This window comes from Sphingomonas sp. UYEF23 (assembly GCF_040546165.1).
GTDB lineage: Bacteria > Pseudomonadota > Alphaproteobacteria > Sphingomonadales > Sphingomonadaceae > Sphingomonas > Sphingomonas glacialis.
The window spans coordinates 1-54,434 of the sequence record NZ_JBEPNG010000007.1; the positions used below are offsets into that span (position 1 = coordinate 1).

Here is a 54,434-nt window from a genome sequence, read left to right on the forward strand (position 1 = left end):
CCCCGACTTCATCATCCACCGCGCCGCTCCGCCGAAAGGCACAAGCATCGCAGCATCACCGTCAGCCGCAAGGCGGCCTATGCGCCACGCTTACGTAGGGAAAGGCACGACGGTCGAACTTCTGCTCCCCCGCTCCCGAGAAGTGCCGATCCAGAAGGATCGACAGCTCATCGACTTCGGCAACGCTGATCATAGTGTGCAGCAGGCGGGCTCGATCCTGTTGGTGGAAGATGATTATGAGGTCGCCACCCTAGTCACAGAGATGCTGAGCGACTTAGGCTACCAAGTCATTCGAACTGCGAGTCCGGAAGGTGCGCTCGGTGCGCTCGCCAACGGTCGTACTGTCGACATTGTGTTTTCGGACAATATGATGCCAGGGGGGATGAACGGCGTAGAGCTTGCGCGTGAAATACGCCGACGTCGACCAGGCCTGCCGATATTACTGACATCGGGTTATGCCGGAGCCGCAGCGCGGGATGCCGCGAACGAAAATATCTCGATTCTCCCAAAACCGTATCAGCTCGACGCTCTTGACCAAGCGCTTCGCCGTGCGCGCGCGCCGGGCTGATTGGCTTGGTTGAGTACGTGGTGGTTAGCGGAATACCGCCCTTTCGCCGAGGAGAACCGCGCGGCAATCAAGAGATGTTGGAAGGCCGCGACCATGCCGCGCGACATGTTGGCAACCTGCAAAAGTTCGCAAAGTCAGCTTTCAAGATCTATCGGCGGGATCAAGACCGCCCCAGTAACGATGTCAAAAATACGGTCGGATCGAGATGCAAGGGCCGGCTGATCGGCGACCCAGGACAGCGCACCGACAAGCGCGAACAGGTCCGCGCCGTCGACATCGTCCCGCGCCTGCTTCGCAGTCTGTGCCCGCACTAAAAGTTGCGCGCCGGCGGTCCTCATCGTGAGGCACGACGCATGAAGGGGTGATACCCCGTCTTCGATCGCGGCTACCATCGCTGTGATGGAGCCGCTGTAGGCGTGCGCTATCGCCACGGTTTCGCGCAACCAGGCCGCTAGAGCGGCACCAGGCGTGCTGGATTTTTCAAGCTCGCCAGCCCGCACCGTCAGTTCGTCGAAACGCGCGCGGAGCAAGGCTTCGAGCAACGCATCACGAGTCGGGAAATGACGGTAAAGCGTACCGAGCCCGACACCCGCCGTACGTGCGATATCGCGCAACGATGCGTCCGCACCCCCCTTCGACAGGAGATCGCTCGCGACCGTCAGGAGGTGGTCATAATTCTTCTTTGCGTCGCTTCTCATAATGCTCATCTTGTAAAACGGGTCAGTGCTCCGTATATAAGGATCACTGCTCCGCTTGCATAGCGCATCTGTTGAGAAGGGAAAAGCAATGCCGACGAAAACGATGAAAGCTGTCCGGCTACACGCATTCGGAGGCCCGGACGTGCTGCACTATGAAGACGCGCCGATGCCCGAACTGGCGGCGGGCGAAGTGCTGGTCCGTGTCCACGCAATCGGCCTCAACCCGCCGGATTGGTATCTGCGTGAAGGCTACCAGGCGCTTCCGCCCGAGTGGCGGCCGCAACCTTCGTTCCCGATCATTCCCGGTACGGATATGTCGGGTGTTGTCGAGGCGGTTGCCGACAACGTGAAGGATTTCCGGGTCGGAGACGAAGTTTACTCGATGGTGCGCTTTCCCGAGAAAGGTATGACGGGAAGCCAGACCTATGCCGAGTATATCGGCGTTCCCTCGTCCGATCTGGCGCTGAAACCCGCTGTGATCGATCATATTCACGCTGCCGGCGCGCCGATGTCGCTGCTTACGGCCTGGCAGTTCATGATCGATCTGGGTCACGACGAACCAAATCCGCTGCAATCGTATAAGCATGTGCCGGTGCCGCTTGAAGGCAAGACCGTCCTTATCAACGGCGCTGGGGGGGGTGTCGGTCACTTCGCCGTCCAACTGGCGAAATGGAAAGGCGCGCGTGTCATCGCCGTGGCGTCGGGCAAGAACGAGAAACTGATGCGCGACCTCGGCGTGGATGAGTTCATCGACTATACGAAGAGTGCGGCCGATGAGGTCGTGCGCGGCGTGGACCTTGTCATTGATGCCGTCGGCGGGCCGGATACAAGTCGTTTTTTCCGCACGCTAAAGCGCGGTGGCGCGCTGTTCCCGATTTTCCCTCTGGGCTTTGCTGGCCAAGACGAGGCGGAAAGGCTGGGTATCACGGTTTCGGCGACGCAGGTCCGCTCGAACGGGCCGCAATTAGCCGAAGTCGCTCGCTTGCTCGACAACGGCACCGTTCGAGTCGTCATCGACAGCACGTTCCCGCTCGCCGATGCGGCGAAGGCGCATGAGCGGGCTGCCGCCGGTGGCATCCAGGGCAAGATCGTCCTTACGGTCGCCTGATTACAAAAACCCGCTCACGGACCGATGACGACGATGCCGCGCCGATCGCGCTCAACGCCGCTGAACTCGATATGCCCGAACGCGGTCCAATATGAGCTCGCGGAAAGGGCGCACCCCGTGACGTACCCCCAAAAAAAGGCCCTTCTAATGTCTACACGCGAAGCAATCTTTCCCGCCAAACGCCACGCCCTTTACCAAGTACATCGCTATTCCCCCGCAATCCGTTCCGGCGATCTTCTCTTCGTTTCGGGGCAGGTTGGCAGCCGCGAAGATGGGTCGCCTGAGCCGGTGTTCGAAGACCAAGTACGGTTAGCCTACGCGAACCTAGGCGCTGTTCTGTTGGGGGCCGGATGCACATTCGATGACGTGATCGACATCACCACCTTACATACTGATCCGGAAGCTCAGATCGAGGCGATCATGAAGGTTCGGTCCGAGGTCATAGGTGAGCCTCCTTATCCAAACTGGACAGCGGTTGGCGTGAACTGGCTTGCCGGTTTCGACTTCGAGATCAAGGTCATCGCTCGCATCCCTGCGGCCGCCTAGCCTGATGCAGGAGGCTGCATTCCGCCGCTTCCTGCTGACTTTTGAAGAGGTAATGCCATGACCGAAGATGTAAAAATCACGCAGGGGAGTTTGGAGTGGTTCCATATGATTGGGGGCATTCTCGCCCACGCGGCGCGGAGCGCGAATCTTCCCACAGACATTAATCTCACTTTTGTGGAACGGTATACTGACGGCGCCGAGATCGATGACGGGCTTGTTCAGGGCATCCGCCTCGACTTCAGGAAAGGCGAGCCAAGCTATCGCGTTGGAGTCGGCCGTGCTGAGCGCGGCGATGTGACCGTGGAAGTAACATCGCACGCCGCGCGCATTCTCAACCTTCATCTCAGCGGAGACCCGACCTATAAAGCGCTCTTAAATCGCTATCAGGCAGATGGAGACCGGAAAGCCGAAGGGGATCTTTCGCGGCTTGGCGATTGGCTGAACGAAACCCACGATCCGATCGTCTTGCGGACGAAGTAGGGAACGCGATCACAGGGGTTAGTACTACTCAAATGCTTGGTTGACACTGTCGAGTTACGCAACATATAGAGTTGCATGAAACGTGATAGCAGATTGTCGGGCGTGCTTCACGTCCTGCTCCACATGGCCGAAGCCGACGGCCCGGTCACATCTGAAATCATGGCCAAGGTCATGGGGACCAATCCGGTCGTCATCCGCCGTATCATGGCCGGGTTGCGCGATGGAGGCTTCGTGCGATCCGAAAAGGGGCACGGAGGCGGCTGGACGCTATCGCGCGCGCTGGAAGCGGTCAGCTTGCGTGACGTGTATCGGGCGCTGGGATCGCCCGGACTTTTCGCGGTAGGCCATCGCACTGAAGCGCCGGGATGTCTGGTGGAGCAAGCCGTGAACGCAGCACTGGACCAATCTTTCCGCGAGGCAGAAGCTTTGCTGCTTGACCGGTTCGGCAAGATCACACTGGGCGCGCTTAGTGCCGATTTTCATGCGCGCATGGTAGCAAGCGGGCATCATGCAGACCGGGAGAACGCTGATGTTGCATGATGCGATCGTCGTCGGCGGCAGCTTCGCGGGCCTGTCCGCCGCCGTTCACATTGCTCGCGCCCGGCGATCGGTATGTGTGATTGACGCGGGCGCGCCCCGCAACCGTTTCGCTGCGGTCTCGCATGGCTTCTTCGGGCAAGACGACGATGAGCCCCGCACCATGATTGCCACGGCCCGCGCACAGCTTGAACGCTATCCGAGTGTCCGCTTCATCACGGGCGAAGCGAGGGAGGCACGCTCGACGGACGGCGGCTTCGCGGTAGCCCTCGGCACCGGTGAAATCCTGGAAGGCAGCAAGCTCGTGCTCGCATTCGGGATTGCGGACGTTCTGCCCGACCTGCCGGGTCTGGCCGAGCGTTGGGGTAAGAGCGTGCTGCACTGCCCCTATTGTCACGGCTTCGAGTTCGCCGGGCAGCGCCTTGGCGTCCTGTCCGTCGCGCCAATGTCGGCGCACCAGGCCATGCTCATTGCCGATTGGGGGCCGACGACGCTGTACCTCAATGGCGGCGAGGCACCCGACGCTGCGACGCTGGGCAAGCTGGCGAGGCGCGGCGTGGCGATCGAGCCCGCGGTGATCGCCAGGCTGGAAGGTGCAGGCGAGGCTTTGTCGTTCGTCGTCCTGGCTGAAGACCGCATGTCCGGCATCGATGCGTTATATCTCGCGCCGCCCACGCGTCTCAATAGCCCGATCGCGCAACAGCTTGGCTGTGTGCTGGATGATGGCCCGTTCGGGCCGATCATCCGCACCGACGCGGCCAAGCTGACGACGATACCCGGCGTCTATGCCGCTGGCGACATCGCGCGCGCGCCGCATAATGCGAGCTGGGCGGCAGCCGACGGTGTGACCGCCGGCGTGTCGCTTCACCAAGCCTTGGTGTTCGAGCCGCTGGCCGCTTGATCCGAACGGAACCTGATCCATGAAGCTATATGAACTAAGTTGGGGCCTCTATCCCCGACGTGTCGGCATATACCTTGCAGAGAAGGGTATCACCAGTATCGAGCGGGTGAGCTTCGACCTCATGGCCGGCTGGCCTCCGCCGGAACTTACGCAGTTGAGTCCGCTCGGCACGGTGCCAATCCTGCAAACAGAGGAAGGCACGTTAATCCGTTCCTCGGTCGCGATTCTCGAATATCTGGAAGAGCGATTCCCCTCGCCAAACATGCTCGGAACGACACCGGAATATCGCGCCCGGACGCGCGAATTTGTTGGCGTGATCGACGAAGCGGCGATGCAATTCGGCATCTGGTGTCACAAGGGTAGTCCTGCTTTCGCCGGGCGCGAGCCGCAGAGTTCGGAAGCGGCGACCTTTGCGGCGGACGCCTATTACGGACGACTGCGACTGCTGGAAAAATTGGCCGGCGAAACAAAGGGACCGTTTCTTACCGGCGCGGATGTCACGATCGCCGACTGTATCGGCATGGCAACATTGCAGTTCGCAAAAGCGCTCTATGATGTCTCGCTACCCGGAGACTGTCCTATCCTTGCACGATGGTATGTGATGTTCGCTGCGCGCCCAAGTGCCGCGCTAGTTCCATATCCAGCGCCGCTGTTGGCGATTGCGCAGGGTTTGACGCAGGTGTGTCCACCATCAGACCGCAGCATAACCGAACGGTTGTGACACCGTGCCCCGCCCTCGCAAAAACGGTTATAGCTCGGTGTCAAAACCGGTCGAGACTGTTGAAAAACGGCGGCTTGCGATGGTGACGAGGGCGTGATTCACTCCTGCAAGGCGGTAGGGGGATCACGGACATGATGGGTCGGCAGGTGGCACAGGGCGCGCTGTTCTATGGTTTCCGGCTCGATGAGCATGTGCCGGTCGACCACCTGCTCCGACGCATCGACGGCGTGTTGGACTTCGGCTTCGTGCGCGAGGCGCTGGCGTCGAGCTACAGCGCGAGTGGGCGACCCTCGATCGACCCGGAGCTGATGCTCAGGATGCTGCTGGTTGGCTATTTGTTCGGCATCCGCTCGGAACGCCGCCTGTGCGAGGAGGTGCACCTCAACCTCGCCTATCGTTGGTTCTGCCGGCTCGATCTGGCCGACCGAGTGCCCGACCATTCCACCTTCTCCAAGAACCGGCACGGCCGCTTCCGCGCCTGCGACCTACATCGTCTGCTATTCGAGCAGGTAGTCGCGCGGTGCGCCGCGGCCGGGCTGGTAACGGGGCGCGACTTGGCGGTGGACGGCAGCACGATCATGGCCGACGCCAGCCGCGAGAAGAAGCTGAAGGGGGCCGACGCCGCAGACGAGCTTCGTGCCGGGGAAAGCATATCGCGACCCGTCGCCGAATATCTGGCGGCGCTCGATGCCGCGTTGCCGCCGGACCCCGACGAACCAGCGCCCGTCGATCCGACCAGCATCTCGCCGACCGACCCGCAGGCGGCGCTCACCTGCAAGCACGGACCGGCGCGCTACGCATACGCCATTAACCCCCTGCTCGACCTCGACACCGACTGCATCCTCGACGTGGAGGCGACGCCCGCCCGCTTCGCAGCCGAGGTGGCGGCGACCCGGACGCTGGTGTCACGCGCCGGCACCAGGCTGGGCATCGAACCCGCCAGTCTCTCGGCCGATAAGGCGTACGGTAGCGGTCGGCTGCTCGGCTGGCTGATCGACCGGAACATCACGCCATACATCCCGGTCATAGACCGGACCCGCCAGCGGGACGCCTTCTTCACCCGGGATGCCTTCCGCTACGACCGGGAAGCGGATGCCTACCGCTGTCCGGCGGACAAGCTGCTCGGCTATTGCGGCACCAACCGGACCAAGCAGGTGCTTGTCTACCGAAGCCGGCCGGCCGATTGCGCCGCCTGCGAGCTGAAGCCGCAATGCACCATCGGTCCGAAGCGGGGTGTCACCCGGCTCGTCAGAGAGGAAGCCCGCGATACCGTGCGCGCCCTTGCCGGCACCGACGCCTATGTGCACGCACGGCGTCGAAGACAGCGGATCGAGCGCGTGTTCGGCCACCTGAAACGCAACCTGGGGCTACGAACGCTCAAGCTGCGGGGCCTGTCAGGAGCCGCCGAGGAGTTCACCATGGCCGCCGCGGCATACAACCTTCAGCTGCTCGCCCGGCAGGCTGCGCCGGCCTGATACGCGGCGTATCCTCCCGTGGCCGGCGTCACCAGCCATCCGCCACGCCGATTTCGCGCAGGCCTTTTTCAACGGTCTCGACCGGTTTTGACACCAACCCTCTGTCAAGGGACGCACTTGCGAGACCATCGGCAACTCGTGACCCGAGCGACGATAATTTAAGAGGTTCGCAACTATGCGTACAGGATGCGCCAAACCGCCTTTCTTGTCCGTCATGCGCGACCGAACCAACTGGAAGCCTTCGTTCGCCTGATACCGGGATTGGCGGCTATGGCTGTCCTATTTGGTATTTTGGCGCTGCTCGGGATCGAGCTGACACGCGGCACCGGGCGCATCGCGGCGCTTTGGTTACCCAACGCAGTTCTTGCCGGCGTGCTGCTACGGCGACAGGAACGAGGCGCTAGAGCCTACCTGGCGACGTGCTTCGTCGCGAACATGATCGCGAACCTGATCGTCGGTGACACGGTTTCGCTGGCGGTCGCGCTGGCTGCCGCAAACTCGATCGAGGTTGCAATTCTTGTCTGGACTATGCGCAAACTGTGCGGACCTTCGCCAGAAATCGAAGAAATTAGCTCACTGGGCTGCCTCCTCCTGATATGTCTGATCGCTCCTTTCGCCGCAGCGACGCTCGATGCGGTGGTGCTTGCTTCACCGGGCAAATACTTCGACCTATCGGTCTGGCTGACCAAGATGCTGGCTGACGGACTGAGCCTCCTTATTGTCACACCGCTTATAATGATTGCCGTACATGAATGGCGAAACAGGGCGCGGCCAACCCGCCAATGCTTGCTGGAATGGCTTGCTTTCCTGACGCTGGCGACAATCGCGGCCACGCTCATTTTCGCCCAAAGTCGTTTCCCGTTCCTGTTTCTAGCATGCCCGATCGTGATCCTGGCCGCCTTCCGCAAAGGGGTGGCGGGCACCGCTGCGGCGATCGCGATCATCTGCATCGTCGCTTCCGGCTTCACCATGGCGGGCATCGGCCCAATCACGCTGGTAAAGGGAGGCAGCGGCGACCAACTCGTGGCGCTTCAGCTTTTTCTAGCCGTCAGCTTTGCCATGGGTTTGCCGGTCGCATCGACGCTCGCGACCCGCGAAGCGTTGCGGCGCGAGCTGAAAGACAGCCGCGATTTCGCGCAATCCATCCTCGACAATGTAGGCGAAGTTATTTTCAAAACGGACGCGAAGGGCCGTTGGACTTTCCTCAATCCTGCCTGGGAACTGCTCACCGGCTACCCGGTCGAACAGAGCCTAGGATGGGCTACGACGAGGCTGCTCCACGCCGACGACCTCGAAGCGGCTGCAGAAACGTACCCGAAGATAGTGTCGGGTGAGATTGACGCTTGCACGCTGCGTCAGCGATTTTCCACCGCGGCTGATGATTGTCGGCACATCGAAGTGGTGATCCGACGCCTTGCAACAGAGGATGGCCGCTTCTTAGGCACGACCGGCAACATTCGCGACGTGACCTCCAGCGTCGTTCAACAGGAGGCGCTGCTCGCAAGCGAGCGGATGCACCGCCTCCTTGCCGATCATTCGAGCGACATGATCGTCCGGATCGGTCTGGACGGCATACGCCGATACGTGTCGCCGGCTTGCCTGTCGCTGCTGGGCTACTCGCCCGAAGAGATGATTGGTGGCGCGCCAGTCGCGGCGATTCATGTTGAGGATCGCGTCCGTGTCATGGACGTCTGCCGGACGTTGCTCGTCGGCGTGATCAGCCCCGTATGCACCTACCGACAACAGCACCGCGACGGTCACTATGTTTGGCTCGAGGCGGCCTATCGGCTCGTTCGGAATGAGGCGGGTGACCCGATCGAGTTCGTGGCGAGCGTACGCGACGTGAGCCAGCGGCGCGCGGTGGAATTGGAAGCTGCCGAAGCATCGGCTCGCCTCCAAGAGAACAATCGCCTGTTTGAGATGACTTCTGCTTTGGCGCAAGTTGGCCATTGGCGGGTTGATCTGGCTCGCAACCAGGCCATCTGGTCGGACGAAGTTTGTCGCATACACGGCGTCGAGCTTGGCTTTTCGCCAGCGTTGGAAAACGCGATTTACGCTTACCATCCGGATGATCGGGAGCGGGTCGGCGCTCTCGTGGCGCGCGCCATCGAAACTGGCGAGAGCTTTGAATTTACGGCGACGCTGCTCCTTCCGGATGGGGGCACCAAACGCGTCGCTTCGCAGGGCCAGGCCGAACGCGCTCCCGACGACGCGGTGATCGGCATATTTGGTGTCATCCAGGACATAAGCGCTCAGGCCGCGGCCGAGGAGGCGCTGCGTTTGAGCGAGCAGCAATACCGCCTGCTCGCCGAGAACGCGACCGACGTGGTCCTGCGCACAGGCGACGACGGCTTCGTGCTTTACGCCTCTCCATCTTGTGTCGAACTGTCGGGCTATCTTCCCGAAGAACTGACAGGTCGGCATTGCGGCGAGTTCATTCACTGGGATGATCTGGACGCCGTTCACGCCGCGCACGTTGCCCTTATTACGGGCACGCAGACGGCGCGGACGGTCGAATATCGGCTTCGCCACAAAAGCGGTGACTGGCGCTGGCTGGAGTCTCACATGAAGCCTTGGCGCGCACCAGAAGGCGACAAGGGCGTGAAGGGGGGCGTGATCTCGGCCATTCGCGACATCGGTCGCCGAAAGGAACTTCAGGACGAGTTGGTTGGGGCTCGCGATAAAGCTGAAAGCGCCGTCCGCGCCAAAGCTGGTTTTCTAGCTAATATGAGCCACGAAATACGAACTCCTATGAATGGCGTGCTGGGTTTCACGGAGCTAGTGTTGGCGGGTGATCTCCAGTCCGACCAGCGCCGACATGTGGAGTTGATCGCGGAATCCGGCCGCTCGATGATGCGGTTGCTCAACGACATTCTCGACGTGTCCAAAATAGACTCGGGCAAGATGCACGTCACCGAAGAGCCGGTCGATATTCGCCACATCGTCCGGCGTTGCGCGGACCTCATGAAGACCGTGGTCAGCGTCAAGGGCGTGGTGCTGTCCACAAGGGTTGACCCCGTGGTACCACAGCGAATTTTGGGCGATCCGTTGCGCCTGCGGCAGGTGGTGCTCAACCTGATCGGCAATGCCGCCAAGTTCACCGAAAGGGGCGCGGTGACGGTTGAGGTTCTAGTCGAACAGGACACGTTGCGGATCGATGTAGTGGATACCGGGATCGGCATACCGACCGAGCGGCTGGAAATGATTTTCGACCAATTCACGCAGGCCGACAATTCGACTGCGAGGCTATATGGCGGCACGGGGCTTGGCCTTAGCATCAGCGGCGAGCTTACTAACTTGATGGGCGGTGCCATTACGGTTCGGAGTGTGGTCGGCGAAGGCACAACTTTCACCGTGCGCCTGCCGCTTCGGATTATCGAAGGTGAAGTCGCCTCGGTCGAGATAGACGCTGCCACGACCGCGATTGCTCCTGAGGTTGTTCGAAAACCGCGCGTGCTGATCGCGGAGGATCATGACATCAATCAGGAACTGATCATGGCCATGGCTCATCGCGCCGGCATGGAGCCCATGCTCGCAGTTAATGGGGCGGAGGCGATCACGATGGTCGTGTCGGCAGCGAAGTCGGGCCAGCCTTTTGAGCTCGTGCTGATGGATATGCAGATGCCCGAGGTCGACGGGTTGGAGGCTACCCGCCGGTTGCGTCAGGCCGGCTATACGTCCGAGGCTTTGCCGATCGTAGCGCTGACCGCCAACGCCTATGCCGAGGATATTCAATCCTGCCTGGCAGCGGGGATGCAAGCCCATCTGGCCAAGCCCGTCCGCGTTCGAGACCTGACGGCAATCCTCGCGAGGTTCGTGGTCGCGGATACTCCCATGCGGATCGAAACACCAAAGGTCAGTACAAAGCTTCTAGACCGCTATCGCACGCGCAAGATGGACACACTCCGCAAGCTCGACGATCTGTCCCGGGTTGATCGTCCGACCCACGAAGCCATCATGGAGGCTGCGGACCTTCTACATAAGCTGGCCGGCGTCGCGGCCATGTTCGGTGAGGCCAAACTCGGCGAGTGCGCGAAGCGGCTGGAGGATGACTTTCTCGCCTGCCCGGCTGACCAGCACGCCTCAGTCGTCGAAGCCGCAGCCGTCGCGTTGCGGCAAGTAGCATAAAATAGGTCGACCTCGCCTGCTCAATCAACGGTGGGCTTTGTCAATCCAAGCGTGCCTTTACTCCTGCACCGCCGATTGCACGCACAAAACTAACCGTTCATAAGCAAGGAGATCGTTAGGCAGGGCGTGCGTTCTAAGGAAACGAAATGGCTCGGATCATCATGGCAGACGACGACGAGATCGTCGCCGGGATCGCCATTGAGGCGCTCAACGCGGCCGGGCATGCGGTCGCCCTATTAGCCGATGGTACGGATATGATGAAAGTCATTCGCGCCAGAAAGCCTGATCTGGTAATTCTTGACTGCAATATGCCTGAGAAAAACGGTATTCTTGTTCTTCGCGAGATGCGCAACACAGCCGAGTTTTACGATACGCCAGTCCTCATGCTCACCGGCCGAAGCGGCGAGCGCGACGTGGAGCTTGCGATGTACGAAGGCGCAAATGATTACATGAAAAAGCCCTTCGACCCCGACGAACTCGTTTTTCGCGTCGATGAGCTACTGGAAAAGCGGCGCGTTGCTATAGCCCGTCAACAGCGTCGCTGATCCGCTCTACGGCACTTTAAGCGAGGCCATCTATGATCATTCTGCATCGGGTTTCTCATGCACCCGCCTGACACTGCACCGCCATGTGAACGACTTACCCGAATCATCTACGTCGAAGACGATGATTTAATGGCAGATATCGTCAAGATCCTGCTGACGGACGCTGGATATCTGATTGGCGTAATTGGTCATGGCACGCTTGCATATGAGACGATCGCGTTCAAGAAGCCCGACTTGGTGATCCTTGATCGCTCACTGCCAGGCATGCAGGGGATCGAGATATTAGAGCGTCTTCGGACGGCCCCCGAGACGTACCTAATTCCAGTCCTGATGCTGACTGCGGCGGGAGGCCGGGACAAGATCGATGAAGGGCTCGGTGCCGGCGCAGATGGCTATCTCGTCAAGCCATTCGACCCGGAAGCCCTCGTTCGGAAGGTAGAAGGCATTCTCGACAATAGTCTATTCAACCGCTCAGGGCGGCGCACGTAAAAGGCCGTCCTGGCATGCGCGGTCTCCGATTGCTGGTTTGAGAAAGAGCGCAGCCCGCTGGGAAGCGAACGAGATTTCGATCGTTGATCCGGGCACCGGCATGCACCACCGATACGTGATCGCCCGCCCTCGACTTTAAGCGGTGTCATAATCGCAGACAAGCGAATTACGCCCTTGCTGTTCTCGGCAAGCTGATGAATCTTCCTCTCAACGATAGCCCGTGAGACGGGCTACCTGTCGGGCAGGTCCGAGGCTCAGCAGAAACTAGGAGAGCGGTCGTGGCATTGTCAGACTCTCAAGTAAAACTTATCAGAGACAGCTATTATATCATACAGATGAGCGAACAAAATTACTCAGAACGTTTTTATCATCATTTATTTTTACAGCATCCTTTCACAAGATCGTTATTTCCAGATGATATGACAAATCAGATATCTATATTCAAGAATACTATTGACTCCCTTATTCAGAAATCGGCGATTTAGGCCATGTTTGGCAGAGTATTGTCGATCTCGCGATAAGACATGTGAGATATGGCGTTAAAATAGAGCAATATGCCTTTGTTGGCGACGTGCTGCTAGATACATTCAAGCATATTCTCGGCGATCGCTTTACACCCGCTACACGAGAGGCGTGGGAAGCGCTTTACGCAAAAATTGCCAGTACGATGATCCGCGAGGCTTATGGCGACTACGGTATCGAACCTAAATGATACTGACACTGCCTCTCTTTCTCTTGCAAATGGTGGTTTGTAGCAGATTAAATTGCTCGATACGCGATCACGTCGCGGTACGCGTGCGAGCCCAACGCTGAATGCGTCCTTCCAATTCAATCCTTCACAAAAGGGTCGTCAGCGAGAAGGTGCCGCGTCCAGCGCGCGGCGCGCTTCGCATTCTCCCGATCCCGTTCGGGTAGCGTTTCGGCATAGCGTTCAAGCCGATCAGCGACCGCGGCAAGCTCATCCTGATTTTCTACTCCCTTCGCTTTTAGGAAAGCTCTCATGCTGGCAATAAACCACATCGCTGCACCGCCGGCGTCGCCAACCAGATGACACACACTGGTCGGATCAGTACTAGGGCCTGTGTCCGTGCTGGTGCAATCTGACGCCATATTCCTCCCATCGAGCCTGGAGCCGTGCGCGGCGTTCGGCGCTACGCCTCTTTGAAAAGCGACAGGCGCGACCGGCCTTGCGCCGCTTCGTCTTGAAGGTTCGCGTAACGCTTCGCCAGATCGAGGTGGATGGCCTGAATTGCTGGATCGGTCGCGGCTTCCGCTAGCTCGCGTTCTTGGGCTTCTCGTTTGGCATAATATTCGACCGTGTTCTCGTCAGGCATTGCAGTCCCCCCTTTGAAGCGGCATCCGAGATGCCATGCCTCGGGCATTCTCCCCAGCTTCCGCCGGTTGAGTACGACATGATTGTTGCGTAGGCGAGTCGATCGCTTTGACAGGGATCAACTAGCCGCTTCCAGCCCGGCCCTACATATGATAATGTCCTTTATCATATGTAGAAATCAGCTATGATCGAGGGATGAGCGACATAATTCCTGACGGTTCCGAACCTCTCCCAATGCTGCAAACGGTCCGCTCGTTGGCATTGATGCGCAACGCGCTCGTGTTGCTCGACGAGGTAAGCGAGAGCGTTTGCCGCCTCCCATCTCCAATTTGCAATCGACACGCTCGATCCCTCTCAGTCGGCAATGCCCGAAAAATGAGCGCTCCGTCTTACCGCGTGCAACTCATTCCGCGTCCGATCGTCATCGATACAGCTGGCCTGCCCGTTGCCAATTCGCACGTCGTCGAGATCACATTTCCCGGTGACGCGATCGAGACAATGCAAGGCTGGGTGAACACGATCATAGGTCCGGGGGTCGCCAAGATCCTCGTTGGCGATGCGACCGTTCGAGGCGTTCCGCTATGCTGACAATCCGCCTGGCCGAACCAGCCGACTTGGCCGCGATCATAGCGTTCGATGCCTTTCCGGGTGATCGCATTATTGAGATCGTCGAGCGCCGCATGCTCGTCCTGGATATCGACGGCCGAGCGCAGGGTTACGCCTCGTGGCAAAAGAACGGCTGCATTGGCAAGGACTACGTCAACAAGCTAGTCGTCAGCGAGGCCTGCCGGGGCAAGGGTATGGCCAAGCAGCTGATCACTGCGCTCAATACGGTTTTGGTCGGCAGGGTGTTTATATCTGCGCCCGGCAACAATATCTCCGCCATCCGATTGCTCGAAAGCGCGGGCTGGGTGCGGGCAGGTGGGATTGTGGGCCTCCTTCCGCTCGGAGAGGCCGAAATTTTTTTTTACAGGGATTTGTGGCCGGAGCAGACGTCATAAACCAGCTCGTCCCCCAGCCCTCGACTGCTTTCGCGATGCCGACATTCGTTGCTGCAGCCGACGATCGTGCGCAGCTTCGGTTTGTCGAGTTCTTTGCCGTCACCATCCGCAACCCGCATACCCGACGCGCCTACGCGCGGGCTGCGGGCGAGTTTCTAGCCTGGTGCGAGGCGCGGGGCGTGGCGTCAATCGCGGCGGTGCAGCCACTTCACGTCGCAGCCTGGATCGAGCAGCTCGCGCGCGAGGCGAGCGCGCCGACGGTCAAGCAGCGGCTTGCCGGCGTCCGTCACCTGTTTGACTGGCTGGTAACGGGTCAGGTCATTCCGACGAACCCGGCCGCGTCGGTGCGCGGGCCGGCACACAGCGTCCGGCGCGGCAAGACGCCGGTGCTGGCCCCCGACGAAGCGCGCCGGTTGCTCGACGCGATCGACGTGATGATGCCGGCAGGTTTACGTGATCGGGCGCTGATCGGATTGATGGTCTATTCGTTCGCGCGGGTTGGCGCGGCGCTGGCGATGCGAGTGGAAGACGTCTTCGTGCAGAACGGGCGGCTTTGGGTGCGGCTGCACGAAAAAGGCGGTAAGCGCCACGAAATGCCGTGTCACCACAATCTTGAGGAGTATCTGACCGCCTATATTGATGGGTGCGAACTGCGTGACGATCGTAAGGGACCGCTGTTTCGCACAATCGGACGCGGGACCAAGCGGTTGAGCGATACCCCCCTGCCCCAAGCCAATGCGTTCCAGATGGTGCGTCGCCGTGCCGTTGCGGCCGAGATCGAGACGGCGATCGGCAACCACTCGTTCCGCGCAACCGGGATTACCGCCTATCTGAAGAATGGCGGGACGCTGGAGCGCGCCGCGACGATGGCGAACCATGCCTCAACTCGCACGACCCAGCTCTACGATCGCCGACCCGACGACGTGACCTTGGACGAGGTAGAGCGGGTGCTGATCTAAGGACCGATTCGTCGCTAGGATGCCTTAAAGCGCCTGAAGCTTTGGCAGAGTAGTAGTTGCGACACCGGCTCCCCCAATCCCGTTGAGGTTCCGCAAAGCGGCTATCACGTTGCGCATGACAGCCCTCTTGACCTGCTCCCCAGAATTCATGCCATTGGTAAGTTAGCTCGTCAGATGGAGACGAGCGATGCGGCGAAGCCGATTTACCGAGGATCAGATCATTGGCGTGCTGCGCGAGCATGAAGCTGGCGTGAAAACGGCCGACCTGTGCCGCAAGCACGGGATCAGCGATGCGATCTTTTACAACTGGAAGTCGAAGTACGGTGGGCTGACGGTGTCCGACGCGGCGCGGTTGCGAGCGCTCGAGGACGAGAACCGACGGCTGAAGAAGCTGCTGGCGGAGTCGATGCTGGACGTGTCGGCGTTGAAGGATCTGCTGGGAAAAAGCTGACCCGGTCTGCGGAGCGCTACGCTGCGGTGGAGAAGCTGATGGCCGATCACGGCTTCTCCGAGCGTCGCGCCTGCAGGCTGATCGGGGTCAATCGGTCGGCATGGCAATATGAGCCGCTGCGCGGGCAGGACGATGTTGTCCGCGTGCGGATGCGCGAGATCGCCAACGAGCGTCGCCGGTTCGGCTACCGGCGGCTGGCGATCCTGCTCAAGCGTGAGGGGAAAGGCATGAACCTGAAGAAGGTGTATCGGCTGTACCGCGAGGAACGGCTGACGGTGCGCAAGCGTGGCGGTCGGAAGCGTACGCTGGGGACTCGGGCGCCGATGGCGATCCCGCAGGAGCCCAACCAGCGTTGGTCGCTCGACTTCGTGTCGGACTCGTTGGCCTGCGGCCGGCGGTTCCGCTTGCTCAACGTCATCGACGATTACAGCCGGGAATGCCTGGCCTGCATCGTCGATACCTCGCTGTCGGGCCGGCGCGTCGTCCGCGAGCTGAGCGCCATCGCCGAACGGCGCGGGCTGCCGTGCATGGTGGTCAGCGACAACGTCCTATGTTGGGAAGCAGCGGCGGGTTTCGGCCAGCAGATATCTATGCGCCGACAACCATCGGCGCTGCATGCGTTCTAAGCCAGATGGCTCCCACCGTCAACGGGATCGCTCCCTGCCATAGCAAACACAGGATCCAGCGGCGCCGAGGCGGCCGTGGTCCTCACCATCCTTAAGACGAGATACGCACCCAGGTGGAAGGCCCGAACATTATCTACAGGGTCGCTCTCGCGCCCTCACGGCACATCAGAGAGGGGTCCTTCCACCTGGCATCCGACCGTTCGAGAAACGGCCGGTACTCTGTCCCCGTCTTGATGACGGCGTGAGCCACGCGCGCCATCTTGGCGGTGAGCGCCGTCATCGCCTTGCGGAGACGGTCGGCATCGTCCGCGTGCCCGGCTACATATCGTCCGAGCTTATCGCGGAAGCTATTGTCGCGCTGACGCGCGGCAACCTGAGCGGCCATCCAGAAGGTTCGGCGCAATCGCGCATTGCCGTACTTGGACAGCTTTGTGCGGCCACGGAACGTGCCTGACTGACACGTCGCGAGATCGAGGCCGCAGAATTTCAGAAATTGGCGAAGATGATTGAACCGGCGCAGATCGCCGGCTTCCGCCAGGATGGTCAGCGCGTTCATCGGGCCGATGCCAGGAATCTTGCGCAGCAGCTGGTAATCGACATGCTCAGCCAGCCTGGCATGGGCAAGCCGCTCTATCTCGTCACGCTGCTGGATGAGGCTGCGTCCCTGCGCGGTGACCATGCGGAACATGGTAATTGCTGCCGAATCCTCTGGGACCGGCAGAGCGACGGAAGCGCAGGCCGTTTCGTATATGTCATTGATAAGACGGGCCTTGGAAACCTTGCGGCCGATGAGAGGCCAGGCCGCGGCCGAGAATGCCTCAGCGTCGAGCGCGGTGATGCTGGCAAGAGTGGGGAACCGCTCGATGAGCGCAAAGAACCAGTCGGAACTGCTGTTGCCGGCGAAGCGGGCGATCTCGGGGAAGTAGAGCGGCAAATAGTGGGTGAGGATTCGGTGCCAGGTTTGCGTCTTGGCCTTGGAGATCGTCTCGTGGGTTTTCGACAGTTTTTGCAGGTCGTTGATCCCGGCCGCCAGCGGATCGACATAGCGCTGCGTCGCCCCGATCCGCAGCATGTGCAGGATGACCTGGGCGTCCTTGGAATCGTTTTTGTCCCAACCGTTGTGCAGTGCCTCGCGCGTGCGGGCGAGCGCGACCGACGAGATGAGGCGTAGCTCGAACCCCGCGGTCAGCAGTCTGTGCGCGAGCGTACGATGGTAATTTCCGGTCGCTTCGAACCCGGCGACGATGGGGCGACCGATGGCAACGAGCTGTTCGACAAAGCCGTCATAGTCCTCCTTGGTCGCCATGACGGTCATCCGCCGGCGCCGACCGCCTTCCGGTCGCTCGATGAGGACTTCCTATCGGTTCTTGGACATGTCGATGGCTACCAGCACGGCACCAGCAGGCGTAGGGGTGAGCTTGGTCATGGTCGGTCGGCCTCCAAAGTGTTGTCTCGACAACTTCACTTTAGACACCCGCTGGCCGGCCATGGCTTGCCCTTATGAAGCCTGCGGCCGCTTCGCGGCCTTGTCTTCATAAGGGCCGTCGCGGCTCCCGAACCAGTGCTTCCCAATGTGCTATGGCACCGAACTGACCAGTCACGCCGTTCTCGCGTGGTGCCAGGACACCGGGGTCGAGTGGCATTACATCGCGCCGGGCAAGCCCCAGCAGAACGGCTTTGTGGAATCGTTCAATGGTCGCTTGCGCGACGAGTGCCTGAACGAGCACCTGTTCCCATCGCTGGCTGTAGCAAGACGGATCATCGAGGCATGGCGGACAGACTACAACACCATGCGTCCGCACAGCAGCCTTGGCGGGTTGGCACCCGCCAAGTTTACGAACCGCCCCCGCCAGGGGCATATGAGCGACGAAGCTAAGTTATCAGCGGCCTGAAAATGGGGAGCAGGTCACTGCTAACCGCGTCGGAGATTTTGCACGCTAGCTAGTGATCGTTATTTAATCTCGTCGAACGTATTTCGAAAAAGGTTCACGATGTTCGTGTCGATGGAATTTCGAGAAAACCCTTTTGGGTCGATAAAGGTGTCGGCGAAACAAGGGTGGACCAATTGATCGAAACATTCACGAAGCCAGCGCACTGTCGCGAGGATGGCTGGAGAGGGTTTTGCCTTAGAACGATATACGAGACGAAGTTCTCGCCGTATCCTGAGGTCTGGTGGCACTGGAGCCGCAGCTTTTGTGATTGCGCTTACAAAAGTAGGCAGCGCACCGATACCGATGCCCTCCACGACCGACCACAGCTGAGATAGGGAGGAGTTGGTTCGCATGGCAATAAGGCCTTGTGGGCGTTCCGTGCCGATCAGAAAGTCGAGTTGCTCCGAGCGCACGCCAGGGCCGACATGCTCAATGATCCGATGGTCCTTGAGCGAGTCCACGGTTGAAGGGGCGCCATACCGTTGGATGTAGCTCTTGCTCGCATATACAGCGAAATGAATGGTAGCCAGCTTCGCTGTGGTGAGGTCGGCCTCCGCTGGCTGTTCGTACGTCAGCCAGATGTCGGCCTCATGCGTTCGGTCACGAACAAGGTTGTAGTCGAAATCCAAACCGATGGTCATGTCCGGGAGGACCGCCTGAAGCAGCGACATCCTCGGCGTCAGCCACAGCGTTCCGATACCCTCCGTACAGGCTATTGTGATCTGTCCCGTCTTCACAAGAACGTCTTTGGGGCCATCCGAGGCATCCCACGCGGCGGCGTCGCTCATCGCCTGCCCAATTCGAAGAAGCTTCTCGCCGTCCTCGGTGAGCACGATTCCGTTGGCGCTACGACGTACCAGATCCATGCCAAGCCTTGTCTCGACGCGCTCGATCCTTCGACGGATCGTGTTGACCACAACCCCATGATCTGCCGCGACTTTCCGCATACTGCCTAGGCGCTGGATGGCGCGGAACAGCCTCACGTCGTCCCAATGCAGATCCGCGCCATCGACCCGTTGGTCAGTGTTCCCCCCTGGAACACGCGGTTCAACATTTGTGAGCCTGCCGTCTGGGTGTCTTCGCAATATTACCTCCGGAACGACGCCGTTCGCACGACGGCCCTGGGAGGTATGATGTTTCAGCAAGTTGGCAATCCGATAGGCTCCCAACCGACCTCTTTCTGGGACGGTTGCTTCAATGAGCGCATGGATACGCTCATTGCGCGTAATCATGGTCGGCAAGTCCGGCTGCAGCGCCTTCCCGCCGGCAGCACCATCAAGATCATCGACGACGTGCGCGAGCAGCTTCCTCTGGCAGACCGCGTCCACGTCGCCCGAATGCTTGAGAAGAACCCAGATATCATCCGATCCGTAACCGTGCCCGGGCAAGGCGGGCCCGCGGGAATTTTCGCCTACCTGCCCCTCAATGCGTACGGAGCATGGGCGCTGATGACGGGCCGGTATGATGGCAGTAAGCCCGACCCAGCCTGGATCTGCTCGGCAGGCGAAAAGCCGTCGGCTATCGCTATCTGGCTGATCGTCGCGCCCGGGCTGCTACTCCGTATGTTCGAGCCCATTGCCCGGCTCTTCCGTGAGCTTTGTCCGGAAGGATGCGCTGTATTCTCTTACGGAGCGACGGATGCCTCGGCGAGCATTCAGCGTGCGGTCGGTTTCCGTCCGGCCCAGGAAATGTTCCCCGGCGCCTCCGCCCACTTGGTCGCGGCGTGCCCGGACAATGCCGTACCGATCGACATCGCACGGAACCTCGAACGAGCACGTCGGGGGCATGTGCACGTCCGCGTCGCCCGCTCAATCGAGGACATGGCCAAGGTCTTCTCCGTCCGCTCCGCCACTTTCCAGGCTGAACAGGCATGCCCTTACGAGGAGGAGTTCGACGGCAACGATTTTTGTGCGACGCAGCTTTTGGCTTACGTCGGTGATGACCCGGCTGCGTGTATCCGCATCCGCTATTTCGGTGATTTTGCGAAGCTCGAACGCCTTGCCATCCGCCGCGAATATCGAAGCCGACGCCTCTCGCGCCCGTTGGTCGAAGTGGCGCTAGCGCACTGCGCGCGTAAGGGTTTCCGCCGAATTTACGGACATTCACGGGCGGATCTCGTGGGATTTTGGCAACGGCTGGGCTTCGATGTCATCCCGGCACGCCAGCCTTTCTGGTTCTCCGATGTCGAATATGTCGAGATTTTCGCGGAACTGACCGCGGATCCGCTCGAAATCCGATTCGGGATAGACCCGATGATGGCGATCAGGCCGGAGGGCAGTTGGGACGAACCCGGCCCCCTCGACATGTCGCTCGTCCGCTCCTCGCTAGAGGCATGACTAGGGCGTCATCCCGCCATCAACCGGAACTGGCCCCTGCAGGGGAAGCCGAGGAAGTGCGTGTGCCGACAGGTGTAGAATTGCGGTCCCGTTTTGCAGATCGCGTTAACGTGTTGCTGGGCGACAGAGGTCTTTCGAACAAGGAGCTTGCAGAGCGCAGCGCGCTTCCCGCTGATCGCGTCGATCGGATCTTAGACGGCCGCCTCGTCAGAATCACTTTCCGCGACATCACCGTGATCGCCGCTGTTCTCGAGACGCCGGTATATTCCCTTCTTGTCGCGACCAACACGACGGTCGAGGTCGTACCGCTCGAGATAGTTAAAGAGCGTGGATCGAGAGACGCCTAGTTCTCCAGCGACGCCCGTAGCGGTCGCGCCGGGCGCGCTTAGTTTTTCGCGAATCTCCGGGAGCTTGTCAGGGGCCAACAGGCGCTTGCGGCCTGGCGGCGACATCTCGGCAGGGTGTGTCTTGATGCCGTGAATGTGCCGGTAGTGGCTATCTAAGGCATCCAGCATGGTGTGGAGTTTGTCGTCGGCACAGGGCTCGATGATTATCTTCGGCGTGCAGATTTCGACGCTGACGCCATTCCTGAGCAGCTTGGTGAGGGTGCGAATGAGCATCGGCGTCGCGAGCGCTAGGCAGGAAAGGTCATGGACCTTGACGCGGTCGCCGGCGGCGAGACCGATCCCTTTGCGATCGAGCAGCTCGGCGAGCTGATTAAAGGTCTTACGTCCTGCAAGCATCTCGAGGTCGCCAGGATTCAAGCACGAACGTTGGTCTTCAATCGTGGCAGAGCCAGGGGTTTGCGCGAGGAAAGCGACGGTTTTGCCCAATCTTGTGCCCTTCACGCGACGCGCATCACCAAGAAACTGCGACAGAGCGCAATCCCGCTAAGCGCCCAAGAGAAGGTTTTTATGTCAGGCCGCTCGGCTCGGCAACTGGGGGAGATCATGGGCTCGAGCTAATGTGCAATTTCATGCCCTAGAAAAGAGTTTGCCGCAGAGAATTGCGTGTTGCCAGTTGCGTCAATTATCGCTTAGAAACAAATTTGTACTAAGCTGACGGAAGGCGCTAATGCTTCCAGTGGGTCTCACGGCAAAGGCGATTCAGCTCTGCGCAGCAGGGCTTGGCGGCGGTGTGATGCCAGTGCCCGCGTCGTATGCGGTCACGGTACATGCTGGTGCGGCGCTGAGCCGCGAGCCGGTCACCGAGGCAGATGCTGAAGCGACTGTTCGTGATCTCATCACGTTGGGCGCAGATTTCGAGGCGGGTCCGCTCGCGATAAGCGGACGCGATTTTGCGACCTACGGTGTCACGCCGACGTCGGTGTTCGATGCCTGCGCTCTTTCGCATATCGACGATGTTACAAAGGGTACGTTGGTAAGCACTGCGCCCTCGGTATCGAATGTCGCTGCCTTGGTTCGACGCGCTTTTGGCGCGCGTATCACCGACACGATCCGGCCTATGAACGCGAGCTACGGTGCGCGGTATAGCTGGCACAAGTTCGGCCAAGCGGTCGACTTCGTACCCGTCGGCGGCGTCAATTCGATCAACCGCGATCAGATTCGCGCCCTGATGGGGCAAAGCGGGGTTCGTTTGATCGAACTTCTCGGACCAGGGGATCGTGGCCACTCCAATCATTGGCACGTCGCCTTCGCGCGTCCGGGCCAAGTGATCGACCGGACACGGCCGATCGAGGAGGATGAGGACTGGATCGTCAATATCGCCAGCGCTGACGCGCCGGCTTCGGCTCCGGTCAGGACCGATGCGCTCACCGCGCCTGCCTTGGTCCTGCAAACCGCAGCAAAAGCCCCGCCACAATGGGACGTCTTTGCCAGCGCGGCTTGGCGCGCTTCTCAGGGAGGTGGTTCATGATCCGACGTTTTCTGAATAAGGTGAGCGGCTCCACTGGTGCGGTCGCGCTGTGCGCGGGCGGTTTGGTCGCCGTCGCGGCACCCCAACCGGCCTTTGCGTCGGATTGGGGATGCCAGATCGTCCTTTGCCTTGCCACTCCTGGCTCGCCGACGAAGTACGCAGAGTGCGTGCCCCCGATCACGAAGCTGTGGAACGCGTTGGCCATGGGCGGCGGGTTTCCCTCCTGCACTGGCGTGGGCATCAAAACGAAGTCGGCGAAGCATGGTTATACCATGACCGTGACCCAGGCGGATGGAAGCACGTCGCGCTATTCGCTCGATACGCGTTACCAGACGGTGACGCAGCAATGATCCACGCCGTCGCCGCCATCACCGTTATGGCGCAGAAATGTGCGTCCGAAGTCGCGACAGAGGCTGTCGTGCCCCTCGTTGTTACGGAGAGTGGCGGCGACGATCTTTCAATCAACGTCAATCGTGGCCCGCGCGTGCGGGCCGGCTCTGTCGCTGAAGGTGCGGCGCTCGTGCGGCGCTACATGGCGCAGGGTTATACCGTCGATGTGGGCTTGGCCCAGATCAACTCGGCCAACTTCGCGCGGCTCGGCGTGACGGTCGAACAAGCGTTCGATCCGTGCACGAACCTGCGCCTTGCGTCGTCGCTGCTGCAAGCGGGCTATGGCCTCGCAAGCCGCCGTTACAGCGGTCTCGACTCGATCTCCGCGACCTATTCGCTCTACAACACCGGCACGCTGACGCGCGGCTTCCGCAACGGTTACGTCGGGCGCGTCTGGTCGGCTGCGAGCGACTTGGGCACGATACAGGCAGCTCCGCCCATCCCAGGTGCGCCGGCTGTGGCGTCCGCTACCACCAGCGCGGCCAAGCCCGTCAGTGGCGGCGATAGCTGGGTGGTCGGGCAGATCGCTTCCAACTCAGTCGAGGTCTTCAAATGAGCGTGGGCAATACCGTTGCACGCCCCGGGCGGGACGTGGAGCAGGAAGCCGGAGAGGCTGGCTTCAAGCTGCCGCCCGATTTAGCGGAGCGGTACGAAGTTCGCGTCATCACGGCAAAAGACCCCAGCGAGCTTCGTATGGGCATGTTTCGGCCTGGTGATCGAGGTGATCCTTCGATCGAAGTCTTGGGCAACGGAGATCGGATCGTTGCGCGGAACGAGGATCCGGAAACCGTCGCGGCGCTCGTCAAAATCGCCAAGCACAATGGGTGGGAGGGGATCGACGTCGATGGCTCGCCTGAGTTTCGCAAGGCTGTTTGGGAAGCCGGATCGCGCGAAGGGCTTACGGTACGTGGCTATGAGCCCAAGTTCGAGGGACATGAGCGGATAGCGGATTTGCGGCGTGCGGACGAAAAACGGCGCGAGCGCGAGGCGGCTGCCAAGCCTGCCCCTGTTGTCGAGCAGGTCGCACCGATCGCAGCAGTCGCCGCGATCGAGCCGACAGTTCTAGCTCGGCCGGCCGATGTTGGCCAGGAGGCCGCTGCCGAGGTGACGCCCGCGCAAAGCAGTACGGAATTGTCGGATGCCGACAAGCGTCTGCTGCTCACGCTGAGCGTCTATACCCAGGACCGCAAGGCGCTCTCCGAGCGCGTTACGCCGACCCTGCAGCTGATTGAGCGAGAGTTCCAATACGAGCGTCTTAAGGCGAACAAGGAGGCGCTCGACGGCGCGCTGGAGCGGGCGCTCGAAAGTCCATCTCTGGTAAGCTCTTTCGCGAAGTCGGGCTACGAGCCCGACGATTTGCGGCGGATGGCGCGCCAGGGTGAATGGGACGGTGAGGTCGCGGACGCGATCTACATGGTTCGCTCCGGGCTTAACCGCGACGAGGTCGCGAAAGAGTTGGTCGCCTCGTTCATGAAATCGGAGCGCGAAGACGAACGGTCCGGAGAGTTATTACCGTATCCGCGATCTGGGCAGGAACCGCAAATCGTTCGCGATGAGCGGGAGCACCGCGCTTCTTCCGCGCGGGACGAGAATGAACAATTGGCGGAGCTGTTCCTACGCGGCAACGCCGAGCGGATCGCGGCTGATCCACGCCTCGCCAATGCGATCGAAGCGCAGGCGGCAATGGAGCAGCATATTGGCGTGGCTTTTGAAGGTAATGCGGATCGTATGATGTCCGCGAGCCTGGAGAGCCGCGAATTGATCTCGAGCGCGCTGATGCGCGGCCTAGATGTTTCGGTCCGTGAGCCGACGCCAGTTCGGCAAATCGAACCGATCCACCCCACCCCCGATTTCGAGAGGTAAACTCAAGCCATGGAGACCCGTATGAAGTTCACACAGCAGATGGGCTGGATGATGTCCGATCGCCGCGCCCGGCAAATCATAGGCATCGCCGGTGCGGTTGCCCTGATCTCAATCGCACAACCCGTTCTTGCACAGAGCAGCGGCGGGACGTCGATCGAGACCGGTCTTTCGACGATCAAGCAATGGATGACCACGGTCGCCTCCGTCGTCGGCGTAATCGCCGTAATGGCGGTTGGCTATGCCAAGCTGACCGGTCGGATGGATTGGGGGAAAGCGGTAACGGTGCTGATCGGCATCGGCATCATTTTCTCGGCAGCGACGATCGTCGGCTGGATGGGTGGATCTGCATAACATGGAAGACAAGCTCGTCGAGGATAAGGTGTTCCTCGCCCTGACCAGGCCATCGGTGTTCATGGGATTGCCGCTCGAGGCGATCTTGCCGATCATCATGGTCTGCATGGTGTTCTGGGGGATTTTTCATAATCCCTTCTACCCCCTGGCCTTGTTCGGGGCGCTTTACCTGCCGGCGCGCATGATCTGTCACTACGACTTCAACGCGTTCCGGCTTTGGGGCCTGTGGTTCCAGACGGGCTTTCTATCCAGGAATCGCAAGTTCTGGGGGGGCGGGAGCTACTCTCCTGTCCGCCTCGCCAAAGGCGTGAAGCGGAAGCATTTCGGCAATGACTGATTCCAAGCTGAAGCATAAGAAAGTCGCGCTTCGCGAAGCGGATGATATCAAGTTCATCCCCTACACCCGGCACGTCGACGATACCTTGGTGGCTCTTCAAGACGGCTCGCTCATGCGCATGTACCGCGTCGATGGGCGGCCGTTTGAGACCAGCGATATCTCTGACCTCAACACATGGCATAGCAAGCTCAACATCGCGTGGCGCTCGATCGGTGACGATCGCGTGGCGATGTGGACGCATCTTGTGCGGACGGCGACTGACCCTGTTCTCGGAGGCGATTTTCACTCTGCTTTTGCTCGGCAATTGCAGGAAAAATACGCCGAGACGCTGCGCGAGAAGGTTCTCTATCACAACGAGTTTTACGTCACGATCCTCGTGCGGCCATCGAGCATGGCCGGCGATCAGGTCGGGCGCTTCTTTTCGAAAAAGCAGGCCAACACCGAGATCGACGATCGCGCGATGGTGCTCATGGCAGATAAGTGCCGCGATTTTGAATCGCTGCTCGCCGACGTCGCGCCGGAGGCGCTGTCGCTCTACGAGCATAACGGCGTCATGTTTTCGCAACCGATGGAAGTGCTGCACTTCATCCTGACCGGCGATCGCATTCGCATTCCCCTGCTCAACGGCAGGCTCGGTCAGGCACTCTATTCCTCCCGGGTAGTGTTCGGGCGCGAAGCGGCCGAGATCCGCTTGCCGCACAAGTCGCATTACCTCGGCATGTTCGGGGTGCGCGAGTATGTCGCCAGCACGCGGAGCGGGCAGTTCAACAGCCTGCTGACGCTCGATTTCCCCTTCGTGTTGACGCAGAGCTTCGCGCCGCTGGTGAAGTCGGTGGCGAGTGATCGGTTCACGAAAAAGTATAAGCAGATGGTGTCGTCGGACGACGCCGGCGTCAGCCAGGCGGAAGAGCTGCTCGACGGCGTTGACGATCTCATGGCGAACCGGTTCGCCATGGGCGAGCATCACTTGTCGATCTCGGTGATCGACGACGATCCGAAGCGTTTGCTTGAGCGGCTATCGATCGCCCGATCGGCCGCGGCCGATACGGGCATGGTGATGGCGCGCGAAGACGTTGCGCTTGAAGCCGCATTCTGGGCGCAGCTTCCCGGTAACTTCAAGATGCGGGCACGCCCCGCGGTTATCAACACGCGAAATTTTGCGGCGCTCAGCCCGTTCTACACCTTCCCGGCCGGTCGGAAGTCGGGGAACCACTGGGGCGATGCGGTGACGCTGCTCAAGACACGCGCCGGCTCCTCGTTCTGGTTCAATTTCCATCGGGCTGACATCGGCCACACCCTCATCATCGGCCCGACGGGCGGTGGAAAGACGGTGCTGCAGAACTTCCTGCAAGCGCAGCTTGAGAAGACCGGCGCAAAGCAGGTCTTCTTCGACAAGGATCGCGGTGCGGAGATTTTCGTGCGCGCCTGTGGCGGCACCTATCTGGCGCTGCGGAATGGTGAGCCGACCGGCTTCGCGCCTTTGAAAGGGCTGACCGCGAGCCCGCACAACATCGCTTTCCTACGGCAATTCATACGCGTCCTTGTGCGGCGCGAGAATCGCCCGCTGAGTGTGGCGGAAGAGCGCCTGATCGACGAGGGTATCGACGCTGTGATGCGGCTGCCGGCGCCGTCGCGCTCGTTCAGCGCCCTGCGCGAGATGCTCGGTTATGCCGATGCGGAAGGCATCGGCGCCCGGCTTGAACGATGGTGCCTAGGCGGACCGCTTGGGTGGGCCTTTGACGGTCCGCAGGACGAGGTGTCGATGGCGGCGCAGTTCGTCGGCTTCGACATGACGGATTTCCTCGAGAACCCGGAGATCCGCACTCCGACGATGCTGTACCTCTTCCACCGCGTCGACGAGCTGCTGAACGGGCAGCGGGTCGTGGTCGACGTGGACGAGTTCTGGAAGGCGTTGGAGGATGATGCGTTCCGCGCGTTCGCGCAGGACGGCCTCAAGACCTTCCGTAAGCGCAACGCCTTCATGGTGTTCGGCACGCAGTCGCCTGCCGATGCGCTGCGCTCGCCGATCGCGCACTCGATCATCGAGCAGACGGCAACAAAGATCCTGTTGCCCAATTCGGATGCGAAGCGATCGGATTATTGCGACGGACTCGGCCTGACCGAGGCGGAGTTCCGGCTGATTCGTGAGGATCTGACGCCGGAGAGCCGCACCTTCCTGGTTAAGCAAGGGCATACCTCGATCGTGGCGAAGCTCGATCTGGGCGGCATGCCGAATGAGTTGAAAGTGCTTTCTGGGCGTGAGGAAACCCTCGTTGCCATGGAGGAGGCCATTGCCCTTGCGGGCAACGATCCCGCGGCGTGGCTGCCGCATTTCTACGCTAATCAAAGGAGAAGCTGACATGTCGCTAAAGAACATCATCATGTTTGCAGCCGCGCCGGTCGCGCTCGCTGCGTTCGCGTCGCCGGCCGCTGCGCAGGGTATCCCTGTGTTCGACACCTCGACCTATGTGCAAGCGCTCGCCCAGGTCCAGAACACGGTGAAGATGATCCAGCAGGGCGAGCAGCAGATTTCCACTGCTACGAGCCAGCTTAACTCGCTTCAGAAGCTGACCAACGTTAACAGCATCGCGCCGCAGTTATTTCAATCGCAGGTGCGCAACATCCTGCCTAACACAACAATCGATGCGTCGGCGCTCCTCAGCGGCGACCTGTCGAAAATCGGTTCGCTGGGCACGCTCGCGTCGAGCATCCAATCTCGTTACGTGCTGCCATCGACCGGTTCCGACGCCGACGCCGCGTATAGTCAGGCGTTGAAGGACGCGACCGGCTCATCTGCCGCAATGGCCGCTATGGGCGAAAATACGCTCAGCATCACTCAGACCAGAATGCAGGGTCTCGACCAGCTCCGATCGCAGCTCGATTCTGCCAAGGACCCCAAGGACGTGATGGACCTGCAAGCCCGTATCGGTGTCGAGCAGGCGCAGCTTCAGAATGACATGCTCAAGATGCAGGCGATCCAGATGTCGCAAGCTGGTCAGGCGAACATGCAAATCAGCGCGGCTCAAGTAGCGGCGGGTCGCGAGGAAGCGGCATTCTTCAGCGCCAACACGATCAGGAAGTAATTATGCGCAAGATACTCCCCCTCTCGGCTTTGCTCATTGTCTGTGGGTGCCAACAGAACGTCGTGGGGCCAACTGCCAAGGAACTTATCGCAAGTCCGCCACTCCTCACTGAGTGGCGGGCGAAGTGTGAGACGGGAGAGTATAGCCATCTTCCTGCCGACCAGAAGGCCAACATGTGCGCGACCACGGGAGAAGCCACAATCGCGGTCGCCCAAGTCAAGGCCGGGAACGAAGAGGCCGACTTCTTCCGACAGAACACGATCCGAAAAAAGTGAAAGTTCCCGTTGTGCCTTGATCGCTGAAGATCGGAATCTGACGTAATGCCCGCACCCAACATCATGACGCTGTTCACGACCATGTATGGGTACGTGGAGACAGCCATAGCAACATCGGTTGCAAGCTTCGGGTCGGGGCTCGTAAGTTTCGTCGCGGCGCCGTTGGCGCTGGCTGCGATTATCTACTTTTTGCTGCTCGGCTTCGCCGTGTTGCGCGGTGCGATACAGGCACCGCTACGCGAGCTGGTATTTCAGGCCGGCAAGGTCGGCTTCGCGTTGGCGGCTGCTAGTGCCGTCGGTTATTCTGCGTTCGTGGTGAACGTTGTGACCAACTTGCCAAGCGAAATCATCGCGGCTGGATCGGGCTCACCCGTCACGAACCCGGGCACCACCTTCGACACCTATGTTTCCGACACGGGTAAGCTGGCGGGTAAGCTGGTCAATGCGAACCTGAAGGTTCAGTCACAAGAGCAGAAGGGCATCACTGATTTCCGCACGCCGGTAATCCAGCTTAGCGCGACGCTGATTACCTATCTGTGCATCGCTGTTCTTTACATTTTTGCATTTCTATCGGCGTCCATCGGCTTCTGTATTGTCATCTTCGCCAAGCTGTCAGTCGCGATTTGCGTCGCACTGGCCCCGCTCGCGCTGGCGTGCCTGCTTTTTAATTCCTCTCGTTGGTTGTTCGACGGTTGGTTGAAGCAGACGGTCAATTTTATCCTGTTGATGGTCGTCATGGCGATCATGACGAAGTTCATCACCGGGCTCCAGGAAGCCGCGATGGATGGGATCATGGGGTCCGTTCCCGAGGACGGCTCCTCTTTCGTGATGACGCAGAACGGCTACATCGTTCTCAAAGCCGCAGTGATGCTCGTGGCGACGATCGCCTGTTCCGCGATCTACATCGTCGGCACGATCTTCTTCTTCCAGTCGCCGGCCATTGCGGCCGGCATCGCAGGGGGTGCGTCGTCTAGCGGACACGGCTTCCTGCAAACTGGGGGGAACATGTTGGCCAATCGGCTCATGTTCAAACGCGCCACGCAAGCGAACCGTCCGGCTGCAGGGGGCCCGGGTGGGTCGGCCAATCGCTCCAGCTAGGCCGAATGGATGCTCAATCTCGAACCATGAAACACGAACACCGCTCGCGCGGCAAAGATACGAACGGAGACCGTATGAGAAGGCTGACCATCGTCGCGCTAGGTGCGGTTGCGCTTAGCGGTTGCACCGGGACTCACATCAAACCCGTCTCGGTTTGCAACGGCAAGCACCGCCGTCCGGCCAACTTGTACGGGACGATTCTACCCACCCTGCCTGTGCCGCTTCCGGCATCGCAGCAAGGAGTGGGTCAGTCCATGGTCGCGCCGCCAAGCGGTGCGACGTCGCCGGTGCCTGCTCCTGCCGCTCCGTCAGACCCGGTGCTGATGCGGGACGAAGCGCCCACCCCTCCCCCCACACCTTCCCCGTCCCGGACGCTTGGCACAGCGCCTGCTGCGCCAATGGGGCCTGGGGCGATAAATGTTCTGCGATCAGCGCCTCGGACGTCCCAGCGGGACGTAGCGCTGTCCTACTCCTCCTGCTGAAAGGACCGGTGCCATGGGCGTGGTGAAGTCCGAACATAAAGAGAAATACTTCGAGACATCGAGGACCTGGGAATACGACCGTATGCGTGCGGCGATCCAGTCCAAGAAGCTCGCCTGGGGCGTAGCCGCGGGAGCCTGCGCGCTTTCTGTGGCTTCGGTTACGGCCGTAGCCATGCTGGCTCCGCTGAAGACGGTTGAGCCCTATGTCATCCGCGTCGATAAGTCGTCCGGCGAGACGCAGGTCATCACGGCCCTGAAGGGGCCGCAACCGCGCACCTATGATGATGCGGTCAATCGCTACTTCATCTCGCAATATGTGCGGTTGCGCGAGGGGTGGCTGAACGATGCCGCCCGCGAAAACGCCTATACCGTGATGCTGATGAGCGACCAGCTCGAAGGCCCTCGTTACCTGGGCGGCGTTCAGGCCAACAATAAGAACGCGCCGTCGAATATCTACGGCGACAAAGGCCATGTCTCGATTTCGATCCGGACGATCAGCTTTCTCAGTCCGACGGTCGCGCAGGTCCGCTTTACCAAGATCATCACAGTGGGTCAGAACACACCGGTCGCACAAAATTGGAATGCGATCCTGACCTTCCGATACACCACGGCGCCGGAGCATGAGAAGGATCGCAACATCGATCCGCTCGGCTTCCAGGTCGTCAATTATCGTTCCGACCCGGAGGCGTGAGATGAGCGATCAACCAAATACGTCGGACGATGGCGATCGCGTCGTCGTCCCCTTCATCCCTGAGTTTCGGAAGAAGCTGGCCATTCGCTTGTCACCGTCGGCGACTGAGCTTGTGGTGACAGAGACCGGCTCGAAGAGCCGGTTCTGGCGCGGGGTTGGTGAGGTATGGCAGCGCCTTATCGCGTTCTCGATGGTCGGGGCTGTTGCTGTGACGCTGATGCCGCAAGCTGCTTTTGCGTCTGAGACGCCGATCCCTGGCGGCAAGGACGCACGCGTTCGCAACGTCAATTACGATCCCGACCAGGTGGTGACGGTCGTCGGCAGCTTCCGCCACGCGATCGAGATCCAGTTCGGTCCGGGTGAGACGGTGACGCAGGCTGCCTTGGGCGACACTGTTTCGTGGCAGATCGCGCCGGTCGGCAATGTCGTCTTCCTGAAGCCGCGCGAGAAGGCGGGCGGCACGAACCTGATCGTCATCACCAACGCACGCGGAATACCGCGCACCTATCATTTCAATCTGTCGCTTGGGACGGGCGGTACGATGTATGGCGTTCGGTTCCGCTATCCCCGCGAGGAACGCGCCATGGCGGCCCTGCAGGTGCAGCTCGCTCAAGCACAAACCGCCAAGACGATCGAAACCAACGTCGCGCAAGCCGCGCTCGACCACGCGGTGATCGAGGGCCCCCGGAATATGAAGTATACGGTGCAGGGCGACGCTGCGCTGCAACCGACCGAGATCTCCGACAACGGCGAGTTCACGGTGCTCCGCTATCCGGGGCACGCCGACATTCCTTCGATCTTCGCGGTCGACGTCGACGGAACCGAGACGATTGTCCCCTACGATGTCCGCGAGGATTTCGTGGTGATCCATGCGGTCTATCATCAGCTCCGGCTCCGGCGCGGTACGACCGTGCTGTGCATCTATAATGAGGCGCCGCTGCGCAACGATCGCGGCGATCGCACGGGCACCGTTTCCAATGTGGTCGAACGCAAAGTGAAGGGACAGTAACATGGTCGACACTGTGATTGACCGGGGTGGCAACGTCGCTGCCGATACCGTCCCTTCCAGCGACATCGATACCCCCGTCGCGCGCAGCGGCGGTTGGGGCAACATCGCGTTCATCGGGGCCGGGATCGGTCTCGTTGGCGCAATGGGCGGCATCATGATCGGCTATAGCGCGTTCCATCACACTGCCAGCACTGAGGCTGCCGCGCAGCCGGCAAAGGCGAGTGAGCGGTCCGTGGACGATGTGATGGGATCGTCTAATGCGCAGCGCGCAGCGCTGGCCGGTCAACTCGGCCAACCGGGTGTGCAAACCGATGTCTTCGGGCGACCGATCACACCAGCGGCAGGCACGCAGGTCGCGGACGCCAATGGGAATCCCGTGCAGTCGACGGGAACGGCCACCACGTCGAACGGGCAGCAGTCGCCCGCTCAGCGACGGGCTGAACAAGCCCGCGCGATGGCGGATGCGGCGCGGCGATCGCCGATCATGGCCTTTGGCAATACGGGCATGGCATCGGCCGTGCCTGGATCTACTGCGGGCATGGAAGGGCAACAGGGGGCCGGGCAAGACGATGAGTCGCGCGGCGGGCAATCTACCGTTGCGCGTCGGGGTTTCGGCGCGAGCGGTTTCGGTCCATCGAGTGAGGATGCTCCGGCTGCGGCCGCAAAGGGCTCGACCGACTTCAGTGACCAGCTCGGCCACTCCGCCATTCAGACCGTGCGGGCGACGATGGTTGCGGACCGCAATCTGCTGCTGAGTGCTGGCACGGTTATCCCCTGCACGCTCCAGACTGCGATTAACTCGACACAGGCCGGGTTCGTGTCGTGTGTCATCAACCACGACGTATATTCCGAGAATGGTCGCATCGTTCTGCTCGATAAGGGCACGAAGGTGCTTGGCCAATATTCGGGCGGCATCACCCAGGGGCAGGCGCGCATGTTCGTGCTGTGGACCCGCGCTCTGACGCCGCGTGGCGTCGCGATCGATCTCGGTTCGCCCGCAGCCGACAGTCTTGGCCGCGCGGGGCTACCGGGTGGGGTGGACACGCAGTTCTGGGCACGGTTCGGCGTCGGGCTGGTCATCTCGGTATTGGAGGATGCGTCGCAGATCGCGAGCCGATCGCTCGCCGGCGAGGGCAGCAATACGACGCAGGTTCCCAGCACAACCGGATCGACGGTCCTCCAGTCGACGATGCAGATCAAGCCGATCCTGAAGAAGAATCAGGGTGACACGGCTGCGATCTTCGTCGCCAAGGACTTCGATTTCCGCTCGGTCTATGACGTGGGGCTGAGGCGTTAAGTCGATGGCATCCAGCCCTACGTCGCTCATCTACGAGCATAATGCCTAGCCGATCCGACGGCACCTGGAGCGCGACGACGTGACCGAGCTGGTCATCAACGAGCCGGGTGTGATCGGTCTCGAGACCCGCAACGGGTGGGAGTGGCATGACGAGCCGGCGCTGGACAACGCCGCTCTGATGACGCTAGCGAAGCTGATCGCCGGCCTGACCAAGCAGGATATCAATTCCGAATATCCGGTCTGCTCCTCGGTCCTGCCGGGAGGCGAACGCGCTCAGGTCGTCGTTCCCCCCGCCGTGGAGCAAGGCTTCATTTCGATCACGATCCGCAAGGCATCGGGCGTGACCATGAACATCGACGATTTCGAGGCCGCCGGCCTGTTTAGTGAGGTCCGCGCGCACGGTCTGTACGGAGATGTCGATGCCGATCTCCTGCGATTGCGCGAAGCGGGCGATTGGCGCGGCTTTTTCAAGCTGGCAGTCGAGGCCCGCAAGAACATCCTCATCTCCGGCGCGACCGGCTCGGGTAAGACGAGCTTCTCGAAGGGGCTGATCAAGCTGATTCCCGACTATGAGCGGATCCTGACGATCGAGGATACGCGCGAGCTGGTTGTGCCGCAGCGCAACCACGTTCACATGATGTACGCCAAGGACGGGAAGAGTCTTCAGAAGGCCGGTGCCAAGGAATTGCTGGAATCGGCGCTGCGTATGCGGCCCGATCGCATCCTCCTGCAGGAGCTTCGCGACGGCACCGCATTCTTCTACCTGCGCAACGTCAACAGCGGTCATCCCGGCTCGATTACCACGGTCCACGCCAACACGGCCGAGGGCGCCTTCGAGCAACTCACGCTGCTGGTGAAGGAGTCCGAAGGCGGCAACGATCTCGACCGCCACGACATTCGATCGCTGCTACGCTCGCTGGTCGATATCGTCGTGCAGATGCACCGCCTGCCCCCGGGTGAAGGGCGGCCAGCGCGCTATCGCATGACCGAAGTGTGGTTCGATCCCGCGAGCAAGTCGAACGACTGAGGAGGGTGGTAGCGTGAGCGGAAAATGGATGCGCAGCGACGAGGGGTCGCAGCCGGCAGCGATCGCCTTCCTGGCGGTCATCGGGGTGGTGATGAGCGCGGCGATCGGCGCGGTCGCCGTTCTGTTCAAGGCGCACCTCCTCAGCGCCCATACGCCGTGGCGCAAGGTGCCGGCAGCGCTTTGGGCGCTCAAAGGGTATCCGATCGTCTATCAGCCGTTTCTGATCGGCTTCGGTGTCGGCTTGGTCCTCACTTTCGTCATCATCGTCTCGACGCTGTTCACGCGCCAGAAGCTGCATGGTGAGGCGCGTTGGGCACGCGTCGGCGAGGTCAAGAAGGGCCTGCTGCTGTCCGAAACCGGCATCGTACTCGGCAAGTTCAACGGCAAGGTGATGCGCTTTGGCGGGCCTGAGCATGTCATGCTCGAAGCGCCGACCCGCGCCGGTAAGGGTGTGGGCGTTATCATCCCCAACCGGCTCGATTGGCCAGACTCGTTGGTCGTGCTCGACATTAAGCAGGAGAATTACGAGAACACCGCCGGTTATCGGAAGGACGTGCTTCGTCAGATCGTGCTGTTGTTCAATCCGCTGGATACGAGTGGTCGCACAGTGCGGTGGAATCCGCTGGGCTACATCAACCGGCGCAACCCGGTTGAGGTTATCAACGAGCTTCAGAAGATCGCGGCGATGCTCTACCCCGACCCCCTCACCGGCGAAAAGTTCTGGGCCGAAGGTGCTCGAACCGCGTTCCTCGGCGTTACCGCCTATATCGCCGCGACTGTCGACGACGGCGAAGACGCCCTCCCCTTCACGATCGGCGAGGTCTATCGGCAGTTTGCGGCCCCTGATGCCCAACGGCGTTTCCCGAAGATCATCACGGCGCGGGAGAAGGCTGGTAAGCCGCTGTCGACCGCGTGCGTTTCGGCGATCCAGGATTACACAGGCTCGTCGGCCAACACGTTCTCCGGCTTGCGCCAGTCCGTCACGTCGAAAATCAATGCCTGGCTGAACCCGTATGTCGATGCAGCAACGTCCGAGAGCGATTTCGATCTAAGCGAGTTCCGCGACAAGCGGATCTCGCTCTACCTCGGCGTCTCGCCAGACGATCTGGAGCGTGTTGCCCCAATCTACGGCCTGCTGTTCCAGCAGCTCATCGACCGCAACGTCCGCGAGCTTCCGAAGGACGGCAAGCATCAGATCAAGGTTCTGCTCGCACTCGACGAGTTCGCGAGCCTCGGCAAATGCACCGTCCTCGCGAACGCCTTCAGCTATGTCGCCGGCTACGGATTGCGGATGCTGCCAGCGTTCCAGTCGCTTGAGCAGATCCAGGGCGTCTATGGCGACAAGGTGGCAGCCGACATCGAGCGTAACTGCGCCGTGCGGCTGGTGCTTCGTCCGGCCGCGTTGTCCGAGGCGAAGAAGATTTCGGACCAGCTCGGCAGCTACACGTACAGGGCGCGCTCGCGCTCAATGGGGACTTGGGGTGGCGGAGGCGGCTCAACGTCCGAGTCCGATCAGCGCCGGCCGCTGATGCTGCCGCAGGAGGTCGAACTGCTACCGGAGAATGATCTTATTGTTTTCCGCCGCGGCATGTACGCGACCTACGGCAAGAAGGTCCGCTATTACGCTGAAAAGCATCTGATCGAGCGGACCAAAATATCGGCGCCGCAGATGCCCCCGATCCGCGTCGACCCCGCGATCGCGGGAAATAGCTTGCGCGTGATCGAGGCGACACAGGCCACAGATGACGCTGCAGCAGCAGCCGCCACGACGGCAGGCACCGTGTCCGCGTCCGAGTCTAAAGCTGCTGGCTCGGGTGGAGATGGGACGAAGAAGGTTCGGAAAATCAACCAAGCGGCGATAAAGAATTGTCTTGATGTTCCGCCAAAGCAGCAGGTTCGCAAGCTCTTCGATGGTGTTTGCACGGTCGGAGCGAAAGCTGCGTAACGCAGTGGATATCCCGAGATCGAAGGTCCGCGTCTCGCCAGCGCGCTGCTGAGGAATTATGCGCCACGCTGACGCGCCTGGATCATCTTCCCGCGTAAGCGCAAGGACTGTGCAATCGCGCTGGGCTTTGCGTTCAGCGCTCGAGGTCGCCGCGATCGACCTGCCGGACCGGGGGCGTTATCGTCGGCGTGGGGGTTGTTCGCTGTTTTGCCAGCTCGAGGTTGATGCCATCGGCCACAGCCGTCAGTCGGCTTAGTGCAGACGCGCCGGGTTCGTGGTTGATTGTGATGTGTCCGCTGCTGACGTTCGCCAGGCGGTCGGTCAGCGCCGAGACCGTTCCTTCCCGGGCAACCCAGTCCCGCATGTTCGTCGCTCGATCCAGCTCGGCCGCTGGCTCTTTCTTCCGTAGGACAGCGACCCGCATTTCTTCCACGTTCCGCTCTGCCTGCTTTTGAGCGATCGGCTCGATCACGACGATCTCGCGCGCTGCGTCTCTGATCGACATGCGGCGATCATATGGTTCCTGGTCGCGACCCCGCTCTAGCGAACGCCGTACCACCTCCTCAAGCGGATCGGCGTTTTTGTAGCGCTCGACCTGGGTCGCGAGCTTGTATTTGAGTTCGTAATCTTCGCGCGCGGTCGCGGTCATCGCGTCGGCCATCGTGACCCCGGGGTTTCGAAGCTGGATGACTGCCATATCGCGCGCGATATAGAGCGCATCGCGGGATTCGGGCGTGACGTTCGTCGTTCCCCAATCGAGTTTGTACCCGTTCTCGCGGGCCAGTTGCTCGGTGAAGGTGCGAAGCGTGCGGCTGTTGCCCTCACGGAACGGATGCAGGTAGTCGAGGCGTGCATAGGTCTGCGCGACCGCCTCGGACATCTCCAGCATATCATACCCTTTTAGCGCTTTGCCCCCGTCGAGCGCAGCGAGCGTAGGGCCGAGATTGCGCTCGATCTCGGGCCGGAGCGCATAGGGTACGAGAACGCGAGCGCTCGAAGCCTCCAGCTCGCGGTTCTTGAAATGCCCAGGAGCGTCCGGCCGGAACTCGCCTGGGCGATGTTCCGGCAGGTCTTGGAAGATCCGGCGATGCACTTCCTGAAGATGGGCCACATCGAACTGGCCTTCTACAGGATCGTGTTGAAGCTCCCGAACCCGAGCAAAGGTAAGGGCCGCTTCGCGCTGGCTAATCAAGCCGCGCGAACAGTGTCTGATGCCAGGATCGCGGCGGTCAGTTCGTCGCTGGTAATTTCGCCGGCGACGTAACGCGCGTTGAGGCCCTCGATCTCGTCCGAGAGGATTCCACCCTCATAACGAACACTGCCGCGGGCGAAGTTTATCTCGCTCAGCCGGCGCGCGCGCTCTGCCTCGCTGATCGCGGGCGTGGATGATGTGATGGGCGTTACGACGTTCATCGGGCGATCCTTTCGAGCAAACCTCATAGCACAAAGCCATGCCTGATACGACAAACAGAGAGCAGCCTCACCTCTGACAGTGCTGGCGGCCGTTGGCCGGCGAGCGTTCGTGACACCGCCTATGGCGGTGCGGATGGAGGGGGGTGCATCCCCCCTCTGGGCAAGGGCTAGACCGTCTCCGCGCGAGCGCTCCGCTTGGCGAATCGAGGGGGTATCCCCAGCCTTCCCGGCACTGCGCTCTGGTGCAGGCTGGGTGATCCCCCTCCCCCTCGATCGGCCCTGATTTTGCCCATTCACCCCCCGCTCTCGGCGAGCGCCAGAAGGCGATGTGCACATCGCCTTCGGCTCTAGTTGAGAAAGCAAAGACCATGGAGACCAATCGTTGCCCAATGGGCCTGCCAGGACAAGGTTATTCAATGCAAGCTGCTGCTATTGCGAGCGCTTTGCTCGAGCGCGAGAATGCTCATATCTTGCGGGATCGATTTCGGGACTGGTTTGATCGCTTTGAGAATCCGACAAGTCTCCGGTTTGGAGACATGGATGAAGGCCGGCTCTTTGCAGAATTTCTAACAGATCTAGCTCGAGTAGGCGCGGGTCTTAAGCCAAGCCAATGATGGGTATCTGCGAACCACCGCCGTCTAGCGGTCCTTGCTCTGCTCGACCGTGTTGGCGCGGTCTGGTTGCGCAGCAGGGCGGGTCTCATCGAGCGTAGGTCGTTCGCCTAATTCGATGCGTTTGGCCAGGTCGCGATGAAGCGCGGTCAGCTCCGGTTGAATCGCGTCGCCCGCTGTAGGCTCTAGCTTTTCCTCAAGAGCGTCGAAGAGGTCGATCGCGCCTGCCAGTTCGGGTTCGGCATATAGCTCGGTGCTCTCCCCTTTTCGCCATAGCGCGGCAAGTTCCTGTGACCGTACAAAGCCGGATGCTGCTGATCGATCCGTCGCCCGTGTTGTGCTCGGCCGCGCAGGCGGTACTGCTCCGCGCTCTTCGATCTTCGCTCGCGTGATGGCTGCGAGACGATACCGAAGGACACGAGACTCTGGTGTATCGGTTGGTGACGGCGTTTGTTGCTTCGTCAGAAGCGTGATTAGCTCTGCGGCGCTGGCGCCGGCGATGGCCGTTCGCCAGTCAACTAACGCGCGCTCGGTCGATGCGAGGTCGGCCGGTTGGGCGAGAATGAATCGCTCCAGCATGGTATTGTCTTCGAGATGGACTGGTAACGGGACCGGTCGGCCCAAGACCGCCGCGCCCGTGACGGCGATCAGCTCGCCGGCCGTCTTGAAATCGGCGCTTTGTTTTTTCCTGCTCTCGGCGATAGCCGTGGCCAACTGCTCTGCAATAATCTCTAGGCCAGAAGCGATCCCAGCGGTTCGGCTCTGACCGTTGTCCGCGGCCTCTTGGGTCCGAAGAACGTCCTGATGGAGTGCGCCGATCGCGTCACGGTTGTGATCTGACTGATCGGCGATGTTGCCCATGATCGGTTCTAGCAACTGAAGCCACTTATGGGTGGCGGCATCACCTTCGACGATATTGGTTAGGATCGCCTCTTGGAAAGGTAAGAGGTCATTGATCGGAGCCAGACCGGTGTCGATCATATCGAGGCGACGCTGCATCTCCAGTTGGGTTTCCTCCACCCTGGCATTGCTTCGAGCGATGGCCGCGACTTCACCCCGGAGTAGGGACACGGCGTCCATCAGGGCCGCCAGCGCGACAGCAGAAGCGTCGGAACTCATCGGCTTGGTCCGTCCCTATCCTTTGTTCGATCGCGGTCGAGCCGCTCCCGGTTGCGCTCCTCGGCTTGTCGCAGGATCTCGTGGGCGCGTGTGAAGTCGGGAGGCTCACTAGGTCCGGTGACCTTCTCAGTGATCGCTCGCAGGCGATCGCTGAGCGTACCGGCCTGGTCATGGCCCTCCTCCTTGCCGGGAGCGTTACGGCCCTTCTCGGCGATCTCGCGGATACGCGCCGCGACGTCTTTTGGTGGATCAGCTTCACGCTCGAGCGGAACGCTAGGCGACTTCGCCGGATCGGCCGGTGCAGTCAGCCGGTCATGCAACGCCTGAAGCCTGTCGATCCCGATATCAATCCGCGGGGCGGTCATGCTGGGAACACGAACAGGCGCCAGAACCGGTGGCATGACCACAGGGTCGGCTCGCTTTTCAGTGGCAGGACGCATCGCTCTGACCGAGTTCGGTTCGGGCTCCGGCATCGTCGCAACGAACCGTTCCAGGCTCCGAGCGACGTGCTGATCCACAGCCGATGGCGACGCCGACAGTTCGTCGATCGAGCGTGAATAGGTAGCGCGAACAGTCGCCTGACGGCTGGCAAGCATGGCGACAACCGGATCTTCGCGACCCTCTGCGCGAAGCCGTTCCGCGCGCGCGATGCGGCTCTTGTCGATCTGCGGCACCTGTCCCTTCTCGCGCATTTTTACCGCGGCGATCGGCTCATGCTTGGGATCGATGCCGCGCGCCCTGGCGGGCGTTGCGTTGGCCTCGATGCCGCGGGTCCGGAGCTTTTCAGCGAAGCGTTGGCGATAGCGAAAGAGGTCTTCGCGGTTCGGATGAAAGCGCCGGCCGTCATGATCGCGACGCGCGATGGTGAGGTGAACGTGAGGATGTTCGCGGTCAACGTGGAGCGACGCGACCCACGATCGGTTTGCAAACTCTTCCTTCGCAAAGTCGAGAGCAGCAGCTTTAAGGCGCTCGGGATCGGTGCCGGTGGGCATAGATAGGATCATGGAAATCGACGTCGCACCCTTCCTCCGGGCGTCGCCGTCCATTTCCCATCCGTCCCACTCTTTCGCGAGCAACTGCATGTCGCGGCCATCGCGCAGCACCTCGCCTTCGCTCGTTTCCAGACCCAACTCGCTTTCGTCGCCGTGGCCCAAACGGCTGATGTAGGAGAAGTTTGCAAGCACGTGGCCGCCCCCATGCTGACGGCCGGTGATCCGTACAACGGCTTCCGGTACGCGCCGTGACGTGCGCTCGGCCGTCAGCACAGCGCGATTGTTCATGCGGGCTTGCGACCCACCTCCAAACGCATGCTTTGCCTGCGCGCTAGGCCGCGAACCCGCTGACGAAGACGCGGGCTTCGGGAACATCGAGGAGACGGCCATGCCGAGCATCGTGCCCCCGACCTTTGAACCTTTTGCGCTACCGCCCCCCGATCCCATGCGATACTTTTTGGGTGGCGCGAAGACGCCCGCCATTGAGTCCATCGTACCGGAGGAAAGACGGAAACTCACTCGCTTGGTGCCCCATCCTTGCGGGTCCAATACCCGATTTCGCCGCCGATCGAGGAGGCCAACGTGCGGCGCGTCTCCACCAACATTGCCCGCAACTCCGCGCATGTCTCAAGGAACGAGCCGGCGATCCGGGCAATGTCGAGTGAGCTTTCGGGCTGGTTCGCCGCGTTCATTGCGTGAACGGCCTGGTTAATATTTCGCCCTATGGCGAGGACCTGCTTACGGACCTTGCCGATCTCCGTTTGCGTCGCCGGTGCGAGCCGCAGCAGCGCCGCCTTGTCCCAGAGCTGCCAGCGGATTGTGCGCTTGATCCACTCGTTGCGTGTGAGGCGCATTGGCGCTGCAACGGTGTCGATTGCCTCCATCTCGCTACGGTTTAGCCGAACGGTAACTCGGATGTAATCATCTGGGTGGCCCCTCCCCTGCACCGGCATGACTGGCACGCTTTGGCTTTCCGGAGAGACAGCTGCTTGGGTCAGCGCCGTTGTGATCCAGCTACTACGCGTCTGCCCATTCGCAGCGGCCAGACGATCGATCTCCGCTGTGAGGTCATCGCTAAGTCGAACCGTTACCTTCATTTCTCAAGCCCCGTGCAGCGGCGCCACACAAACCAATGTCCGACATTGGTGCCGTGAGGCATATCCTGTCATGCCTAGTACCGTAGCTCTCCGCAGCAATCCATCTCTTTCCAACGACCAGCGTAATCTCATGTAACGCGGAGTGGGTCGTATGTGTTCGCGTGCGCTCCTCCCCCACCATCCGAATTCTAGCTGCACCGACCACGCTCTGATATCGAGCACCTCCAGCGCGCGCTCCCTGTTAGAATTCTAAACGATCCGGACGCTATGAACTCGTCTGGCATCTCGATCGAAACTTCGCCATCATACCATCGACACTTCCCATCTCCAGGAGGAGCCATCATGGCGCGCACATCATCAAAGACCGACGATCTGGCCACTATCGAAGCTCGCCGTGAAAGCTTGCTGGCTGAACTCGCCGCCCTCGACGAACAGGCTAAAGCTGCTGAGCTGGCGAGGCGTGACGCTGGTCGTTCGATACTGATTGCAGCTCTAGATCGGATCAAGATCGGACCAATGGACAAAGCCGATGCTAAGGCGATCGCGACGGCCATTGGTCACCATGGTGCAAAGAACGTCGCCGCCCATCTCACGTCGTTGAACGCTACGTGACCGATGCTCCAAGCCGGTCGCCGATGCCGAGGCCGCAGTACGCCAGTCCAACGCCAGCCAGAACGCCACACCGTAATAAGCCGGCCGATTACGCACGCTCTGTCACTGATCTCGTTGGAGATTTGTCTGGGCTTCTCCGAGCGCAGTCGCCGGGCGTTTCTGAACCCGCGACACGTAGAGTCGATCGAAGCTCGCTCGACGGAATGATGCTGTCGAACTTTCTTCTCATCCCCCCAACGCTTCGTGACACCGACGATGCCCCTCCATCAGACTCGCTCAATGATTCCCCAGAGTCGGTCGCAAGTTGAGCCGACGATAGGCTTAACGCGATGACGAAGCCGAGACCGAAGGAGGTACTTCGTCGTGAGATGGCGAAGCGCAATTCGGAGAGTTCGAACGCGGTCAGCTGCTAGACCGAGCCCCCCCCATCCGTTGTCTCTCGCTTAGCGCGCGACCAGGGTTAATCGGTCGAGTCTTGGGACGGCAATCGGTGTCATGTGCATCGAATGATCGCGATCGCAGTCACTCGATCGCATCCCATCGTCTTATTCGGATGCTTACTTGTCAGCCCTTTTCGCCGGCATGGTCGCCGCGTTGCCGCGTCATGACGCGTCAGGACGGTACATCAAATTACCGACCCTTATTCGGCCTCGTCAGGCTGCCCCGTTTCGCCGTTCTTCAGCCTCCGCCAGGTCGAGTAGTCTGGTCATTGCGTCACCCTTCGACAGACGATGACGGTATGCGAAGTCTTCGAAGCGCTGGCGGTCCTCGGGCCTAGCGCGGACGTGAACTGCATCCGTAAACGTCGCTTGGCGAACTTTCGCCGCTGGTCGTGTCGGCGCGATAGGACTCGGCTTTTCCGAACGGAAACCGAGCCCCTCCCCTGCCGACTTGGCCTCGGCTACCTGCTGCGGGGTCGGCACGGGAATATCGTCATCGACTGCAAAGCTGCCGATGCTCCGACGCGACACGGGCGCTGCTTTCTCGGTCATGCCACGACCCCTTCGTTGAGCAATGCCAATACGTCGTCGCGAAACGCGGCCGCGTTCACGCGAGCGCTATCGAGCGAACCGACATCGGCCGTCGTCATCTCAGCCAGCGTCCCCCCGATGCTGAAGAGCCCCCTGAACGCGCCCCGTTCTGCCAGTGCTGTGCCGATAACCTGGATGCCCGCCTCTTGAAGGTTCGCAAGGACAGCCTTTAGATCTCGCGTCCAGAGCCGTGCCGATGCAGGTGCCCGCGTCAGCACCGCAGCGAAGGCTATAGGGCGTTGGCGCGCTGTCCCTGCGTTGCGAACGATCTTGAATGCGCGAGCAGCCTCAACCGCGTCCAGTTCCGACCCTTGGATCGGTATGAGGGCCAGATTGGACATCAACAGCGCGTTGGTCGCGCGCGCGCTCGCCTTCCCTTCTAGATCGACGATCACAAAGTCAGCGCGCTTCCTGGCGGCGTCGATCGTTCCAATGATCTCGTCCTCGTCGATCTCCGGTATTACATCGATATTGTCCGGCTTGCCCGCTTTTGTCGCCCACCGGGCGAGAGGAAAGTTTGGGTCTGCATCGATAAGCACGACGCTGGATCCCTGCGCAGCGATTTCGGTCGCGAGGATGAGCGCCGTGGTGGTCTTGCCGACACCGCCTTTAGGCGAGAGCATGGTGATTACGGGCATTAAAAACTCCGGCGAAGGGTGCGGCCTGCTCGGGAGCAAGTTTAACTTGTCCGCTTGTTACACGTGCGCCGCTTGATGGACAAGTGAAACATGTAGCGTATGTTAACATGATGGACTTGCTCACCTTGTGCACTTGCTCACGCTGGGCGCTCGCGCGCTTTTGGCACATGCTCGCAATGGGAACATTTGCATTTGTTGCGCAAGCTCATTCATGCCGCATGCTCATTCATACCGCATGCTCATCTGTTCCGCATGCTCATGTGTGGCACATGCGCACCGGTCGAACATGCTCATCTGTCAGACATGTTCACCTGTGCCCCAGGGCTCACTGGTTCGGCACGTGTCCGTGCGCCACATGCTCATTTGTACCGCATGCTCATTTGTACCGCATGCTCACATCTGAAGAAATGTCCACCCGGCGCATATGTCCTCGCGGGCCACTTGCTCGTATTGCGAACATGTAGACGATGTGAACATGTGAAACATGTGAACTACGTGAACATGTTCACAGATTGACATCGCCCTTACTACCATCCCGCATGGACCCGGATTCCGCTTGAGGCGGCGATAGATCGTTTCGACCGAATCACGAGCATTTCTCTATCACTTGTCCAACCTTCGATTCTCAAACCCGGCTTAGGCAATCTCGTCCAGGGGCCTATTGGGGAGCCCGAAGCTGGATGGCCAGACGGCTCTATGCGACAGCCAGTTTCCGTATTATATCCTCTGCATGGCAAAGGCTCATCTCGTGAAAACCGAAACGACCGTACGGGACTCCAAGTCCGGGCGGATGGTGACGCTACGCGGGGCTGGCGCGCTGAAGGGACAGTTGACGCTCAAGAAGAGCGTCGATCTGACCAAGCCGATCGCGTCGCAGGCGATCAAGGGCGTGAAGTCCCGCAAAGCCGATGACGCGCACCCGAAACACTGAGCTTTGCCCGGCGTTCTTCTCGACACTCACGCGCTCTATTGGTTGGTCAGCGGCGAGGATGCGCTGAGCGAAGACGCGTTGGTGGCCATCGCTGACGCGCAGGCGGCCGGGCAGCTCCTGGTGTCGCCGATCACCGCATGGGAACTATCGGTCGCAACCAAGAAGACCCGTGTCGCGGGGCGGCCGCACCTTGGCGACGAACCACCCGACCAATGGTTTCGCGATGCCGTGGAAGTGACGGAAGCGCGCGTCGTCCCGATCCACCAACGGATCGCGCTTGAAGCAGCCAAAGTTGTGACCGACACTGGCCATAAAGATCCGGGCGACTGCTTTCTGATCGCAACGGCTCGTATCAGGAAAGTCGCGCTGGTCACGCGTGATGGAATAATTCGTACGATCGCGGAGGACCATCCCGGCTATATCGACTTGGTCGTCTGCTAACCGCCGACGTAACGGACCATTCTCTATCGACGGCCGCTTGCAGAAATGTGGGATCAACTTCGGCCCGTACAGCAAGCCGAGTGCAAGCCGTCTGGAACGTCTGCGCCGCTAAGAAGGTGCGGTACGACCACGGGTAGGGAAGTCTGGACCACGAACGGTCATCTCGACTGCATCGTAGGGGCGCTGAAGCGCGACAACATCGTCATAGGAACCGCGCAGCCAAGTATCGATGTCACCGGGCTCAAGGATCGTGATCATCGCCTTGGGGTGAATCGGCGCGACGAGGGCGTTGGGGTCGCATGTGACCATCGTGAAGCCGTCACCCTCGGCAGTGCGTTGCCAGAAGCCGGCGACAGCGAAGACAGGCTGGTCAGTGACGCTGAACCACATCTCACCTTTGAGAGGTGGCTTACCGTCGCCCAGATCATGTTTTTCGGGCGTGAATTCCGCGAACTCGGTGAGCGGGATCACGCACCGGTTCTCCGGCTTGGCAGCGAGCCTCCGCCATTGGGGCAGGGCGAGCTGGCGGACGTTTGTCATTGGCCATGGCGCTAGCCCCCCAAGAACGTCCCACGTCATCACGTCCCAGAATCGTTCGCCTTCCTGCTCGCGGATCACATAGTTGCGGCTCTTCGGCCGCAACTCGGCGGGGTTGAACCGATTGTCACGGGGACGCTCACTGAACAGCTTCGCTGCAGACCCCCAGAGCGTTTCGGGTTCGCCGGCATATCGGGCTCGGTTGCACATCGATCCATCCTATGACGCGGCGGCCGTAATCACCACATGCTCAATTCAGACCAGACTAAATCGACGAACCACGCATTCCCTTGTTCCCAGTTTGTTCTTTCCGGGGTTATGAGGGGCGACGAGTTAGGGATTCAGATCATGTTGCTGCCGATCGCGCAGCCGGTCCCGCTTGCCGTGATGGCGCCGGGCTTCCGGCTGAAGCCGATCGGCGTAGCGGGAGCTGGCTTTCCGTCACCCGCCCAGGACTGGGAGGAGGACGCCATCAACCTTGTGGAGCTGTTGCGGCTCAATCGAGCCGCCAGCTTTGTCTTCCGGATCGACGGGAGTAGCATGGTCGACGCCGGCATCGCCGATCGCGACGTTGTGGTGGTCGATCGGATGTTACGCCGCGCAACGGCCATATCGTGATTGCCGTCGTGGCCGGTGGATTCATCTGCCGTCAGCTCGTCCAGCGGGGCGGGGTGCCATATCTGGAGGCCCGCAATAGCCGGCAGAGCTACCCCGAGCAGATCGCCGACGATCAGACGGAAATATGGGGCGTCGTGCGGGCCGGTGTCCGCGACTATCAGCGATAGGCGCCCGCATGACCCATGCAATCGTCGACGTCAGCAACTTCTATGTCTCATCAGAGAGGGTCTTCGACCCGAAGCTACGGCGTGTGCCGGTCATCGTGCTGTCGAACAACGACGGTTGCGCGATCGCGCGGAGCGAGGAGGCAAAAGCGCTTCACATCAAGATGGGCGATCCGATGTTCAAGATTCGGGACATCGTCAAACGGCACGGCATCGAGGTCCGCTCCTCCAATTACGAGCTTTATGCCGACATGAACCGGCGCTTCAATGCGGTGATCGCCGAGCATAGCGACGTGGTGGAGATCTACTCGATCGATGAGAGCTTCTACCGTCTGCCGGTTTTGCCCAACGGCCGTGGCGATGTCGCCGCAGCGCATAAGCTTCGTGCCGCGATCCTGCGGGACGTCGGGTTGCCAACACGGATCGATCTTGGACCGACCCGTGCTCTATCGAAGGTCGCGAACGCGCTGGCCAAGGCGACCGAGAAGGTCTGGGATGGAGTGGTCGATCTCCACGATGCCGAGCTGCGCGCCCGGCTTTTCGCCGAATGGCCGGTGAAGGAAGTGTGGGGCATAGGGTCGGCGCTGGCCGCGCGGCTCCATCCGCTTGGCGTCCGCACGACGGCCGATCTGGTGGCAATGCCACCAGCGGCCGCGCGCGATGTCGGCACTGTCGTTCTCGAGCGCCTGGTGCGCGAGCTGAATGGGATCGAGTGCGACGGCTTCAAGCCGGAGCCAGAGGCGAGCAAGGCGACGGCGGTGACGCGCCAATTCGGCGCACCGGTTACGGATCTCGACGAGTTGCGCGAGGCGATGGTGCGGCGCGCCGTGCGCGCGGCCGAGAAGATCCGTCACCAGGGCCTCTCGGCGACGCGCCTGATCGTTTTCGCCCATGGGTCGCGCTATCGGCCAAACCCGCCCTCTGCGAGTCGGCAAACACGCATGACGCCACCCAGCAACGATCTACGGATCATTGGCGGTCTGGCCGGCAGAATGATGGAAGCGATGTATCAACCGGGGGGAGTGTACACGAAATGCGGCGTCTTGCTCGAAGAGCTGGTGCCAGAGGGCGCGGGGCAGGGCGACTTCTTCGCGGTCGCCGATTCGCGCGCGCCGGGGCTGCTGGCGGCGATGGACGGTCTCAACGATCGCTTCGGGCGCGGGACGGTTGGGATTGCCGCGCAGGGGTTTGGCGCGCGCGCGTTCGATACGAAGCGGAGCCAGAAAAGCCCGGCATGGACGACACGGATCGCCGAGATCCCGGTCGCCCGTTAGGAGGGTGGCCCGCAGGCTAGGCTCACGTCAGGGATCGTTACCCGGAGGGCCGAGACCCGCAGGGGGCTCGGTGCAGCGTTTAGCGGAATAGAGCCCGGCCCCGCCTGGCAGGCGGGGAGACGCCCGCACGGTAGGTTTTGCGGTCCGGGCGGTTTATAAGACAAGGCTGTCAAAGGTGCGGAGCGAAGGTGAAAAAGTCCGATCTTAAAGAAGCCGTTCTCCTCGAAATCGAGACGGGCCTCCTGCAACTGCATCAGCGAAGTTCGGGACTAAGCAGTCTTGTGGATACGCCGGAATTGACGTTTGAATATGCGGCTGTGGCGTCGCGGGAACTGATTGTCGATGTTGGCGAAATATCCCGCCACAACATGCTGCTTGTTGAGGAGATGATCGTCGCAATTCGATCATTGCAACGGGCAAACCAGGCCAAGATGTCGCGTACCAAGATCCCGCTGCGGCACCGGGTATCGTTGGCGCAGCTCATCGTCCTGGGGATCGCCGCAGTGATCGGGGTGTTCTTTACCGCCTATCTGATCGGGTTCGTGAACGGCTTTCCCGAGGGGTGCGCGCGCGGCATCCGCGAGGCGATGGCGCAGCGGGCGGTGTGAGACATGACGAGAGCGGGGCGGCAGCGCCGCCCCGTCTTGCGGTTACTCTTCCCAGAGCGGCTTGAGCTTGCGGGTCCGCTTGCGAGCGGGCCGGGGTGCCGCGGGCATCCCGTGTATCGCGATCTCCGCTTGAATGCTGGCCAGGTCCGCGAGCCATGCTTGGGTGCGTGCGATTTGAATGTTCATCTGATCCTCCTTCTGTTCGCTTGAGACAGAGGCGGGCTGACGATCGGGTGGGGTCGGGGTCACAGGACCGCGTAGCGGCCGCGCCAGCGGGGCGTGGGGGTGCCGATTTTGTCGTGGTTGGAGTGGAGCGCAGCGAAAACGGAGGCCGCGTCAAAATTGGGGGCACCGCGCATCCTTGACGCCGGCCCCACCCGGTCGTCACGATGAAGCGTCGTCGACGACAGAGCCTTTCCGACGGTGGTAGGGCAGGGGGCGCTGCCACACAGGTCCCTCCCTTCTGCCTCCGCGGTATCAAGGCAATTGGACGGTCTGCGATGCCAGAATCGCGCCGGTCAGCGCGTCGCTGTCGATCTCACCGGCAATGTAGCGAGCGTTGAGCTGCTCGATCTCGTCGGAGAGGATGCCGCCCTCATGGCGGATGTTTCCACGTGCGAAATCGACCTCGCGATTACGGCGTGCGCGCTCGGTTGGGCTGATCCGGTTGATCGTTTCGACGTTCATGATGCGATCCTTTCGATAGATGGTGGAAAGCCCGGGGGGCTGAGCGTCGGGGCGGTCTGCGTCATCGTTCATCGACGCGCATGATGGTGAGGACACGTGTGGTCCGGAACGGATCAGCCGGATCCTCCGAGCCTGCGGTCAGGTCGAGATTGTAGTAATCAATCTTCCAGTAGCAGGCGGTGCCCTCGAACTCGAACCGGCCCATGTCGCGCTCGCCGTGCGGGTTGATCGCGTCATCGAACCGGTCGTAGTCGCGCACGGTACGGATCAGCTCGGCGCGCTTGCGGAACCCACGGAAAAGGCTGACGTCGCCGATCAGGTCGGCGATCCCGATAGTCATCACGACGCGGTTGTTGCCGGGAGTGGTGATGTATTCGCGGAGCCAGTCGTTGAGCCGTGCGATATCGGCCGGCCCGCCCTTGGATGGCTCGGAATTGGAGGTTTGGTCGGCCATGTCGGTCTCCTTGTCTGACCCCGCCAATCGGGGCCTTCGGCAGGCGACAGGACCGCCGAGGCATAGCTGGCTCGCGCACCCGCAGGGTCGAAACGCAGTGGAGAAGTCCGCTTGGCGGACTTGCGCGGGAAAGCGCCTCGGCGAGGACGTAGGAGCCCGAAAGGCCCCTCGGGATGGCGGCGAGTTGGAGACCGGTCGATCCCGAACCGCTGGACGATGCCGGGCCGGGAGGACTATTGTCGCGTCTATGGAAACGGTTGCCAATATTGTCGCCCTGTGGCCCCGCTGGATGGAGAACGCCGGCACGATGCTGCGGATGAAGGCGCTGGTTCGCTCGCGCTGCTGTCAATGCGGGACGTTGATGCGCGTCGAGATGGAAGATGTCGTCGCCCGCCACGGTGCCGACTATTCGCTGGTCGACAAGCTGGAGCGCTGTCGGATGGTCGAGTGCTACGGCTCGACCTTCTATCTGGCGGCACGGACCTATGGCGGGCAGTGGACGACGCTGCTGCGCGAACCCAGGCTGCTCGAGGCATTCGAGGAGCTGCCACCCGTCCGGACGGCATGGAGTTGATCGCCACCAACCGTAGGCGGTGAGCAAAAAAAGGGGGCGTAAAGCCCCCTTGGTGTCAGTGCCGCAGGATCGACACCAGCGTTCCAATCGCGGTCAGGGCAACGATGGTAAAGCCGATGATGCTGATGACCCAGGTCTGGGTCTTCATGTGCGTCTCAAGCGACCGTTGCAGGCCGTCGATTTTCTCCTGAAGCGGCTTTGTCGCGTCTCCAACCATGTTGTCGATATACTCCTCGATGCTGGCTACCACCAGCTTTGCCTGATCGTCGCGTACGTTGATGGATTTGAGTGTTTGGTACAGGTCTACTTGCATAGCGTTCTCCCGTTGTTTGCACGAATTTGTGCGGGAGTACCGGGACATGGGCTCCGGGCGATCGGGTCAGGGACCGCGAAGCGGCCGCGTCAGCGGGGCGCGGAGGAGCCGATTTGCGTGAGCCAAACTGGAGGTGCCGCGCATCCTTGAGGCGTGTCGCCGCACCCATGTCATACTACCACGACACGAATGAGCAGTTCTCCGAGAGGTGCCGCGAAGCGTGGGGATGCGGCGGGCTCGATGCCCGTCCTGGCTCCTGGTCTTTGCGCCGAGAGGTGCGGGGGCCTTTCGGCCCCCATCCGGTCAGGCGAAAGGGTCGTACTCGTTGACCACAACGAGCGAGCTATCGTGATCTTCTGCGGTGATGACGCTGTATTGGGTGCCGACGGCGATGACCATGGTGATGACCATGAGGTTCCGGGCGAGGCTGAGAGCGGATTTGCGGGCGATCCAGATATCGTTGAACATGTTCGAGGCTCCTGTGAAGCCGGCGGGGTTCATCCCGCTCGACAGGCGCCCGACAGGGACGGGGAGGGGCCGCGATCACTTTTTTACGCTGCGGAAAAAAGCCGTAGCGAAGCGCCCGGACCCCTTGCGGGTTGATCGTATAAGGCCCCGAGCCGTCCCAAGGATTGCGCCTCCAAGAGCGGGGTGAAGCTCGTCGGCCGGAGCCTCGTTGCGCAACGCTGGATCGCCCATGCCGCCGACCTCGCCTGCAAAGTGACGGCCTGCCTGATCCCGTCCTCACTCTGCGTCACTTGACCGATGATGTCGGTGCGCCTGGGTGCAACGAAGCTCTCCCGGGTCTCCGGTGGAAAGAAGTTGCCGCTTTTTGGAAGAAGATTTCCTGCGCGCTCCCCGCGCCGTCAGTTGATCGTCACCCGGATGGGCCGAGACCGGCACGGGCTCGGTGGAGCGAAGCGGAATAGAGCGACGGTCCCGGCATCGCCGGGAGACGCCCATCACCTCGGACACTTACCATGTTTTCGATGGTTCAAGTTGCATGGCCGATGCAAAAACCCGTCACGCTTTAGTTGTGGATGATGATCCGCTGATCCTTATGGACGCTAGTGCAATTCTCGATGATGCCGGTTTTTCCTGTCACGAAGCCGGGACCGGGGCTGAGGCGATTGCGTTTCTTGAGGTCAATCATCGAGCGGTCACGCTGCTATTTTCCGATGTTGAGATGCCAGGCGACATCAACGGTTTCGGGCTTGCGAGGCATGTCGATCGGCACTGGCCGCACATCGAGATTGTCATCGCCAGCGGCCGGATCAAGCCGGAAGCCGGCGAGCTGCCGGACAAGGCGACATTCATCGGCAAGCCGTTCAGCGCGCGCACGGTGCATGAGCATCTGCGCGGCACGATGCCGGAGGAAAAGCAGCCGGAACCACTGAGGCACGCGGGTTAGGCGAACGCGGGAAGAGGCCCGGAGCGTAAGCTCCGGGCCCTGCTTGCCTCGATTCAGAAGGGGACGTCATCGTCCAGATCGTCCTGGTTCTGGGTGGCGCCCTGCTGTTGGCGACCCCGGCTGAGGAAGGTCACTTCGTCGGCGATGATCTCGACACCGAAGCGCTCGACGTTCTCGTTGTCGGTCCAGCGGGTGTAGTGGATGCGGCCCCGGACCATGACCTTCTGGCCCTTGTCGACATACTGGGCGACGGTCTTGCCGACGCCGTTGAAGCAGGTGATGCGGTGCCATTCGGTGTCCTCGACCCGGCGACCGCTGTCGTCCTTGAGGATCTTGCCTTCGCTGTCGCGCTTGGGGCGCGAGGTGGCGAGGCTGAATTGGGTGATCTTGGTGCCGCCCTGCGTGGTGCGGACTTCGGGGGTGGCGCCGACGTTGCCGGCGAGGATGACGAGGTTCTGCATTTCGAGGTTCCTTTTTTTGTTCGCCGGGGGTCCGTCCCCTCGACTGAACACCAAAAAAGACGGCCAGGACGGCCTCTCCACCGGAGCGCGCAGACGCGAAAGGGAAACCCAGATCGGAGGGGTGGTGCGGGCAGCCGCGCAGCGGCAACTCGGCCCGAATGATCGCGGGTTGGGGAGGGCGGACGGCCGGATTAGGTCGTTCAGGAAAGAGAGGGGATGGCCCCCCATGGGCGGGCAACGGACAGAGAACCGCATGCAGGACCAGCTTGTCGCATCGATCTGCCAGCAATGTCGGCGCCTCTATCGGTCACCACGGGCGGCGCGATACCCTGCCTGCCGTCGTCTTGCGCCGATCGCTACGCGGGCAACCTCTCCCGGATGACGGTCGCGGCGTGGACTATGGCACTGCCTTCCTGCCCAGGCGCGCGCGCCGTGCCCCTGTCGACATGGCCTGAAGGTTGGTCGCTACGCGATCCCCCCGCTGGGCGGCTGAGACCAGAGCGCCGCTGTCGTAATGCCGATCGAGGCTTTCAACCGGGGTGCAAGGCGGGGCCTGCGCGGACCATCGTAGCAGCGTGACGCACCATGCCCCTCAACCGAGGCAGACGGTCGGGGCAGGGTTCCGGGCCTCACCCCCCCGGAACCTGCTCTGCGTCAAATATCAGGGCGCGCGAGCGCCCACGTCATGCGATCGTTACCTAATGGACGAGACACTGAAAGTGGCTCGGTTGAGCCTCGGTGAAATAGAGCGCGACCCGCCCTGCAGGGCGAGGACGCTAAATGTCCCTGTATCTCTTCCAGATCTCGGCCATCGTGTCGCGGTAGCCCCATTGGTCGGCGTACACGGTCGCGTTTTCTGCCAGATAGGCCATGATAATCAGCATATCCTCGGCGATCACCGCATCGAGATTGCACAGATGGAGGATCGGGAAGTGTCCTGCATCATCGCCGTTCCACCAAGCCAGAAGGAAGTCCGCAACTTTTGCGGACGCGCCGGTCTCGGCCGCCCTCGTGGCGGGAAGGGCGATCGGCACCAATCGGGCCAGAGCGGCGCCGACGTCATCGAACGATACGGCGCGAATGGCAGGGCGGCGCGCTGGTGATGTCTGATCCTCGGTTATTCCTCCTGTAGTTTGTGGTGTAGCGTAGCCGCAGAGACGCTGCGACGTTCGCGTTCGGAGCGGAGTGCCTCGACCATGGTGAGGTCACGATGCGTCTGGATAAGATGCGCAAGCCGATCATCCGGCAACAGCCCGGGATCGAGCGTCGGGCCTTTGGTCCGCGGCGCGGTTCGACCAAGGTCGAGCAGCGTCTTGCGGTTGGTTGCCTCGACGATCAGCGCGCCGAGTTCGGCGCGCGTCCATACCCGCTCGAGACCGTGAAGTTCCGCGCCGGGGTATCGCGCAGCGCTGAGGCGCGCGACGAGCCGCGCGATCGCGGCAATTTCGCGCGATGCGCGGATGCGGTCCGGGGTCAGTTGGCGTGCGGTCGCCTCAAAGCGGTGATAGAGCGGCGTGCGTGGACGCATGATCGCCGACTGGCGATGGAGTTCGCGGTGCCAGGCCGCGAGGCCGCACCACGGCTGAACCGCCATGCCGGAGGTGGCGGCCGGCTCGCCGGGTATGTCGAACAGTTCGAGCTGGCGCGCGCGTGCGGGCGCAATCGGCGCCGCGAAGCGCCGAGTGGTCGGGCGTGGCATTGCCGCCTCCGTTATGGGGTGTGGAACAGGTCCAGTTGGGCGGCGCGCGCGGCACGCTCGCGGCCTTCGGCGATTTGCGCGGCGAGCCACGCCTTCTGCTGGCCGATGCCCATGCCAAGCATGGGGACGACAGCGCGCTCGCCAGCGAAGGCGAGCAGCGGTTCGCGGTAGAGGCGACCGGCGAGGAAGACGA

60 protein-coding genes and 6 pseudogenes (1 of these 66 running past the window's edge) are annotated in these 54,434 nt (G+C 61.2%); 43 read left to right on the forward strand and 23 right to left on the reverse strand.

Annotation, left to right across the window (positions count from 1 at the left end; translation table 11 throughout):
- A partial coding sequence (locus tag ABIB28_RS13060; RefSeq protein WP_354288531.1) for a response regulator occupies nucleotides 1–568 on the forward strand: 568 nt, incomplete at its 5' end.
- A 134-nt stretch (nucleotides 569–702) separates the two neighbouring features.
- Here ABIB28_RS13060 and ABIB28_RS13065 read toward each other — a convergent pair.
- Nucleotides 703–1,275: a TetR/AcrR family transcriptional regulator gene (locus ABIB28_RS13065; protein ID WP_354288533.1), complete on the reverse strand. Its 573-nt coding sequence runs from the start codon at nucleotides 1,273–1,275 to the stop codon at nucleotides 703–705.
- 79 nt (nucleotides 1,276–1,354) lie between these two features.
- On the opposite strand from ABIB28_RS13065, the gene ABIB28_RS13070 reads away from it, so the two are divergent.
- The 11 genes from ABIB28_RS13070 to ABIB28_RS13120 all read left to right on the forward strand — a co-directional run bounded on the left by ABIB28_RS13070 (nucleotide 1,355) and on the right by ABIB28_RS13120 (nucleotide 12,908).
- Entirely contained in the window at nucleotides 1,355–2,374 is a 1,020-nt protein-coding gene (locus ABIB28_RS13070) for an NADP-dependent oxidoreductase (protein ID WP_354288534.1), read from the forward strand.
- A 147-nt stretch (nucleotides 2,375–2,521) separates the two neighbouring features.
- Nucleotides 2,522–2,920 carry a RidA family protein gene (locus ABIB28_RS13075; RefSeq protein ID WP_354288536.1) on the forward strand — a complete coding sequence of 133 codons (399 nt, stop codon included), beginning with the start codon at nucleotides 2,522–2,524 and terminating at the stop codon, nucleotides 2,918–2,920.
- A 57-nt stretch (nucleotides 2,921–2,977) separates the two neighbouring features.
- Entirely contained in the window at nucleotides 2,978–3,400 is a 423-nt protein-coding gene (locus ABIB28_RS13080; protein ID WP_354288537.1) for a hypothetical protein, read from the forward strand.
- Between the two features lie 75 nt (nucleotides 3,401–3,475).
- On the forward strand, nucleotides 3,476–3,940 hold the full coding sequence (locus tag ABIB28_RS13085; protein ID WP_354288538.1) for an Rrf2 family transcriptional regulator: 465 nt from the start codon (nucleotides 3,476–3,478) through the stop codon (nucleotides 3,938–3,940).
- Complete coding sequence (locus tag ABIB28_RS13090) at nucleotides 3,930–4,838, forward strand: NAD(P)/FAD-dependent oxidoreductase (RefSeq protein ID WP_354288539.1); 909 nt, start codon at nucleotides 3,930–3,932, stop codon at nucleotides 4,836–4,838. Before ABIB28_RS13085 ends, ABIB28_RS13090 begins: the two co-directional genes overlap by 11 nt.
- Nucleotides 4,839–4,857: 19 nt before the next feature.
- Nucleotides 4,858–5,559 (forward strand): glutathione S-transferase family protein, encoded by a 702-nt coding sequence (locus tag ABIB28_RS13095; protein ID WP_354288540.1) that lies wholly within the window; start codon nucleotides 4,858–4,860, stop codon nucleotides 5,557–5,559.
- 131 nt (nucleotides 5,560–5,690) lie between these two features.
- Nucleotides 5,691–7,034, forward strand: a complete 1,344-nt coding sequence (locus ABIB28_RS13100) for an IS1182 family transposase (RefSeq protein WP_354288542.1) — start codon at nucleotides 5,691–5,693, stop codon at nucleotides 7,032–7,034.
- A 186-nt stretch (nucleotides 7,035–7,220) separates the two neighbouring features.
- Nucleotides 7,221–11,162, forward strand: coding sequence for a PAS domain S-box protein (locus tag ABIB28_RS13105; protein WP_354288543.1), 3,942 nt, complete (start codon nucleotides 7,221–7,223; stop codon nucleotides 11,160–11,162).
- Between the two features lie 146 nt (nucleotides 11,163–11,308).
- Entirely contained in the window at nucleotides 11,309–11,707 is a 399-nt protein-coding gene (locus tag ABIB28_RS13110) for a response regulator transcription factor (RefSeq protein WP_354288544.1), read from the forward strand.
- A 57-nt stretch (nucleotides 11,708–11,764) separates the two neighbouring features.
- On the forward strand, nucleotides 11,765–12,196 hold the full coding sequence (locus ABIB28_RS13115) for a response regulator transcription factor (RefSeq protein WP_354288545.1): 432 nt from the start codon (nucleotides 11,765–11,767) through the stop codon (nucleotides 12,194–12,196).
- Nucleotides 12,197–12,668: 472 nt separating this feature from the next.
- Nucleotides 12,669–12,908 carry a globin domain-containing protein gene (locus ABIB28_RS13120; protein ID WP_354288779.1) on the forward strand — a complete coding sequence of 80 codons (240 nt, stop codon included), beginning with the start codon at nucleotides 12,669–12,671 and terminating at the stop codon, nucleotides 12,906–12,908.
- A gap of 116 nt (nucleotides 12,909–13,024) precedes the next feature.
- On the opposite strand, the gene ABIB28_RS13125 is transcribed toward ABIB28_RS13120, so the two are convergent.
- Nucleotides 13,025–13,216: a hypothetical protein gene (locus ABIB28_RS13125; protein WP_354288547.1), complete on the reverse strand. Its 192-nt coding sequence runs from the start codon at nucleotides 13,214–13,216 to the stop codon at nucleotides 13,025–13,027.
- Nucleotides 13,217–13,347: 131 nt separating this feature from the next.
- Entirely contained in the window at nucleotides 13,348–13,530 is a 183-nt protein-coding gene (locus ABIB28_RS13130; RefSeq protein WP_354288548.1) for a hypothetical protein, read from the reverse strand.
- Between the two features lie 374 nt (nucleotides 13,531–13,904).
- On the opposite strand from ABIB28_RS13130, the gene ABIB28_RS13135 reads away from it, so the two are divergent.
- The 4 genes and pseudogenes from ABIB28_RS13135 to ABIB28_RS13150 all read left to right on the forward strand — a co-directional run.
- Nucleotides 13,905–14,117 (forward strand): hypothetical protein, encoded by a 213-nt coding sequence (locus ABIB28_RS13135; RefSeq protein ID WP_354288549.1) that lies wholly within the window; start codon nucleotides 13,905–13,907, stop codon nucleotides 14,115–14,117.
- Nucleotides 14,111–14,530 (forward strand): GNAT family N-acetyltransferase, encoded by a 420-nt coding sequence (locus tag ABIB28_RS13140; RefSeq protein WP_354288550.1) that lies wholly within the window; start codon nucleotides 14,111–14,113, stop codon nucleotides 14,528–14,530. Before ABIB28_RS13135 ends, ABIB28_RS13140 begins: the two co-directional genes overlap by 7 nt.
- On the forward strand, nucleotides 14,527–15,489 hold the full coding sequence (locus tag ABIB28_RS13145; RefSeq protein WP_354288780.1) for a tyrosine-type recombinase/integrase: 963 nt from the start codon (nucleotides 14,527–14,529) through the stop codon (nucleotides 15,487–15,489). The genes ABIB28_RS13140 and ABIB28_RS13145 overlap by 4 nt, the downstream gene beginning before the upstream one ends.
- Nucleotides 15,490–15,676: 187 nt before the next feature.
- Nucleotides 15,677–16,485, forward strand: a pseudogene (locus tag ABIB28_RS13150) (IS3 family transposase); the annotation flags it as partial.
- Nucleotides 16,486–16,731: 246 nt separating this feature from the next.
- Here ABIB28_RS13150 and ABIB28_RS13155 read toward each other — a convergent pair.
- Nucleotides 16,732–17,992, reverse strand: a pseudogene (locus ABIB28_RS13155) (IS110 family RNA-guided transposase).
- 154 nt (nucleotides 17,993–18,146) lie between these two features.
- Here ABIB28_RS13155 and ABIB28_RS13160 point away from each other — a divergent pair.
- Nucleotides 18,147–18,458: pseudogene (locus ABIB28_RS13160) on the forward strand (integrase core domain-containing protein); the annotation flags it as partial.
- A 59-nt stretch (nucleotides 18,459–18,517) separates the two neighbouring features.
- On the opposite strand, the gene ABIB28_RS13165 reads toward ABIB28_RS13160, so the two are convergent.
- Complete coding sequence (locus ABIB28_RS13165; protein WP_354288782.1) at nucleotides 18,518–19,729, reverse strand: LysR family transcriptional regulator; 1,212 nt, start codon at nucleotides 19,727–19,729, stop codon at nucleotides 18,518–18,520.
- On the opposite strand from ABIB28_RS13165, the gene ABIB28_RS13170 reads away from it, so the two are divergent.
- Both ABIB28_RS13170 and ABIB28_RS13175 read left to right on the forward strand, forming a co-directional pair.
- Entirely contained in the window at nucleotides 19,703–20,833 is a 1,131-nt protein-coding gene (locus ABIB28_RS13170; protein ID WP_354288551.1) for a GNAT family N-acetyltransferase, read from the forward strand. The two genes, ABIB28_RS13165 and ABIB28_RS13170, sit on opposite strands and share 27 nt — an antisense overlap.
- Nucleotides 20,830–21,033: pseudogene (locus ABIB28_RS13175) on the forward strand (hypothetical protein); the annotation flags it as partial. The gene ABIB28_RS13170 and the pseudogene ABIB28_RS13175, both read left to right, overlap by 4 nt.
- On the opposite strand, the gene ABIB28_RS13180 reads toward ABIB28_RS13175, so the two are convergent.
- Nucleotides 21,025–21,666, reverse strand: a complete 642-nt coding sequence (locus tag ABIB28_RS13180; protein WP_354288552.1) for a helix-turn-helix domain-containing protein — start codon at nucleotides 21,664–21,666, stop codon at nucleotides 21,025–21,027. The pseudogene ABIB28_RS13175 and the gene ABIB28_RS13180 overlap by 9 nt on opposite strands.
- A 241-nt stretch (nucleotides 21,667–21,907) precedes the next feature.
- Here ABIB28_RS13180 and ABIB28_RS13185 point away from each other — a divergent pair, with 241 nt between their 5' ends.
- From ABIB28_RS13185 to ABIB28_RS13255, 16 genes and pseudogenes are all read left to right on the forward strand, one after another.
- Nucleotides 21,908–22,708, forward strand: coding sequence for a lysozyme family protein (locus ABIB28_RS13185; protein ID WP_354288553.1), 801 nt, complete (start codon nucleotides 21,908–21,910; stop codon nucleotides 22,706–22,708).
- Nucleotides 22,705–23,058: a hypothetical protein gene (locus tag ABIB28_RS13190; protein ID WP_354288554.1), complete on the forward strand. Its 354-nt coding sequence runs from the start codon at nucleotides 22,705–22,707 to the stop codon at nucleotides 23,056–23,058. Before ABIB28_RS13185 ends, ABIB28_RS13190 begins: the two co-directional genes overlap by 4 nt.
- Before the next feature lie 37 nt (nucleotides 23,059–23,095).
- Nucleotides 23,096–23,149: pseudogene (locus ABIB28_RS18515) on the forward strand (hypothetical protein); the annotation flags it as partial.
- Nucleotides 23,127–23,654 carry a lytic transglycosylase domain-containing protein gene (locus tag ABIB28_RS13195; RefSeq protein WP_502958243.1) on the forward strand — a complete coding sequence of 176 codons (528 nt, stop codon included), beginning with the start codon at nucleotides 23,127–23,129 and terminating at the stop codon, nucleotides 23,652–23,654. The pseudogene ABIB28_RS18515 and the gene ABIB28_RS13195, both read left to right, overlap by 23 nt.
- Nucleotides 23,651–24,961 carry an LPD7 domain-containing protein gene (locus ABIB28_RS13200; protein WP_354288556.1) on the forward strand — a complete coding sequence of 437 codons (1,311 nt, stop codon included), beginning with the start codon at nucleotides 23,651–23,653 and terminating at the stop codon, nucleotides 24,959–24,961. Before ABIB28_RS13195 ends, ABIB28_RS13200 begins: the two co-directional genes overlap by 4 nt.
- A 21-nt stretch (nucleotides 24,962–24,982) precedes the next feature.
- A complete protein-coding gene (locus tag ABIB28_RS13205; RefSeq protein WP_354288558.1) occupies nucleotides 24,983–25,312 on the forward strand; it encodes a TrbC/VirB2 family protein in 330 nt (109 codons plus the stop codon).
- A gap of 1 nt (nucleotide 25,313) precedes the next feature.
- On the forward strand, nucleotides 25,314–25,649 hold the full coding sequence (locus ABIB28_RS13210) for a VirB3 family type IV secretion system protein (protein ID WP_354288559.1): 336 nt from the start codon (nucleotides 25,314–25,316) through the stop codon (nucleotides 25,647–25,649).
- The gene (locus ABIB28_RS13215) at nucleotides 25,642–28,008 is read left to right on the forward strand and encodes a VirB4 family type IV secretion/conjugal transfer ATPase (RefSeq protein ID WP_354288560.1); all 2,367 of its coding nucleotides are present in this window, start codon (nucleotides 25,642–25,644) and stop codon (nucleotides 28,006–28,008) included. Before ABIB28_RS13210 ends, ABIB28_RS13215 begins: the two co-directional genes overlap by 8 nt.
- Before the next feature lies 1 nt (nucleotide 28,009).
- Complete coding sequence (locus ABIB28_RS13220) at nucleotides 28,010–28,732, forward strand: TrbJ/VirB5 family protein (protein WP_354288561.1); 723 nt, start codon at nucleotides 28,010–28,012, stop codon at nucleotides 28,730–28,732.
- Between the two features lie 2 nt (nucleotides 28,733–28,734).
- Nucleotides 28,735–29,007 (forward strand): hypothetical protein, encoded by a 273-nt coding sequence (locus ABIB28_RS13225; RefSeq protein WP_354288562.1) that lies wholly within the window; start codon nucleotides 28,735–28,737, stop codon nucleotides 29,005–29,007.
- Between the two features lie 45 nt (nucleotides 29,008–29,052).
- Nucleotides 29,053–30,105, forward strand: a complete 1,053-nt coding sequence (locus tag ABIB28_RS13230) for a type IV secretion system protein (RefSeq protein WP_354288564.1) — start codon at nucleotides 29,053–29,055, stop codon at nucleotides 30,103–30,105.
- Between the two features lie 495 nt (nucleotides 30,106–30,600).
- Nucleotides 30,601–31,278 (forward strand): VirB8 family type IV secretion system protein, encoded by a 678-nt coding sequence (locus ABIB28_RS13235; RefSeq protein ID WP_354288565.1) that lies wholly within the window; start codon nucleotides 30,601–30,603, stop codon nucleotides 31,276–31,278.
- 1 nt (nucleotide 31,279) lies between these two features.
- On the forward strand, nucleotides 31,280–32,287 hold the full coding sequence (gene virB9, locus ABIB28_RS13240) for a P-type conjugative transfer protein VirB9 (protein WP_354288566.1): 1,008 nt from the start codon (nucleotides 31,280–31,282) through the stop codon (nucleotides 32,285–32,287).
- A 1-nt stretch (nucleotide 32,288) separates the two neighbouring features.
- Entirely contained in the window at nucleotides 32,289–33,584 is a 1,296-nt protein-coding gene (gene virB10, locus ABIB28_RS13245) for a type IV secretion system protein VirB10 (RefSeq protein ID WP_354288567.1), read from the forward strand.
- Between the two features lie 52 nt (nucleotides 33,585–33,636).
- Nucleotides 33,637–34,611, forward strand: a complete 975-nt coding sequence (virB11, locus tag ABIB28_RS13250) for a P-type DNA transfer ATPase VirB11 (RefSeq protein WP_354288784.1) — start codon at nucleotides 33,637–33,639, stop codon at nucleotides 34,609–34,611.
- A 13-nt stretch (nucleotides 34,612–34,624) separates the two neighbouring features.
- Nucleotides 34,625–36,556 carry a type IV secretory system conjugative DNA transfer family protein gene (locus ABIB28_RS13255; RefSeq protein WP_354288568.1) on the forward strand — a complete coding sequence of 644 codons (1,932 nt, stop codon included), beginning with the start codon at nucleotides 34,625–34,627 and terminating at the stop codon, nucleotides 36,554–36,556.
- A 133-nt stretch (nucleotides 36,557–36,689) separates the two neighbouring features.
- Here the strand turns inward: ABIB28_RS13255 and ABIB28_RS13260 are convergent, their stop codons facing one another.
- From ABIB28_RS13260 to ABIB28_RS13280, 5 genes are all read right to left on the reverse strand, one after another.
- Nucleotides 36,690–37,748: a Fic family protein gene (locus ABIB28_RS13260; protein ID WP_354288570.1), complete on the reverse strand. Its 1,059-nt coding sequence runs from the start codon at nucleotides 37,746–37,748 to the stop codon at nucleotides 36,690–36,692.
- The gene (locus ABIB28_RS13265; protein ID WP_354288571.1) at nucleotides 37,745–37,969 is read right to left on the reverse strand and encodes an antitoxin VbhA family protein; all 225 of its coding nucleotides are present in this window, start codon (nucleotides 37,967–37,969) and stop codon (nucleotides 37,745–37,747) included. Before ABIB28_RS13265 ends, ABIB28_RS13260 begins: the two co-directional genes overlap by 4 nt.
- Nucleotides 37,970–38,607: 638 nt before the next feature.
- Entirely contained in the window at nucleotides 38,608–39,699 is a 1,092-nt protein-coding gene (locus ABIB28_RS13270) for a hypothetical protein (protein ID WP_354288572.1), read from the reverse strand.
- Complete coding sequence (locus ABIB28_RS13275; RefSeq protein WP_354288574.1) at nucleotides 39,696–40,979, reverse strand: relaxase/mobilization nuclease domain-containing protein; 1,284 nt, start codon at nucleotides 40,977–40,979, stop codon at nucleotides 39,696–39,698. The genes ABIB28_RS13270 and ABIB28_RS13275 overlap by 4 nt, the downstream gene beginning before the upstream one ends.
- Before the next feature lie 227 nt (nucleotides 40,980–41,206).
- Complete coding sequence (locus ABIB28_RS13280; protein WP_354288576.1) at nucleotides 41,207–41,788, reverse strand: ribbon-helix-helix domain-containing protein; 582 nt, start codon at nucleotides 41,786–41,788, stop codon at nucleotides 41,207–41,209.
- 342 nt (nucleotides 41,789–42,130) lie between these two features.
- Here ABIB28_RS13280 and ABIB28_RS13285 point away from each other — a divergent pair, with 342 nt between their 5' ends.
- Nucleotides 42,131–42,400: a hypothetical protein gene (locus ABIB28_RS13285; RefSeq protein ID WP_354288577.1), complete on the forward strand. Its 270-nt coding sequence runs from the start codon at nucleotides 42,131–42,133 to the stop codon at nucleotides 42,398–42,400.
- Nucleotides 42,401–43,053: 653 nt separating this feature from the next.
- Here the strand turns inward: ABIB28_RS13285 and ABIB28_RS13290 are convergent.
- Nucleotides 43,054–43,392 (reverse strand): hypothetical protein, encoded by a 339-nt coding sequence (locus ABIB28_RS13290; protein ID WP_354288578.1) that lies wholly within the window; start codon nucleotides 43,390–43,392, stop codon nucleotides 43,054–43,056.
- The gene (locus ABIB28_RS13295) at nucleotides 43,389–44,069 is read right to left on the reverse strand and encodes an AAA family ATPase (protein ID WP_354288579.1); all 681 of its coding nucleotides are present in this window, start codon (nucleotides 44,067–44,069) and stop codon (nucleotides 43,389–43,391) included. Before ABIB28_RS13295 ends, ABIB28_RS13290 begins: the two co-directional genes overlap by 4 nt.
- A gap of 748 nt (nucleotides 44,070–44,817) precedes the next feature.
- Here ABIB28_RS13295 and ABIB28_RS13300 point away from each other — a divergent pair.
- Both ABIB28_RS13300 and ABIB28_RS13305 read left to right on the forward strand, forming a co-directional pair.
- Nucleotides 44,818–45,000, forward strand: a complete 183-nt coding sequence (locus ABIB28_RS13300) for a hypothetical protein (protein WP_354288581.1) — start codon at nucleotides 44,818–44,820, stop codon at nucleotides 44,998–45,000.
- A gap of 3 nt (nucleotides 45,001–45,003) precedes the next feature.
- The gene (locus tag ABIB28_RS13305) at nucleotides 45,004–45,441 is read left to right on the forward strand and encodes a type II toxin-antitoxin system VapC family toxin (RefSeq protein WP_354288583.1); all 438 of its coding nucleotides are present in this window, start codon (nucleotides 45,004–45,006) and stop codon (nucleotides 45,439–45,441) included.
- Between the two features lie 108 nt (nucleotides 45,442–45,549).
- Here the strand turns inward: ABIB28_RS13305 and ABIB28_RS13310 are convergent, their stop codons facing one another.
- Nucleotides 45,550–46,188 (reverse strand): SOS response-associated peptidase family protein, encoded by a 639-nt coding sequence (locus ABIB28_RS13310; protein ID WP_354288584.1) that lies wholly within the window; start codon nucleotides 46,186–46,188, stop codon nucleotides 45,550–45,552.
- A 138-nt stretch (nucleotides 46,189–46,326) separates the two neighbouring features.
- Between ABIB28_RS13310 and ABIB28_RS13315 the strand changes: the two are divergent.
- The 3 genes and pseudogenes from ABIB28_RS13315 to ABIB28_RS13325 all read left to right on the forward strand — a co-directional run bounded on the left by ABIB28_RS13315 (nucleotide 46,327) and on the right by ABIB28_RS13325 (nucleotide 48,642).
- A pseudogene (locus ABIB28_RS13315) lies at nucleotides 46,327–46,763 on the forward strand (LexA family protein).
- A complete protein-coding gene (locus ABIB28_RS13320; RefSeq protein ID WP_502958245.1) occupies nucleotides 46,721–48,034 on the forward strand; it encodes a Y-family DNA polymerase in 1,314 nt (437 codons plus the stop codon). The pseudogene ABIB28_RS13315 and the gene ABIB28_RS13320 overlap by 43 nt, the downstream one beginning before the upstream one ends.
- 188 nt (nucleotides 48,035–48,222) lie before the next feature.
- On the forward strand, nucleotides 48,223–48,642 hold the full coding sequence (locus tag ABIB28_RS13325) for a hypothetical protein (RefSeq protein WP_354288585.1): 420 nt from the start codon (nucleotides 48,223–48,225) through the stop codon (nucleotides 48,640–48,642).
- Between the two features lie 42 nt (nucleotides 48,643–48,684).
- Here the strand turns inward: ABIB28_RS13325 and ABIB28_RS13330 are convergent, their stop codons facing one another.
- From ABIB28_RS13330 to ABIB28_RS13340, 3 genes are all read right to left on the reverse strand, one after another.
- Complete coding sequence (locus tag ABIB28_RS13330; RefSeq protein WP_354288586.1) at nucleotides 48,685–48,828, reverse strand: hypothetical protein; 144 nt, start codon at nucleotides 48,826–48,828, stop codon at nucleotides 48,685–48,687.
- A 291-nt stretch (nucleotides 48,829–49,119) separates the two neighbouring features.
- The gene (locus tag ABIB28_RS13335; RefSeq protein WP_354288587.1) at nucleotides 49,120–49,329 is read right to left on the reverse strand and encodes an antitoxin VbhA family protein; all 210 of its coding nucleotides are present in this window, start codon (nucleotides 49,327–49,329) and stop codon (nucleotides 49,120–49,122) included.
- A gap of 61 nt (nucleotides 49,330–49,390) precedes the next feature.
- Entirely contained in the window at nucleotides 49,391–49,783 is a 393-nt protein-coding gene (locus ABIB28_RS13340; RefSeq protein WP_354288588.1) for a DUF3768 domain-containing protein, read from the reverse strand.
- Between the two features lie 289 nt (nucleotides 49,784–50,072).
- Here ABIB28_RS13340 and ABIB28_RS13345 point away from each other — a divergent pair, with 289 nt between their 5' ends.
- Nucleotides 50,073–50,357: a hypothetical protein gene (locus ABIB28_RS13345; RefSeq protein WP_354288589.1), complete on the forward strand. Its 285-nt coding sequence runs from the start codon at nucleotides 50,073–50,075 to the stop codon at nucleotides 50,355–50,357.
- Between the two features lie 55 nt (nucleotides 50,358–50,412).
- Here the strand turns inward: ABIB28_RS13345 and ABIB28_RS13350 are convergent, their stop codons facing one another.
- Both ABIB28_RS13350 and ABIB28_RS13355 read right to left on the reverse strand, forming a co-directional pair.
- The gene (locus ABIB28_RS13350; RefSeq protein WP_354288590.1) at nucleotides 50,413–50,670 is read right to left on the reverse strand and encodes a hypothetical protein; all 258 of its coding nucleotides are present in this window, start codon (nucleotides 50,668–50,670) and stop codon (nucleotides 50,413–50,415) included.
- Nucleotides 50,671–50,973: 303 nt separating this feature from the next.
- Nucleotides 50,974–51,138 carry a hypothetical protein gene (locus tag ABIB28_RS13355; protein ID WP_354288592.1) on the reverse strand — a complete coding sequence of 55 codons (165 nt, stop codon included), beginning with the start codon at nucleotides 51,136–51,138 and terminating at the stop codon, nucleotides 50,974–50,976.
- Nucleotides 51,139–51,673: 535 nt separating this feature from the next.
- Between ABIB28_RS13355 and ABIB28_RS13360 the strand changes: the two genes are divergently transcribed.
- Nucleotides 51,674–52,081, forward strand: a complete 408-nt coding sequence (locus ABIB28_RS13360; RefSeq protein WP_354288593.1) for a response regulator — start codon at nucleotides 51,674–51,676, stop codon at nucleotides 52,079–52,081.
- Between the two features lie 53 nt (nucleotides 52,082–52,134).
- Here ABIB28_RS13360 and ABIB28_RS13365 read toward each other — a convergent pair whose 3' ends face one another.
- The 4 genes from ABIB28_RS13365 to ABIB28_RS13380 form a co-directional block, all read right to left on the reverse strand.
- The gene (locus ABIB28_RS13365; protein WP_354288594.1) at nucleotides 52,135–52,542 is read right to left on the reverse strand and encodes a single-stranded DNA-binding protein; all 408 of its coding nucleotides are present in this window, start codon (nucleotides 52,540–52,542) and stop codon (nucleotides 52,135–52,137) included.
- Between the two features lie 776 nt (nucleotides 52,543–53,318).
- Nucleotides 53,319–53,663 (reverse strand): DUF7673 family protein, encoded by a 345-nt coding sequence (locus ABIB28_RS13370; protein ID WP_502958248.1) that lies wholly within the window; start codon nucleotides 53,661–53,663, stop codon nucleotides 53,319–53,321.
- A complete protein-coding gene (locus tag ABIB28_RS13375) occupies nucleotides 53,660–54,241 on the reverse strand; it encodes a hypothetical protein (RefSeq protein ID WP_354288597.1) in 582 nt (193 codons plus the stop codon). The genes ABIB28_RS13370 and ABIB28_RS13375 overlap by 4 nt, the downstream gene beginning before the upstream one ends.
- A gap of 11 nt (nucleotides 54,242–54,252) precedes the next feature.
- A protein-coding gene (locus ABIB28_RS13380) for a DUF6884 domain-containing protein (protein ID WP_354288598.1) crosses the window boundary here: on the reverse strand, nucleotides 54,253–54,434 show its 3' portion. 310 nt of this gene lie beyond the right edge of the window; only the last 182 of its 492 coding nucleotides appear in the window; its start codon lies off the right edge, out of view; the stop codon is at nucleotides 54,253–54,255.

Coding starts and splice junctions, on each gene's coding strand:
- ABIB28_RS13065 (WP_354288533.1), bottom strand. CDS start 1,275: ATGAGCATTATGAGAAGCGACGCAAAGAAGAATTATGACCACCTCCTG.
- ABIB28_RS13070 (WP_354288534.1), top strand. CDS start 1,355: ATGCCGACGAAAACGATGAAAGCTGTCCGGCTACACGCATTCGGAGGC.
- ABIB28_RS13075 (WP_354288536.1), top strand. CDS start 2,522: ATGTCTACACGCGAAGCAATCTTTCCCGCCAAACGCCACGCCCTTTAC.
- ABIB28_RS13080 (WP_354288537.1), top strand. CDS start 2,978: ATGACCGAAGATGTAAAAATCACGCAGGGGAGTTTGGAGTGGTTCCAT.
- ABIB28_RS13085 (WP_354288538.1), top strand. CDS start 3,476: ATGAAACGTGATAGCAGATTGTCGGGCGTGCTTCACGTCCTGCTCCAC.
- ABIB28_RS13090 (WP_354288539.1), top strand. CDS start 3,930: ATGTTGCATGATGCGATCGTCGTCGGCGGCAGCTTCGCGGGCCTGTCC.
- ABIB28_RS13095 (WP_354288540.1), top strand. CDS start 4,858: ATGAAGCTATATGAACTAAGTTGGGGCCTCTATCCCCGACGTGTCGGC.
- ABIB28_RS13100 (WP_354288542.1), top strand. CDS start 5,691: ATGATGGGTCGGCAGGTGGCACAGGGCGCGCTGTTCTATGGTTTCCGG.
- ABIB28_RS13105 (WP_354288543.1), top strand. CDS start 7,221: ATGCGCCAAACCGCCTTTCTTGTCCGTCATGCGCGACCGAACCAACTG.
- ABIB28_RS13110 (WP_354288544.1), top strand. CDS start 11,309: ATGGCTCGGATCATCATGGCAGACGACGACGAGATCGTCGCCGGGATC.
- ABIB28_RS13115 (WP_354288545.1), top strand. CDS start 11,765: ATGCACCCGCCTGACACTGCACCGCCATGTGAACGACTTACCCGAATC.
- ABIB28_RS13125 (WP_354288547.1), bottom strand. CDS start 13,216: ATGTGGTTTATTGCCAGCATGAGAGCTTTCCTAAAAGCGAAGGGAGTA.
- ABIB28_RS13130 (WP_354288548.1), bottom strand. CDS start 13,530: ATGCCTGACGAGAACACGGTCGAATATTATGCCAAACGAGAAGCCCAA.
- ABIB28_RS13135 (WP_354288549.1), top strand. CDS start 13,905: ATGAGCGCTCCGTCTTACCGCGTGCAACTCATTCCGCGTCCGATCGTC.
- ABIB28_RS13140 (WP_354288550.1), top strand. CDS start 14,111: ATGCTGACAATCCGCCTGGCCGAACCAGCCGACTTGGCCGCGATCATA.
- ABIB28_RS13170 (WP_354288551.1), top strand. CDS start 19,703: ATGGATACGCTCATTGCGCGTAATCATGGTCGGCAAGTCCGGCTGCAG.
- ABIB28_RS13165 (WP_354288782.1), bottom strand. CDS start 19,729: ATGATTACGCGCAATGAGCGTATCCATGCGCTCATTGAAGCAACCGTC.
- ABIB28_RS13185 (WP_354288553.1), top strand. CDS start 21,908: ATGCTTCCAGTGGGTCTCACGGCAAAGGCGATTCAGCTCTGCGCAGCA.
- ABIB28_RS13190 (WP_354288554.1), top strand. CDS start 22,705: ATGATCCGACGTTTTCTGAATAAGGTGAGCGGCTCCACTGGTGCGGTC.
- ABIB28_RS13200 (WP_354288556.1), top strand. CDS start 23,651: ATGAGCGTGGGCAATACCGTTGCACGCCCCGGGCGGGACGTGGAGCAG.
- ABIB28_RS13205 (WP_354288558.1), top strand. CDS start 24,983: ATGAAGTTCACACAGCAGATGGGCTGGATGATGTCCGATCGCCGCGCC.
- ABIB28_RS13210 (WP_354288559.1), top strand. CDS start 25,314: ATGGAAGACAAGCTCGTCGAGGATAAGGTGTTCCTCGCCCTGACCAGG.
- ABIB28_RS13215 (WP_354288560.1), top strand. CDS start 25,642: ATGACTGATTCCAAGCTGAAGCATAAGAAAGTCGCGCTTCGCGAAGCG.
- ABIB28_RS13220 (WP_354288561.1), top strand. CDS start 28,010: ATGTCGCTAAAGAACATCATCATGTTTGCAGCCGCGCCGGTCGCGCTC.
- ABIB28_RS13225 (WP_354288562.1), top strand. CDS start 28,735: ATGCGCAAGATACTCCCCCTCTCGGCTTTGCTCATTGTCTGTGGGTGC.
- ABIB28_RS13230 (WP_354288564.1), top strand. CDS start 29,053: ATGCCCGCACCCAACATCATGACGCTGTTCACGACCATGTATGGGTAC.
- ABIB28_RS13235 (WP_354288565.1), top strand. CDS start 30,601: ATGGGCGTGGTGAAGTCCGAACATAAAGAGAAATACTTCGAGACATCG.
- virB9 (WP_354288566.1), top strand. CDS start 31,280: ATGAGCGATCAACCAAATACGTCGGACGATGGCGATCGCGTCGTCGTC.
- virB10 (WP_354288567.1), top strand. CDS start 32,289: ATGGTCGACACTGTGATTGACCGGGGTGGCAACGTCGCTGCCGATACC.
- ABIB28_RS13265 (WP_354288571.1), bottom strand. CDS start 37,969: ATGAACGTCGTAACGCCCATCACATCATCCACGCCCGCGATCAGCGAG.
- ABIB28_RS13270 (WP_354288572.1), bottom strand. CDS start 39,699: ATGAGTTCCGACGCTTCTGCTGTCGCGCTGGCGGCCCTGATGGACGCC.
- ABIB28_RS13275 (WP_354288574.1), bottom strand. CDS start 40,979: ATGAACAATCGCGCTGTGCTGACGGCCGAGCGCACGTCACGGCGCGTA.
- ABIB28_RS13280 (WP_354288576.1), bottom strand. CDS start 41,788: ATGAAGGTAACGGTTCGACTTAGCGATGACCTCACAGCGGAGATCGAT.
- ABIB28_RS13285 (WP_354288577.1), top strand. CDS start 42,131: ATGGCGCGCACATCATCAAAGACCGACGATCTGGCCACTATCGAAGCT.
- ABIB28_RS13290 (WP_354288578.1), bottom strand. CDS start 43,392: ATGACCGAGAAAGCAGCGCCCGTGTCGCGTCGGAGCATCGGCAGCTTT.
- ABIB28_RS13295 (WP_354288579.1), bottom strand. CDS start 44,069: ATGCCCGTAATCACCATGCTCTCGCCTAAAGGCGGTGTCGGCAAGACC.
- ABIB28_RS13310 (WP_354288584.1), bottom strand. CDS start 46,188: ATGTGCAACCGAGCCCGATATGCCGGCGAACCCGAAACGCTCTGGGGG.
- ABIB28_RS13320 (WP_502958245.1), top strand. CDS start 46,721: ATGGGGCGTCGTGCGGGCCGGTGTCCGCGACTATCAGCGATAGGCGCC.
- ABIB28_RS13330 (WP_354288586.1), bottom strand. CDS start 48,828: ATGAACATTCAAATCGCACGCACCCAAGCATGGCTCGCGGACCTGGCC.
- ABIB28_RS13335 (WP_354288587.1), bottom strand. CDS start 49,329: ATGAACGTCGAAACGATCAACCGGATCAGCCCAACCGAGCGCGCACGC.
- ABIB28_RS13340 (WP_354288588.1), bottom strand. CDS start 49,783: ATGGCCGACCAAACCTCCAATTCCGAGCCATCCAAGGGCGGGCCGGCC.
- ABIB28_RS13345 (WP_354288589.1), top strand. CDS start 50,073: ATGGAGAACGCCGGCACGATGCTGCGGATGAAGGCGCTGGTTCGCTCG.
- ABIB28_RS13350 (WP_354288590.1), bottom strand. CDS start 50,670: ATGCAAGTAGACCTGTACCAAACACTCAAATCCATCAACGTACGCGAC.
- ABIB28_RS13355 (WP_354288592.1), bottom strand. CDS start 51,138: ATGTTCAACGATATCTGGATCGCCCGCAAATCCGCTCTCAGCCTCGCC.
- ABIB28_RS13360 (WP_354288593.1), top strand. CDS start 51,674: ATGGCCGATGCAAAAACCCGTCACGCTTTAGTTGTGGATGATGATCCG.
- ABIB28_RS13365 (WP_354288594.1), bottom strand. CDS start 52,542: ATGCAGAACCTCGTCATCCTCGCCGGCAACGTCGGCGCCACCCCCGAA.
- ABIB28_RS13375 (WP_354288597.1), bottom strand. CDS start 54,241: ATGCCACGCCCGACCACTCGGCGCTTCGCGGCGCCGATTGCGCCCGCA.